The organism is Streptomyces sp. NPDC003327 (assembly GCF_053589515.1).
In genome coordinates this window covers 1-56,577 of sequence record NZ_JBSFSA010000030.1, presented here as the reverse complement: position 1 = coordinate 56,577, position 56,577 = coordinate 1, and the positions used below count along the sequence as shown (strand labels likewise).

49 protein-coding genes, 1 tRNA gene, 1 pseudogene and 1 riboswitch (1 of these 52 only partly in view) are annotated in these 56,577 nt (G+C 73.2%); of the genes and pseudogenes, 18 read left to right on the top strand and 33 right to left on the bottom strand.

What is annotated here, in order from left to right:
- The 4 genes in view from hutI to hutU are tightly spaced (at most 17 nt apart) and all read right to left on the bottom strand, a layout consistent with a single transcriptional unit that may run on beyond the window.
- Positions 1–289 carry the start of an imidazolonepropionase gene (gene hutI, locus ACWDVG_RS21820; protein ID WP_451700999.1) on the bottom strand. 977 nt of this gene lie to the left of the window's left edge, so only the first 289 of its 1,266 coding nucleotides appear in the window; it begins with the start codon at positions 287–289; its stop codon lies beyond the left edge, outside the window.
- Between the two features lie 14 nt (positions 290–303).
- Complete coding sequence (locus ACWDVG_RS21815) at positions 304–1,644, bottom strand: formimidoylglutamate deiminase (protein WP_451700997.1); 1,341 nt, start codon at positions 1,642–1,644, stop codon at positions 304–306.
- A complete protein-coding gene (locus ACWDVG_RS21810) occupies positions 1,635–2,825 on the bottom strand; it encodes an allantoate amidohydrolase (protein ID WP_451701020.1) in 1,191 nt (396 codons plus the stop codon). The genes ACWDVG_RS21815 and ACWDVG_RS21810 overlap by 10 nt, the downstream gene beginning before the upstream one ends.
- 17 nt (positions 2,826–2,842) lie before the next feature.
- Positions 2,843–4,597, bottom strand: coding sequence for a urocanate hydratase (gene hutU, locus ACWDVG_RS21805; protein ID WP_451700996.1), 1,755 nt, complete (start codon positions 4,595–4,597; stop codon positions 2,843–2,845).
- A 93-nt stretch (positions 4,598–4,690) separates the two neighbouring features.
- Between hutU and ACWDVG_RS21800 the strand changes: the two genes are divergently transcribed.
- From ACWDVG_RS21800 to ACWDVG_RS21775, 6 genes are all read left to right on the top strand, one after another.
- Positions 4,691–6,136: a diaminopimelate decarboxylase gene (locus ACWDVG_RS21800; RefSeq protein ID WP_451700995.1), complete on the top strand. Its 1,446-nt coding sequence runs from the start codon at positions 4,691–4,693 to the stop codon at positions 6,134–6,136.
- Between the two features lie 32 nt (positions 6,137–6,168).
- Complete coding sequence (locus ACWDVG_RS21795; protein WP_451700994.1) at positions 6,169–6,663, top strand: SRPBCC family protein; 495 nt, start codon at positions 6,169–6,171, stop codon at positions 6,661–6,663.
- Between the two features lie 216 nt (positions 6,664–6,879).
- On the top strand, positions 6,880–7,326 hold the full coding sequence (locus ACWDVG_RS21790) for a hypothetical protein (RefSeq protein WP_451700993.1): 447 nt from the start codon (positions 6,880–6,882) through the stop codon (positions 7,324–7,326).
- Positions 7,323–8,090 (top strand): transcriptional regulator, encoded by a 768-nt coding sequence (locus tag ACWDVG_RS21785; protein ID WP_451700992.1) that lies wholly within the window; start codon positions 7,323–7,325, stop codon positions 8,088–8,090. The genes ACWDVG_RS21790 and ACWDVG_RS21785 overlap by 4 nt, the downstream gene beginning before the upstream one ends.
- A gap of 41 nt (positions 8,091–8,131) precedes the next feature.
- Positions 8,132–8,536 (top strand): roadblock/LC7 domain-containing protein, encoded by a 405-nt coding sequence (locus ACWDVG_RS21780; protein WP_451700991.1) that lies wholly within the window; start codon positions 8,132–8,134, stop codon positions 8,534–8,536.
- A gap of 92 nt (positions 8,537–8,628) precedes the next feature.
- Complete coding sequence (locus ACWDVG_RS21775) at positions 8,629–9,000, top strand: hypothetical protein (RefSeq protein ID WP_451700990.1); 372 nt, start codon at positions 8,629–8,631, stop codon at positions 8,998–9,000.
- A 16-nt stretch (positions 9,001–9,016) separates the two neighbouring features.
- Here ACWDVG_RS21775 and ACWDVG_RS21770 read toward each other — a convergent pair whose 3' ends face one another.
- Entirely contained in the window at positions 9,017–9,856 is an 840-nt protein-coding gene (locus tag ACWDVG_RS21770) for a MurR/RpiR family transcriptional regulator (RefSeq protein ID WP_451700989.1), read from the bottom strand.
- Positions 9,857–10,232: 376 nt separating this feature from the next.
- On the bottom strand, positions 10,233–11,618 hold the full coding sequence (locus tag ACWDVG_RS21765; protein ID WP_451700988.1) for a cystathionine beta-synthase: 1,386 nt from the start codon (positions 11,616–11,618) through the stop codon (positions 10,233–10,235).
- A gap of 124 nt (positions 11,619–11,742) precedes the next feature.
- Here ACWDVG_RS21765 and ACWDVG_RS21760 point away from each other — a divergent pair, with 124 nt between their 5' ends.
- The 3 genes from ACWDVG_RS21760 (at position 11,743) to ACWDVG_RS21750 (ending at position 15,261) form a co-directional block, all read left to right on the top strand.
- Complete coding sequence (locus tag ACWDVG_RS21760; protein ID WP_451700987.1) at positions 11,743–12,765, top strand: SGNH/GDSL hydrolase family protein; 1,023 nt, start codon at positions 11,743–11,745, stop codon at positions 12,763–12,765.
- 114 nt (positions 12,766–12,879) lie between these two features.
- Positions 12,880–14,100, top strand: coding sequence for an acetyl-CoA C-acetyltransferase (locus tag ACWDVG_RS21755; protein WP_451700986.1), 1,221 nt, complete (start codon positions 12,880–12,882; stop codon positions 14,098–14,100).
- Positions 14,101–14,409: 309 nt separating this feature from the next.
- Positions 14,410–15,261, top strand: coding sequence for a hypothetical protein (locus ACWDVG_RS21750; protein ID WP_451700985.1), 852 nt, complete (start codon positions 14,410–14,412; stop codon positions 15,259–15,261).
- Between the two features lie 3 nt (positions 15,262–15,264).
- Here ACWDVG_RS21750 and ACWDVG_RS21745 read toward each other — a convergent pair whose 3' ends face one another.
- Entirely contained in the window at positions 15,265–15,594 is a 330-nt protein-coding gene (locus ACWDVG_RS21745) for a hypothetical protein (RefSeq protein ID WP_451700984.1), read from the bottom strand.
- Between the two features lie 100 nt (positions 15,595–15,694).
- On the opposite strand from ACWDVG_RS21745, the gene ACWDVG_RS21740 reads away from it, so the two are divergent.
- Entirely contained in the window at positions 15,695–15,925 is a 231-nt protein-coding gene (locus tag ACWDVG_RS21740; RefSeq protein WP_451700983.1) for a DUF4287 domain-containing protein, read from the top strand.
- Positions 15,926–16,019: 94 nt separating this feature from the next.
- Here the strand turns inward: ACWDVG_RS21740 and ACWDVG_RS21735 are convergent, their stop codons facing one another.
- Both ACWDVG_RS21735 and ACWDVG_RS21730 read right to left on the bottom strand, forming a co-directional pair.
- On the bottom strand, positions 16,020–16,922 hold the full coding sequence (locus ACWDVG_RS21735; protein ID WP_451700982.1) for a Bax inhibitor-1/YccA family protein: 903 nt from the start codon (positions 16,920–16,922) through the stop codon (positions 16,020–16,022).
- Between the two features lie 186 nt (positions 16,923–17,108).
- Positions 17,109–17,194: transfer RNA gene (locus ACWDVG_RS21730), tRNA-Leu, on the bottom strand.
- Positions 17,195–17,654: 460 nt separating this feature from the next.
- On the opposite strand from ACWDVG_RS21730, the gene ACWDVG_RS21725 reads away from it, so the two are divergent.
- Both ACWDVG_RS21725 and ACWDVG_RS21720 read left to right on the top strand, forming a co-directional pair.
- Positions 17,655–18,425 carry an ABC transporter ATP-binding protein gene (locus ACWDVG_RS21725; protein WP_451700981.1) on the top strand — a complete coding sequence of 257 codons (771 nt, stop codon included), beginning with the start codon at positions 17,655–17,657 and terminating at the stop codon, positions 18,423–18,425.
- A gap of 58 nt (positions 18,426–18,483) precedes the next feature.
- Entirely contained in the window at positions 18,484–21,015 is a 2,532-nt protein-coding gene (locus ACWDVG_RS21720; RefSeq protein ID WP_451700980.1) for an ABC transporter permease, read from the top strand.
- A gap of 102 nt (positions 21,016–21,117) precedes the next feature.
- On the opposite strand, the gene ACWDVG_RS21715 is transcribed toward ACWDVG_RS21720, so the two are convergent.
- The 9 genes from ACWDVG_RS21715 to ACWDVG_RS21675 form a co-directional block, all read right to left on the bottom strand.
- Positions 21,118–22,413: a class I SAM-dependent methyltransferase gene (locus ACWDVG_RS21715; RefSeq protein WP_451700979.1), complete on the bottom strand. Its 1,296-nt coding sequence runs from the start codon at positions 22,411–22,413 to the stop codon at positions 21,118–21,120.
- Between the two features lie 187 nt (positions 22,414–22,600).
- A complete protein-coding gene (locus ACWDVG_RS21710; RefSeq protein WP_451700978.1) occupies positions 22,601–23,986 on the bottom strand; it encodes an NAD(P)/FAD-dependent oxidoreductase in 1,386 nt (461 codons plus the stop codon).
- 370 nt (positions 23,987–24,356) lie between these two features.
- On the bottom strand, positions 24,357–25,271 hold the full coding sequence (locus ACWDVG_RS21705) for a Ppx/GppA phosphatase family protein (RefSeq protein ID WP_451700977.1): 915 nt from the start codon (positions 25,269–25,271) through the stop codon (positions 24,357–24,359).
- On the bottom strand, positions 25,268–25,816 hold the full coding sequence (locus ACWDVG_RS21700) for a DUF501 domain-containing protein (protein WP_451700976.1): 549 nt from the start codon (positions 25,814–25,816) through the stop codon (positions 25,268–25,270). The genes ACWDVG_RS21705 and ACWDVG_RS21700 overlap by 4 nt, the downstream gene beginning before the upstream one ends.
- 21 nt (positions 25,817–25,837) lie before the next feature.
- Entirely contained in the window at positions 25,838–26,308 is a 471-nt protein-coding gene (locus tag ACWDVG_RS21695) for an FtsB family cell division protein (protein WP_451700975.1), read from the bottom strand.
- A gap of 90 nt (positions 26,309–26,398) precedes the next feature.
- Positions 26,399–27,679, bottom strand: a complete 1,281-nt coding sequence (gene eno / locus ACWDVG_RS21690) for a phosphopyruvate hydratase (RefSeq protein WP_451700974.1) — start codon at positions 27,677–27,679, stop codon at positions 26,399–26,401.
- A 330-nt stretch (positions 27,680–28,009) separates the two neighbouring features.
- Positions 28,010–28,732 (bottom strand): transglycosylase family protein, encoded by a 723-nt coding sequence (locus ACWDVG_RS21685; RefSeq protein WP_451700973.1) that lies wholly within the window; start codon positions 28,730–28,732, stop codon positions 28,010–28,012.
- Positions 28,733–28,735: 3 nt separating this feature from the next.
- A riboswitch (cyclic di-AMP (ydaO/yuaA leader) is annotated at positions 28,736–28,909 on the bottom strand.
- Between the two features lie 258 nt (positions 28,910–29,167).
- Positions 29,168–30,247 (bottom strand): transglycosylase family protein, encoded by a 1,080-nt coding sequence (locus ACWDVG_RS21680; protein WP_451700972.1) that lies wholly within the window; start codon positions 30,245–30,247, stop codon positions 29,168–29,170.
- Between the two features lie 94 nt (positions 30,248–30,341).
- Positions 30,342–31,625: a cytochrome P450 family protein gene (locus ACWDVG_RS21675; protein ID WP_451700971.1), complete on the bottom strand. Its 1,284-nt coding sequence runs from the start codon at positions 31,623–31,625 to the stop codon at positions 30,342–30,344.
- Positions 31,626–31,714: 89 nt separating this feature from the next.
- Between ACWDVG_RS21675 and ACWDVG_RS21670 the strand changes: the two genes are divergently transcribed.
- Entirely contained in the window at positions 31,715–32,926 is a 1,212-nt protein-coding gene (locus ACWDVG_RS21670) for a globin domain-containing protein (protein WP_451700970.1), read from the top strand.
- Positions 32,927–32,986: 60 nt separating this feature from the next.
- Here the strand turns inward: ACWDVG_RS21670 and ACWDVG_RS21665 are convergent, their stop codons facing one another.
- From ACWDVG_RS21665 to ACWDVG_RS21655, 3 genes are all read right to left on the bottom strand, one after another.
- Positions 32,987–33,952 (bottom strand): nucleoside triphosphate pyrophosphohydrolase, encoded by a 966-nt coding sequence (locus ACWDVG_RS21665; protein WP_451700968.1) that lies wholly within the window; start codon positions 33,950–33,952, stop codon positions 32,987–32,989.
- A gap of 19 nt (positions 33,953–33,971) precedes the next feature.
- Positions 33,972–34,643: a SurA N-terminal domain-containing protein gene (locus ACWDVG_RS21660; RefSeq protein WP_451700967.1), complete on the bottom strand. Its 672-nt coding sequence runs from the start codon at positions 34,641–34,643 to the stop codon at positions 33,972–33,974.
- Positions 34,644–34,723: 80 nt separating this feature from the next.
- Positions 34,724–35,752, bottom strand: coding sequence for a glycosyltransferase family 2 protein (locus ACWDVG_RS21655; protein ID WP_451700966.1), 1,029 nt, complete (start codon positions 35,750–35,752; stop codon positions 34,724–34,726).
- Between the two features lie 125 nt (positions 35,753–35,877).
- On the opposite strand from ACWDVG_RS21655, the pseudogene ACWDVG_RS21650 reads away from it, so the two are divergent.
- Positions 35,878–38,334, top strand: a pseudogene (locus tag ACWDVG_RS21650) (YfhO family protein).
- Here ACWDVG_RS21650 and ACWDVG_RS21645 read toward each other — a convergent pair.
- The 9 genes from ACWDVG_RS21645 to ACWDVG_RS21605 form a co-directional block, all read right to left on the bottom strand.
- Positions 38,306–38,704 (bottom strand): VOC family protein, encoded by a 399-nt coding sequence (locus tag ACWDVG_RS21645; RefSeq protein WP_451700965.1) that lies wholly within the window; start codon positions 38,702–38,704, stop codon positions 38,306–38,308. The pseudogene ACWDVG_RS21650 and the gene ACWDVG_RS21645 sit on opposite strands and share 29 nt — an antisense overlap.
- 87 nt (positions 38,705–38,791) lie before the next feature.
- Positions 38,792–39,178: an LppU/SCO3897 family protein gene (locus tag ACWDVG_RS21640; RefSeq protein WP_451700964.1), complete on the bottom strand. Its 387-nt coding sequence runs from the start codon at positions 39,176–39,178 to the stop codon at positions 38,792–38,794.
- A 164-nt stretch (positions 39,179–39,342) separates the two neighbouring features.
- Complete coding sequence (locus ACWDVG_RS21635) at positions 39,343–40,983, bottom strand: protein kinase domain-containing protein (RefSeq protein ID WP_451700963.1); 1,641 nt, start codon at positions 40,981–40,983, stop codon at positions 39,343–39,345.
- Positions 40,980–41,573 (bottom strand): hypothetical protein, encoded by a 594-nt coding sequence (locus ACWDVG_RS21630; RefSeq protein WP_451700962.1) that lies wholly within the window; start codon positions 41,571–41,573, stop codon positions 40,980–40,982. Before ACWDVG_RS21630 ends, ACWDVG_RS21635 begins: the two co-directional genes overlap by 4 nt.
- A 139-nt stretch (positions 41,574–41,712) precedes the next feature.
- Positions 41,713–43,518 (bottom strand): FG-GAP-like repeat-containing protein, encoded by a 1,806-nt coding sequence (locus ACWDVG_RS21625; RefSeq protein WP_451700961.1) that lies wholly within the window; start codon positions 43,516–43,518, stop codon positions 41,713–41,715.
- Positions 43,519–43,574: 56 nt separating this feature from the next.
- On the bottom strand, positions 43,575–45,410 hold the full coding sequence (locus ACWDVG_RS21620; protein WP_451700960.1) for a transglycosylase family protein: 1,836 nt from the start codon (positions 45,408–45,410) through the stop codon (positions 43,575–43,577).
- Between the two features lie 98 nt (positions 45,411–45,508).
- Entirely contained in the window at positions 45,509–47,536 is a 2,028-nt protein-coding gene (locus tag ACWDVG_RS21615) for an FG-GAP-like repeat-containing protein (RefSeq protein ID WP_451700959.1), read from the bottom strand.
- Between the two features lie 112 nt (positions 47,537–47,648).
- Positions 47,649–47,921: a hypothetical protein gene (locus tag ACWDVG_RS21610; RefSeq protein ID WP_451700958.1), complete on the bottom strand. Its 273-nt coding sequence runs from the start codon at positions 47,919–47,921 to the stop codon at positions 47,649–47,651.
- Between the two features lie 6 nt (positions 47,922–47,927).
- Positions 47,928–48,221 (bottom strand): hypothetical protein, encoded by a 294-nt coding sequence (locus ACWDVG_RS21605; RefSeq protein ID WP_451700957.1) that lies wholly within the window; start codon positions 48,219–48,221, stop codon positions 47,928–47,930.
- A gap of 280 nt (positions 48,222–48,501) precedes the next feature.
- On the opposite strand from ACWDVG_RS21605, the gene ACWDVG_RS21600 reads away from it, so the two are divergent.
- On the top strand, positions 48,502–49,488 hold the full coding sequence (locus ACWDVG_RS21600; protein WP_451700956.1) for a helix-turn-helix transcriptional regulator: 987 nt from the start codon (positions 48,502–48,504) through the stop codon (positions 49,486–49,488).
- A 72-nt stretch (positions 49,489–49,560) separates the two neighbouring features.
- Here the strand turns inward: ACWDVG_RS21600 and ACWDVG_RS21595 are convergent, their stop codons facing one another.
- On the bottom strand, positions 49,561–51,672 hold the full coding sequence (locus ACWDVG_RS21595; protein WP_451700955.1) for an N-6 DNA methylase: 2,112 nt from the start codon (positions 51,670–51,672) through the stop codon (positions 49,561–49,563).
- Between the two features lie 194 nt (positions 51,673–51,866).
- Here ACWDVG_RS21595 and ACWDVG_RS21590 point away from each other — a divergent pair, with 194 nt between their 5' ends.
- Both ACWDVG_RS21590 and ACWDVG_RS21585 read left to right on the top strand, forming a co-directional pair.
- Positions 51,867–52,697 (top strand): DUF4352 domain-containing protein, encoded by an 831-nt coding sequence (locus ACWDVG_RS21590; protein ID WP_451700954.1) that lies wholly within the window; start codon positions 51,867–51,869, stop codon positions 52,695–52,697.
- 95 nt (positions 52,698–52,792) lie between these two features.
- Positions 52,793–53,548, top strand: coding sequence for a hypothetical protein (locus tag ACWDVG_RS21585; RefSeq protein WP_451700952.1), 756 nt, complete (start codon positions 52,793–52,795; stop codon positions 53,546–53,548).
- Between the two features lie 61 nt (positions 53,549–53,609).
- On the opposite strand, the gene ACWDVG_RS21580 is transcribed toward ACWDVG_RS21585, so the two are convergent.
- Both ACWDVG_RS21580 and ACWDVG_RS21575 read right to left on the bottom strand, forming a co-directional pair.
- Positions 53,610–54,365 carry an N-acetyltransferase gene (locus tag ACWDVG_RS21580; RefSeq protein WP_451700951.1) on the bottom strand — a complete coding sequence of 252 codons (756 nt, stop codon included), beginning with the start codon at positions 54,363–54,365 and terminating at the stop codon, positions 53,610–53,612.
- 74 nt (positions 54,366–54,439) lie between these two features.
- Complete coding sequence (locus tag ACWDVG_RS21575) at positions 54,440–55,126, bottom strand: HNH endonuclease family protein (protein WP_451700949.1); 687 nt, start codon at positions 55,124–55,126, stop codon at positions 54,440–54,442.
- Between the two features lie 95 nt (positions 55,127–55,221).
- On the opposite strand from ACWDVG_RS21575, the gene ACWDVG_RS21570 reads away from it, so the two are divergent.
- Positions 55,222–56,508, top strand: coding sequence for an SGNH/GDSL hydrolase family protein (locus ACWDVG_RS21570; protein WP_451700948.1), 1,287 nt, complete (start codon positions 55,222–55,224; stop codon positions 56,506–56,508).
- Positions 56,509–56,577 lie beyond the last annotated feature (69 nt).

Below are 56,577 nucleotides of genomic sequence, written 5' to 3'. Positions count from 1 at the left end.
CGGGGATCACCGCGCGGCCGCCGGCGTCGACGCGGTTGTCAGTGGCGGGTGCTTTGCTGGATTCACCGACCCAGACGACGCGGTCGCCTTCGACGACGACGGCCGCGTCCTGGATCAGGCCCAGGGGGGATCGATCACCGAGGGAGGGATCGTTGGTGACGAGGCTTGCGATGTTGACGACGGCGGTGGCGCTCGTGGCCACGGTGCTGTTCGCGCTGGTGGGGGCGGAGGTCGCCGCGGCGCTGTTCGTCGTCTCGGGGCTGTTCGTCGTCTCGGGGCCGGTGGTCATGAGAGCTGTCTCCTTCAGCCGCGCAGGGCGGCGATCGCGTCCGCGAGGGCCCGGGGCACGTCGGGCACGGACTGGTGGACCCCGTCCCGCACGACGTGGCGGCCGCCCACGACCGTGTGCCGCACGTCCGCGGCCGACGCTGCGAATACCGCCGTCTCGGCTGCCAGACGCGGCACCGGTCCCGCTGTCCTGACCGAGTCGAGGGCGATCGTCGTGAAGTCGGCGAGGGCGCCGGGCTCCAGGGTGCCCGCCCCGTCCCAGCCGAGGGCGGCGTGGCCGTCGGCGGTGGCGGCGCGCAGCAGCGCGGCGGCGGTCCAGTGGCCGCGGGTGCGGGTGCGGAGCCGCTCGTCGAGCTCCATCGCCCGGGCCTCCTCCAGGAGGTCGATGACGGCGTGGCTGTCGCTGCCGAGCGAGAGCGGGGAGCCGGCGCGCTGGAGGGCGGCGGCGGGTCCGATGCCGTCGGCCAGGTCGCGTTCGGTGGTGGGGCACATGCAGGTGCCGGTGGAGGTGGAGCCGACGAGGGCGATGTCGGCGTCCGTCATGTGGGTGTTGTGGACGCCGGTGGTGCGCGGGCCGAGGACGCCGTGTTCGGCGAGGAGCGCGGTGGGCGTCATGCCGTGGGCGGCCAGGCAGGCGTCGTTCTCGGCGGTCTGCTCGGAGAGGTGGACGTGGAGCGGGGCCCGCCGGTGCTGTGCCCAGCGGGCGACCGTGCCGAGCTGGTCGGCGGGGACGGCGCGGACGGAGTGGACGGCCGCCCCGATCCGTACGCCGTCGCGCTCCTTGAGGGCGGAGACCCGCTCGGCCCAGGCGTCGGCGGTGCCGTCGGTGAAGCGGAGCTGGTGGGGTTCGGGGGCGGCCCCGAAGCCGGAGGAGAGGTAGGCGGTGTCGAGGAGGGTGATGCGGAGGCCGGCGTCGGCGGCGGCCGCGATCAGGGCCTCGCCCATGGCGTTGGGGTCGGCGTAGGGGGTGCCGCCGGGCGCGTGGTGGAGGTAGTGGAACTCGCCGACGGCGGTGACGCCCGCGAGGGCCATCTCCGCGTAGACGGCGCGCGCGAGGGCGAAGTAGCTGTCGGGGGTGAGGCGCTGGGCGACGGTGTACATGACCTCGCGCCAGGTCCAGAAGGTTCCGGAGCCGACCTGGACGGTGCCGCGCAGGGCCCGGTGGAAGGCGTGCGAGTGGGCGTTGGCCAGGCCGGGGAGCGTGAAGCCGCGCAGGACGACGGCGCCGGGCGGCGGGGCGTCGGCCCCGGTCCGCACGGCGGCGATCCGGCCGTCGGTCACGTCGAGGGCCACGCCCGGCTCGACATGGGTGTCGAGCCAGGCGTGTTCCAGCCAGTACGTCGTCGTCAGCGGCACGCCAGGTCCTCCAGTACGTCGGCGAGGGCGCGGACCCCGGCCACGCAGTCGTCCTCGGCGGCGAACTCGGCCGGGGAGTGCGAGACCCCGGTGGGGTTCCGTACGAACAGCATGGCGGTCGGGATCGACTCGGACAGGATTCCGGCGTCGTGTCCGGCTCCGGTGCCGAGGACGGGGATCTTCTCGCCGAGGACGCGGGACAGCTCGTCGCGCAGGGCGTGCGAGAAGTCGACGACCGGGGTGAAGGACTCCCGGACGACGGCCAGGTCGATGCCGTGGCGGTCGGCGTGGGCGCGGGCGGCTGCCTCGATCCCGGCGGTGACGGCGTCCAGGGCGCCCTGGTCGGCGGCGCGGGCGTCGAGCCAGCCGCGCACGAGGGACGGGATGGCGTTGACGCCGTTCGGCTCGACGGAGATCTTGCCGAAGGTGGCGACGGCGCCCGCGAGTTCGGCCTCGCGGCGGGCGGCGAGGACGGTCTCGGCGTACGTCAGCATGGGGTCGCGCCGGTCGACGAGCCGGGTGGTGCCCGCGTGGTTGGCCTCGCCCGCGAAGTCGTACCGCCAGCGGCCGTGCGGCCAGATGGCGGAGGCGATGCCGACGGCGTCGCCGGACAGGTCGAGGGCGCGGCCCTGCTCGACGTGGAGTTCGACGAACGCGCCGATCCGGGCGAGCCGTTCGGGGTCCGGGCCGATGGTGTCCGGGTCGTGGCCCGCGGCCTCCATGGCCTGCGGGAGGGTGATCCCGTCGGCGTCGCGGAGCTCGTACGCCTGCTCCTTCGTCAGCCGGCCGGCGGTGAGGCGGGAGCCGACGCAGGCGAGGCCGAAGCGGGCGCCCTCCTCGTCGCCGAAGTTGACGATGGCGAGGGGCCGCCGGAACGAGGCGCCGCGGGCGCGGAGTTCGTCGAGGGCGGCGAACGCGGAGACGACGCCGAGGGGGCCGTCGAAGGCGCCGCCGTCGGGCACGGAGTCCAGGTGGGAGCCGGTGACGACGGCGTCGCCCGCGGCGGGGTCGCCGAGCCAGGCCCACTGGTTGCCGTTGCGGTCGGTCTCGACGTCCAGGCGGCGGGCCTCGGCCTGCATCCGGAACCAGAGGCGGCAGTCGGCGTCGGCGCCGGTCCAGGCGTAGCGGCGGTAGCCGCCCGAGGCGGCGCTGCGGCCGAGGGGCCGCAGCGACCGCCACATGGCGTGGAAGCTCTCGCTCACGCGGAGGCCTCGCCGTCGGTGGCGCCGGAGCCCTCGGGGCCTGCGGCCTTGGAACCGGCGCCCTCGGAGCCCCGGCCGTCCGAGCCCTGGCCGTCCGAGCCCTCGCGCATCGGGACGCGGACGCCCTTCTCGGCGGCGACGCGCTCGGCGATGTCGTATCCGGCGTCGACGTGGCGGATGACGCCCATGCCGGGGTCGTTCGTCAGGACGCGGCGGATCTTCTCGCCCGCCAGCGCGGTGCCGTCGGCCACGGAGACCTGGCCCGCGTGGATCGAGCGGCCCATGCCGACGCCGCCGCCGTGGTGGAGGGAGACCCAGGAGGCGCCGGAGGCGACGTTCACCATGGCGTTGAGCAGCGGCCAGTCCGCGATGGCGTCGGAGCCGTCGAGCATGGCCTCGGTCTCGCGGTACGGGGAGGCGACGGAGCCGCAGTCGAGGTGGTCGCGGCCGATCGCGAGCGGGGCGGCGAGGGTGCCGTCGGCGACCATGTCGTTGAACATGGCGCCGGCCTTGTCGCGCTCGCCCTGGCCGAGCCAGCAGATGCGGGCGGGCAGGCCCTGGAAGTGGACGCGCTCGCCGGCCATCGTGATCCAGCGGCGCAGCGACTCGTTCTCGGGGAAGAGGTCGAGGATCGCCTTGTCCGTCTTGTGGATGTCCGAGGCCTCGCCGGAGAGGGCGGCCCAGCGGAAGGGGCCCTTGCCCTCGCAGAACAGCGGGCGGATGTAGGCCGGGACGAAGCCGGGGAAGGCGAAGGCGCGGTCGTATCCGGCGAGCTGGGCCTCGCCGCGGATGGAGTTGCCGTAGTCGAAGACCTCGGCGCCCGCGTCCATGAAGCCGACCATGGCCTCGACGTGCCGGGCCATGGACTCGCGGGCCCGGGTCGTGAACCCGGCCGGGTCCTTCGCGGCGGCGTCGGCCATGTCCTCGAAGGCGATGCCGACCGGCAGGTAGGAGAGCGGGTCGTGGGCGGAGGTCTGGTCGGTCACGATGTCGATCGGGGCGCCCTCGGCGAGCATCCGCGGGAGCAGCTCGGCGGCGTTGCCGAGGAGGCCGATGGAGAGCGGGCGCCGGGCGTCGCGGGCCTCGACGGCGAGGCGGAGGGCGTGGGCGAGGTCGTCGGCCTTAACGTCCAGGTAGCGGTGCTCGATGCGGCGCTCGATGGCGCGCGGGTCGACGTCGACGCAGATCGCGACGCCGTCGTTCATGGTCACGGCGAGGGGCTGGGCGCCGCCCATGCCGCCGAGGCCGGCGGTGAGGGTGATGGTGCCGGCCAGCGTGCCGCCGAACTTCTTCGCGGCGACGGCGGCGAAGGTCTCGTAGGTGCCCTGGAGGATGCCCTGGGTGCCGATGTAGATCCAGGAGCCGGCGGTCATCTGGCCGTACATGGTGAGGCCGAGCTGCTCCAGGCGCCGGAACTCCTCCCAGTTCGCCCAGTCGCCGACGAGGTTGGAGTTGGCGATGAGGACGCGCGGGGCCCACTCGTGGGTCTGCATGACGCCGACCGGGCGGCCGGACTGGACCAGCATGGTCTCGTCCTGCTTGAGGGTCCTCAGGGTGCGGACCATGGCGTCGAAGGAGCGCCAGTCACGGGCGGCCTTGCCGGTGCCGCCGTAGACGACGAGCTTGTCGGGGTGCTCGGCGACCTCGGGGTCGAGGTTGTTCTGGAGCATGCGGAGGGCGGCTTCCTGCTGCCATCCCAGGGCGCTCAGTTCCGTACCGCGCGGGGCCCGTACGGGGCGGGGTCCTGACATGGCGATGCCTCCTCGTTGTCGATCAGATATTCACATCCTGACCTGATGAATAGATGTAGTCAACAGGGCGTGCCGCTCCGGCGATGGGCCAGGATGACTCCCATGGCTTCCTCCCGCCGCGATCTCGCCGTCCGAGCCGCCGTCGCCCAAGGACTCCTCACCCCCGCCCAGCCCGTCGTCGCCCTCCTCGACACGGCCGGCATCCGCGCCTCCGCCGCCGCCCTGATCAGCGCCTTCGCCCCGCTCGGCGGTACGGGCGGGGGCGCGGGTGCGAGCCCGAGCGCCGGAGCGGGCGGCGCCGCCCCCGGCACCGCCACAGTCCCCACCCCGGGCACCGCCCCGGGCACCACCCCCGCCGCCTCCACCCCCACCCCCGGCACCCTCCACGCCTTCGCCGTCAAAGCCGCCCCGCTCGTCCCCGTCCTGCGCCTCCTCCACGAGGCGGGCCTCGGCGTCGAGGTCGCGAGCCCCGGCGAACTGGCCCTCGCCCGCGCCGCCGGCGTCCCCGCCTCCCGTACGGTGCTCGACTCCCCCGCCAAGACCCCCGCCGAGCTGCGCGAGGCCCTCGCGCTCGGCATCGCGGTCAACGCCGACAACTTCCAGGAGCTGGCCCGCCTCGACGCGCTCGTCGCCTCCGCGCCCACCGCCTCGCCGCTCGGACTGCGGGTGAACCCGCAGATCGGCGCCGGCTCCATCGACGCCCTCTCGACCGCCACCGCCACCTCCAAGTTCGGGGTGGCGCTGCGCGACGAGGGGGCACGCGAGGCCGTCGTCCGGGCGTACCTCGCACGCCCCTGGCTCACCCGCCTGCACACCCACACCGGCTCCCAGGGGGTGCCTCTCGCGCTCATGGCCGAGGGCGTGCGCGAGGCGTGGGCGCTCGCCGAGGAGATCAACGCCCGGGCCGGCCGCCGCCAGGTCGACACCCTCGACATCGGCGGCGGACTGCCGGTCAACTTCGCCTCCGACGAGGAGACGCCGACGTACGCCGAGTACGCCCGCCTGCTCGCCGACACCGTCCCCGGCCTCACCGCCGGCCGCTACCGCCTCGTCACCGAGTTCGGCCGCTCCCTGCTCGCCAAGCACGGCACGGTCCTCACCCGGGTGGAGTACACGAAGACCTCCGGCGGCCGCCCCATCGCCGTCACCCACGCGGGCGTGCAGCTGGCCACCCGCACGGTGTACGCCCCCGCCGCCTGGCCGCTGCGCGTCCTCGCGTACGACGCCGAGGGCCGCCCCCGCACCGGCGAGGTCACCGTCCAGGACGTCGCGGGCCCCGCCTGCTTCGCCGGGGACCTGCTCGCCACGGGCCGCGCGCTGCCGCTGCTGCGCCCGGGGGACGTGGTGGCCGTCCCGGACACCGGCGCGTACGCCTTCGCCCACCACTACGCCTACAACAGTCTGCCGAGGCCCGCCGTGCACGGCTTCACGGTCGCCGACGACGGGACGGTCGCCTTCGCGACGGTCCGCCCCGCCCAGACCCCGGCCGAGATCGTGGCGGAGGCGGGCGGCGCCCACGCGGACGCGCTCGTCCGGTAGCGGCGGGCCCGCGCCACGGCTTCCATGGACCCATGACCACACCAGGCTCGGACCGGGACAGGGGCACCACCACCGTCGTCGTGGAGCGCCGGGTGGCCGCCTCCGCGGGGCGCGTCTGGGAGGCGATCACCGACCTCCCGGACATGCCCCGCGTCCTGACCGGTGTCCAGAGGGTGGAGGTGCTCACCGAGGGCGTCTTCGGCGTCGGCACCCGCTGGCGCGAGACGCGGCGGATGCTGGGCAGGGAGGCCACGGAGGAGATGACCGTGACCGCGTGCGAGGCACCGGAGCGGTACGTCACCCAGGCCGAGTCGCACGGCATGCGCTACGTCTCCGAACTCGCCCTGCGGCCGTCCGGGCGCCCGGACGCCACCGTCCTGCGCATGACGTTCTCCGCCCGCCGGGCCGACGGCCGCGCGCCCGGCGCCGTCACCCGGCTGCTCGCCCGCTTCGGCGCCAGGGCGGTCGCGAAGGCCCTCGCGAAGGACCTGTCCGACATCGCGCACGACGTGGAGTCCCGCGCCTGAACCGCGCGGGGCCGTCGAGGCCCGCCGGGGGCCTCCCGGCATTCTCGCCGATCAATTCCGGCCAGCCTCAGGCATGTTCCGATGGAAAATGCCAGAACCCCTCCCTCGGAGCGGGACGTTCAGTAACGTCACCGTCACTGGCGTACGCCCCGTGCGCCGCACGGCCGTGCGTCCGCGTGCCGTGCGTCCGCACGCCGCAACGGGAGGGGAGCCCGCGTGCCCGGAATCGACGAGTGCCTGATGGAGGCCATGCTCCTGCCGGGCGCACGCGGAGCCTCCCTGGTCGACTGGACCAGCGGCCTCGCCCTCGGGACGGCGGGCGAATCACCGGTCGGCGACCACGAGACGACGGCCGCCGAGACCGCTGAACTCGCCCGCGCGGCGGCCGAGTTCGACAGCTTCACCGCCCCCGCCGAGGCGTCCGGCGCCGTTCCCGGCGAGACACCCGGCGGCCTCCCCCGCGAAGCCCCGGGCGACCCGAAGGCCCCGCCCGTCGAGGACCTGATCGTCACCACCCGCTCAGGGTTCCACGTCATCCGCTTCGTCGCGACGGCCTTCGACAGCAGCGTCTTCCTCCACCTCTGGCTCGACCGCGACACCGGCAACCTCGCCCTCGCGCGCATCCGCCTCCGCGACCTCGCCGAGAGGCTGGTCCTCGGATGACCGTCTCCCCCATGCTCGTCCGGCTCGCCGCCGAGCGCGCCACCGGAGCCCTGCTGCGCGACCACGGCACGCTCTACCTCGTCGACGGCCGGGTCGTCCACGCCGAGAGCCCCGCCGCGCCCGGCGTGGACGTCCTCCTCACCACCGGCGGGCGGCTCCCCCGCGAGGGCTGGGACGAGGCCGTCGACCGGGCCGGCGCCCACCGCGCGGTCGGCCGCTTCCTCGTCGACAGCGGCCGGCTGCACGACGGCGAGCTGGAGATCTGCCACCTCGGCGCCGTCTTCGACGCGGCCTTCTTCGCCCTCTCCCCCACCAGCGGCCCCACCCGCTTCCGGTACGGGGTCGGCCACTGGTTCGGCACGGTGCGCCCGGTCTCCGCCGAGGCCGTCCAGCGCGAGACCGTGCGCCGCCGCGAACTCCTCGACGCCGTCTGGCCGTACGCCTCCGTGGACACCGCCCCCGTCGTCCCCCGCCCCGCCGCCCCCGGCCAGTCCGTCGGAGCCCGCCACCGGGCCCTGCTCGCCGCCGCGGCCGAGCGGAGACGGACCCCGGCCGAGCTCGCCCGGCTGCTCGGCCGCCCCGCCTTCCACACCCTGCTCGACGTCCGCAGGCTCGCCGCCGCCGGCCTGGTCGAGACGGAACCCGAACCCGCGCCCACCCCCCGCCCCGCCCCCCCGCCTTCGGCCCTGCCGGCCACGCCCCTGGCCGATCCCGACATCGCCCTGCTGCGCCGGCTCCGTGACGCCCTGGAGGCACACCTGTGATGAGGCGTGCCCTGCGCATGCGCGCCGAGAGGAGACAGCTCATGACGGCAGAAGCCGAGGTCCTCGGCGAGCTCAGACGGCTGCGGGCCAGGCTGCCCCAGCTCACCGGGGCGCTCGCGGCCAGCGCCGACGGCCTCGTCCTCGCCCACGACACGGTCGACGGCGAGGCGGAGAGCGTGGCCGCGCTGACGGCCGCGGCGCTCGGCGTCGGCAGCCGGCTGACCGACGCCACCGGCCAGGGCCGCTTCCGCGAGCTGCTCGTGCGCGGCGAGGACGGCTACGTGGCGACGTACGCAGCGGGCCGCTCGGCCGTCCTGACGCTGCTCGCGGAGCCCCGCATCAACGTGGGGCGGCTCCACCTGGAGGCCCGCAGGTCCAGTGCGCTCATTGGCGAACTCGTCGACGGCGCCCTGGAGCGCCGCGACCTCAGCCGGCCCCACCCCTGACGACACCGACCCCCTGACGACACCGCACCTGACGACACCGGAACACCGACGCGACCACGCGCAACCCACCGAGAAGGAAGAAGTACGACACCATGGCGAACACCGAGACCTCCCTCAAGGAAGCGGCCTCCATCGACGGCGCGATCGGCGCGGCCCTCGTCGACTACACCAGCGGCATGGCGCTCGGCACGATCGGCGGCGGCAAGGAGCTGGACCTCAACGTGGCCGCGGCCGGCAACACCGACGTCGTACGGGCCAAGGTCCGGGCGATGGACATGCTCGGCCTCGACGACGAGATCGAGGACATCCTCATCACCCTCGGCAAGCACTACCACCTGATCCGGCTGCTCAAGTCGCGCGGCACCAACGGCCTGTTCCTCTACCTGGCCCTGGACAAGGGCCGGGCGAACCTGGCGATGGCCCGCCACCAGCTGAAGAAGATCGAGGCCGAACTGGAGATCTGACCGCCGCGCCCCGGCCTCACTCCACGAAGAGGCCCCGGGCCGCCGCCTTCGTGTCGAACTCCTCCAGACGCGCCTGCGCGTCCGGCAGCTCGTCCGCCATGGCCTCCAGGAGGACCCGGCCGAGCATCATCGGCGCGCAGGCGGTGTCGAAGGCGAGGCCGGTGCCCACGGCGGCCGGGATGAGCAGGTCGCTGTGGGCGGCGACGGGCGCGAACGCCGACTCGGCGACGGTCACGACCGTGAGCCCCGCCGCCCGGGCGTACTCCAGGGCCTCCACGACCTCGCGGGGGTGCCGGGGCAGCGCGAAGCAGAGCAGCGCCGTCGCCCCGGCCCGTACGGCCGCGTCGACGCGGTCGGTGAGCATCGAACCGCCCTCGTCGAGCAGCCGCACGTCGGGGTGGACCTTGGCAGCGAAGTACGCGAAGCCGCGCGCCTGCGAGGAGGCGGCGCGCAGCCCGAGGACGAGCAGCGGCCGGGACCCGGCGAGCAGCCGCCCGGCCCGCTCGACGGGCGACGGGTCGGCGAGGAGCCCGGCGAGGTGCTTCAGGTTCTCGATCTCGGCGAGCACGGCCTGCTGGTACTCGTTGTGGCCGTCGTCCCGGCCCGCGCCGCGCTCGGGAGGCGCGACCTCCCGCAGATGGCGGCGGAGCGCCGGGTAGCCGTCGAAGCCGAGGGCGACGGCGAAGCGGGTGACGGACGGCTGGCTGACCCCGGCGAGCTCGGCGAGCTCGACGCTGGACAGGAACGGCACGTCACCGGCGCGCCGGACCATGCAGTGGGCGATGCGCCGCTGCGTGGGCGTCAGCCGGTGCCCCTCGAAGAGCGCCTGCAACCGTCCGGCCGGGCTGTCGCTCATGCCGTCCCCCTTCCGCCTATTCATCCCCGCATGCTTCTGCATAAGGATATGCACACGCGTGCGGGCACGGGCGGGGAGCGGATCGCGCGGCGAGCGGATTGCGCCGGGAACGGATTGCGCGGGGAACGGATTGCGCCGGGAACGGATTGCGCGGGGACCGCCGCACCCCCATCACTGGGGGGCGGGACGACGGCGGTCCCCGCGGGGGACACGGGCCCGGGTCAGGGCCGGTCTCCGCGTCCGCGGCGTCGCTGGAGGCCCGGGAGCCGCTCCGGTGGTCCGTGACGCCGACAGGACCTACTGTGCAGGACCCGTGTTAAGCGGGTGCTGCGCGGACGTGTCGCGCTCGTACCGGTTGCGCGAACGGCCGCGCGGGCTACTTCGCGCCGCCGCCCGCCAGGAACGCCAGCAGGTCCTGGCGGCTGACGACACCGGTCGGCTTGCCCTCGACCAGCACGATCGCCGCGTCCGCCCCGCCGAGGACGGACATCAGGTCCGCGACCGGCTCGCCGGAGCCGACCTGCGGCAGCGGCGCGCTCATGTGCCGCTCCAGCGGGTCCTCCAGGGAGGCCTTCTTGGTGAAGAGGTGGTCGAGCAGCTCGCGCTCGACGACCGAGCCGACGACCTCGGCGGCCATCACGTCCGGGTGGCCGGCGCCGGGCTTCACGATGGGCATCTGGGAGACGCCGTACTCGCGGAGCACCTCGATGGCCTGGCCGACCGTCTCGTCCGGGTGCATGTGGACGAGGGACGGCAGGCCGCCCTCCTTGTGGCGCAGGACGTCGGCGACGGTGGCGGTGGTGGTGTCCTCCAGGAAGCCGTGGCCGGCCATCCACTCGTCGCTGAAGATCTTCGACATGTAGCCGCGGCCCGAGTCCGGGAGCAGGACCACGACGACGTCGTCGGGGCCGAGCTCGCGGGCGACCTCCAGGGCGGCGACGACCGCCATGCCGCAGGAGCCGCCGACGAGGAGGCCCTCCTCCTTGGCGAGGCGGCGGGTCATCTGGAAGGAGTCCTTGTCGGACACGGCGACGATCCGGTCGGTGACGTTCCGGTCGTAGGCGGTGGGCCAGAAGTCCTCGCCGACGCCCTCGACGAGGTACGGGCGGCCGGAGCCGCCGGAGTAGACCGAGCCCTCGGGGTCGGCGCCGACAACCTTGACCTTGCCGCCGCTGACCTCCTTCAGGTAGTTGCCGGTGCCCGAGATGGTGCCGCCGGTGCCGACGCCCGCGACGAAGTGGGTGATCCGGCCGTCCGTCTGCTCCCACAGCTCGGGACCGGTGGTCTCGTAGTGCGAGCGCGGGTTGTTCGGGTTGGAGTACTGGTCGGGCTTCCAGGCTCCGGGGGTCTCGCGGACCAGGCGGTCCGAGACGTTGTAGTACGAGTCGGGGTGCTCGGGGTCGACGGCGGTCGGGCAGACGACGACGTCGGCGCCGTAGGCGCGCAGCACGTTGATCTTGTCGAGCGACACCTTGTCGGGGCAGACGAAGATGCACTTGTAGCCCTTCTGCTGGGCCACGATCGCCAGGCCGACGCCCGTGTTGCCCGACGTGGGCTCGACGATGGTGCCGCCGGGCTTGAGCTCGCCGCTCTGCTCGGCCGCCTCGATCATCCGCAGGGCGATCCGGTCCTTGACCGAGCCGCCGGGGTTGAAGTACTCGACCTTGGCCAGGACGGTCGCCTGGATGCCCGCTGTGACGTTGTTGAGCTTCACCAGCGGGGTGTTGCCGACGAGGCTGATCATCGAGTCGTGGAATTGCACCGTAATCTCCGGGGTCTCCGTAATGGTGTGGCCAGCGTATGCGTAGTCGGAGCCGGTTACGGGGCAGTTAGACCCTTGAACGGCTCCCGGGGACGCCGAACGGCTTGACGGAGGTGACGGCCCCATGTCGAGGGCGAGGGTGGCACGGCGGATCGCCGCGGGTGCGGCGTACGGGGGCGGGAGCATCGGCCTGCTCGGGGTGGCGGCGGTCGGGGTCCTCCTCGCCGAGGCGCACCTCGCGAAGCGGACGGTGGGGGACGGCGCGGCGCCGCTGCCACCGGGGGCGGACGGTCTGTACGGCCGGGCGTTCGGCACGCAGGACCCCCTGCGGCTCGCCCTTCTGGGTGATTCCACGGCGGCGGGCCAGGGCGTGCGGCGCTCGGGCCAGACGCCGGGCGCGCTGCTCGCCTCCGGGCTCGCCGCGGTGGCGGAGCGCCCGGTGGTGCTGCGGAACGTGGCGCTGTCGGGGGCGCGCTCCGACGACCTGGAGCGGCAGGTGTCGCTGCTCCTCGCGCAGTCGCCGGGCCCGCCGGACGTGTGCGTGATCATGATCGGGGCGAACGACGTGACGCACCGGATGCCGCCGACGGAGTCGGTACGGCTCCTGGCGGCGGCGGTCCGGCGGCTGCGGACGGCGGGCGCGGAGGTCGTCGTCGGGACCTGCCCGGACCTGGGGACGATCGAGCCGGTCTACCAGCCGCTGCGCTGGCTGGCCCGGCGGGCGTCCCGGCAGCTGGCGGCGGCGCAGACGATCGTGGTCGTGGAGCAGGGCGGGCGGACGGTGTCGCTGGGCGACCTGCTCGGCCCGGAGTTCGCGGCGAACCCGCGGGAGATGTTCGCCGTGGACAACTTCCACCCCTCGGCCGAGGGGTACGCGACGGCGGCGATGGCCGTCCTGCCGACGCTCTGCGCCGCGCTGGGCGTCTGGCCGGAGCCGGACCGGCTGGAGCCGGAGCGCCACGAGGACATGCTGCCGGTGGCGAAGGCGGCGGCCGAGGCGGCCCGCGAGGCGGGCACGGAGGTGACGGGCGCGCGGGCCCCGTGGGCGCTGCTCAAGCACCGGCGCCGGCGCCGTCTCCCGGCGGCGGTGGAGGCGGAGCCGGCCCCGGAGGACGCGGGGGCGCGGGCCGCGGGGACCGTCGACTGAGCGCTCGCTTAGAAAAGAGGTCCGCGTCACACCGTCAGGGCGGTGACCCGTGCGGTACGTACGGGTAACTTCCCTTTCAGTCCGCCGCCCCTTCCGTACCCTCCTGGAGCCGTGATGCCCGAAGCCGTGATCGTCTCGACCGCCCGCTCGCCCATCGGCCGGGCCTTCAAGGGCTCCCTCAAGGACCTGCGGCCGGACGACCTCACCGCGACCATCGTCCAGGCGGCGCTGGCCAAGGTGCCCGAGCTCGACCCGCGCGACATCGACGACCTGATGCTCGGCTGCGGTCTGCCCGGCGGCGAGCAGGGCAACAACCTGGGCCGCATCGTGGCGGTGCAGATGGGCATGGACCACCTGCCCGGCTGCACGGTCACCCGCTACTGCTCCTCCTCGCTGCAGACCTCCCGCATGGCGCTGCACGCCATCAAGGCGGGCGAGGGCGACGTCTTCGTCTCGGCCGGCGTCGAGATGGTGTCCCGCTTCGTGAAGGGCAACTCGGACTCCCTGCCGGACACGCGCAACCCGCTCTTCGCCGAGGCCGAGGCCCGCACCGCCGAGGTCGCCGCCTCCGAGGGCTCCACCTGGCACGACCCGCGCGAGGACGGCCTGGTCCCCGACGCGTACATCGCGATGGGGCAGACCGCGGAGAACCTGGCCCGCTGGAAGGGCATCAGCCGCCAGGAGATGGACGAGTTCGGCGTCCGCTCGCAGAACCTCGCGGAGCAGGCCATCAAGAACGGCTTCTGGGAGCGCGAGATCACCCCGGTGACCCTCCCGGACGGCACGGTCGTCTCGACGGACGACGGCCCGCGCGCGGGCGTCACGCTGGAGGGCGTGCAGGGCCTGAAGCCGGTCTTCCGCCCCGACGGCCTGGTCACCGCCGGCAACTGCTGCCCGCTGAACGACGGCGCCGCCGCGCTCGTGATCATGTCCGACACCAAGGCGCGCGAGCTGGGCCTGACCCCGCTGGCCCGGATCGTCTCCACCGGCGTCTCCGGCCTCTCCCCCGAGATCATGGGCCTCGGCCCGGTCGAGGCGTCGAAGCAGGCCCTGAAGCGCGCCGGCCTGACCATCGGCGACATCGACCTGGCCGAGATCAACGAGGCCTTCGCCGCGCAGGTCATCCCGTCCTACCAGGACCTGGGCCTCGACCTGGACAAGGTGAACGTCAACGGCGGCGCGATCGCCGTGGGCCACCCCTTCGGCATGACCGGCGCCCGCATCACGGGCACGCTGATCAACAGCCTCCAGTTCCACGACAAGCAGTTCGGCCTGGAGACGATGTGCGTGGGCGGCGGCCAGGGCATGGCGATGGTCATCGAGCGGCTGAGCTGACGCGGGCCGAAGAATCGAGCGGCTGAGCCGAGCCGACTGAGCTGAGCCCGCGCCGGATCGACCGCTTTCCACGGGCCGAGTCGGGCAACCGTCCCGCGTCCGAGCCGTGACCGAATCTCCCCCAGGATGTGACCTACATCCCGGGGGAGTTCGTTTTCCCAGGTCAGGGCCGTTTCGGGACCAAACGCCGGGTAGAAATACCTGTCCAATTCGTGACGTAATGCACTGACAGCGTGCCCCACCCCAGGACAAGCTGATGTAGGAAGTCGGGGGGATCGACTCGGAATCGGGAGTACGTCAGTGAGCGCCATGTCTCTTGCCCTGCTGCTGACCACGGCCGCTGCCACGGCCGTGGGCGCTGCTGCCCTGCACGCCGTCCACGGTCTTCGCAAGGAGGTCACCGCCCTCCGGTCGGAACTGGCCACGGCTCACGGGGTGACCGTCCCGGCCGCCCGGGCCGCCTCGCCCGCCGCCGAGATACGGGCCGCGGTCGCGGAGGCGCTGGCCGAGGAGCGCGAGCGCGAGCTCGCCGAGGCGCGGGCCTTCTGGGCCGCGCAGGAGGCCCGGGACGCGGCGGACGCCCCGTCCCTGCTCGGCGGCCTCGGCGGCCCCGCGGAGGACGGTCCCTTCTTCGTGCCGCGCCAGTCCGACTTCGCGGGCCTGGAGGCGATGGCCCTGGAGGCCATGGAGGCGGAGGCGGCCGCCCTCGACGGCGCCGCCCTGGACGGGGTCGCGCTCGACGGCGTCGTGGACCCGCTGGACGAGTTCCCCGAGGACTCCCCGGAGCTGGCGGCGGCCCGCCGCCGGCACCCCTCGCACCCGGACTTCGTGCCGGTGCAGACCCCGGTCGTCACCGACCACGAGCGGACGGTGGCCCGCCTGGAGGAGCTCGCGGACACGGGCACGGCCCTGACGGACGTGCGCCCCGGCCCGCTCGGCACCCTCGACGTGTACGTCTTCGCCGACGGCACCACGCTCTGTATGACCCCCGGCCACCGCGAGACGGCGGAGCGCCTGGCGGAGGCCCTGCGCGCGGGCCGCACCCCGGTTCTGCTCGGCGGCTCGGGCGTCTCCGGCGCCTTCGCGCTGACCTTCTCGTACGGTGACACCGACGACGAGAACGTCTACATCCTCGCCGACCGCGTCATCGCCTCCCTGTAACGGCTACAGGCCCGTCCGGGCCGCCGCCTCCCGAACCAGTCCCACGGCCTCGGCCAGCTCCGCCTCGCGCGAGCCGGCCGGGGCCGTTCGCAAGATTTCGGCCAGATCGTGGGCGGCGACGAGGAGCTGGTCGCCGACGGTGAAGACGCCCGCGTCGGGCATGGTCAGCGGCTCCCGGCCGGGGTTCTCGGCGCGCTGGGCGCGCAGCGAGAGCTCACGGGCCAGGGCGAGCCCCTCGGCCGCCGCACCCCGCTGGAGACGGCTGTGCGGAGCGGCCCGCAGCCGGTCGGCGAGGCGTTCGGCGGCGGCGGTCAGTTCACTCGTATCAAGCACTCCGCGACCCTACGCGCCCTCCCTGGCCCCTTGCCAACGGGCGACCGCCCCGGCACGGTGGCGTGAAGGAGCACACGGCACAACGCGTCCGGAGGCGCCGATGTCCCACTCTTTCTCCGAAGAGACCCACCGCAACCTGCTGGCCCGCATCCCCCAGTGCACCGGTCGCGAGATCGCCGACTGGCTGAAGGCCGTGGAGGAGGGCCCCTCGCTCCTCCGCTTCGAGGACAAGCTGAGCTGGTTGCGCGGCGAGCACGAGCTCGCGTACGGCCACGCCAAGGCGATCATCCACGAGTACGACCTCCGCCGGGCGGCCCGCCGCATGCTGTAGCGGGCCCGCCGACGGGCACGGGGGTACGCGGATACGCGGAAGGGCCCGCCCGGCGCGAAGCCGGACGGGCCCTTCCCCCGAGTCACGGGGTGCGTCAGTCGTCGCCCTGCAGGATCGACAGCAGACGCAGCATCTCCAGGTAGATCCACACCAGCGTCATGGTGAGGCCGAAGGCGGCCAGCCAGGCCTCCTCGCGCGGCGCGCCGTAGGTCACGCCGTCCTCGACCTGCTTGAAGTCGAGGGCGAGGAAGCAGGCACCCAGGATGACGCCGATGACACCGAAGAGGATGCCGAGGCCGCCGCTGCGGAAGCCGAGGCCGTCGCCGCCGGCGAAGACCTGGAACAGCAGGTTGGCCACCATGAGCAGCATGAAGCCCATGGCCGCGGCCATCACGAAGCCGTAGAAGCGGCGGTTGACGCGGATCCAGCCGAGCTTGTAGGCGATGAGCACGCCGGCGAAGACCGCCATGGTGCCCAGGACGGCCTGGATGACGACGCCGTCGCCGATGTACGTCGAGACGGCGGCCGAGATCACGCCGAGGAAGACGCCCTCGAACGCCGCGTAGCCCAGGATCAGCGCGGGAGACGGCTTGCGCTTGAAGGACTGCACGAGCGAGAGGACCAGGGCGACCAGGGCCGCGCCGATGGCGATGCCGTAGGACTTGCCCAGGTTCGCCGGGTCGACCGGCAGGAGCACCCAGGACAGGACGGCGGTGAGGACGACCGTGCCGAGCGTCATGGCCGTACGGCTCACGACGTCGTCGATCGTCATCGCGTTGCCGCGGACCTGCTGCGGGGCGCCCTGCTGCACGTCCTGCGGGGCGTACGGGTTGGTCGCGTACGGGTTGGCGGCACCCTCGGCGTAGGGGTTGCCGGTGGCGTAGGGGTTGGTTCCGACGGCGGGGCCCCCGGCCTGCGGCTGCTGCGCGTTCACGCCCGCGTAGCCGTTGTCGCGGCTGAACCCCCGTCGCGAGAAGACCGGGTTGCTGCTCCTCATCTCACTCCTCCATGGCGGGCCGTACTGCACGGCCCTGTGTCAAGGGTAATGCGTAGGCAAAAGAAACTCTCTCGTGCTCGGGGAGGATCTTTTCCTCTTGAACGAAGGAAGGGAAGAGGAGAGGAGGGGAGGGGCGGCGGCCGAGGGGGCCGGGGGCCGGGCCGCAGGCGCTCGCCTGGGGCCCGGTGGTGCCCGGAACCGGACTTGAACCGGTACGGCCCGAAGGCCAGCGAGGTTTAAGCTCGCCGTGTCTGCTATTCCACCATCCGGGCGTTGCCGCGAAGCTCCGCGTTGGCACATGAGCCTATCGGGACGCTTCCCTCGTTCAGCGGTACGCGGACCCGATGTTGTCTTATTTTATTGACGTCTGAGGGTGCGTCAGTGCAGGTCGGGGCCGGTATGGCGAACGGGGACGGGGATCGCGGCCGCAAAGCTCGGCACCCCGGAATGACGAAAACTCGCCGCAGGTTTGTCACCTCCCGCGGGCCCCTCCACGAGCCGTCCCCCGGCCTCCCGCCGGGCTCCCCCCGGCACCCCTCCACGGCCTCCTCTCCCGGTCCTCCGGCGCGCGCCCCCTCTCGGGGGCGCCGTCATACCTCAGGAGGAGGGTCAGCCTCGCCGATGCGACTCGAGACTGCCTCGGGAACGGGCACAGGGACGGATGACCCGACCCGGAACGCTCGGGACGATGGAGTGGTTCCCGAGACGCCGCAGTGAACAGGAGTCCCCCTCGTGACCACCACCTCCACCGTGCCCCGCGCCACCGCGGTGGCCGCCCGCGCCACGGAGCTCACCAAGGTCTACGGACACGGAGAGACCCAGGTGGTCGCGCTCGACCGCGTCAGCGTCGACTTCCGCCAGGGCGAGTTCACCGCGATCATGGGCCCCTCCGGCTCCGGCAAGTCGACGCTCATGCACTGCGTCGCGGGCCTGGACTCCTTCTCCTCCGGCTCCGTACGGATCGGTGAGACCGAGCTGTCCACGCTCAAGGACAAGCAGCTCACCCAGCTCCGCCGCGACAAGATCGGCTTCATCTTCCAGGCGTTCAACCTGCTGCCGACGCTGACCGCGGCGGAGAACATCACGCTGCCGATGGACATCGCCGGCCGCAGGCCCGACAAGCAGTGGGTCCAGCAGGTCATCGACATGCTCGGCCTCTCCGGGCGGCTCAGCCACCGGCCCACCGAGCTCTCCGGCGGCCAGCAGCAGCGCGTCGCCGTCGCCCGCGCCCTCGCCTCCCGGCCCGAGATCATCTTCGGCGACGAGCCGACCGGAAACCTGGACTCCCGCTCCGGCGCCGAGGTCCTCGGCTTCCTGCGGAACTCGGTGCGCGAGCTGGGCCAGACCGTCGTCATGGTCACCCACGACCCGGTGGCCGCCTCCTACGCGGACCGCGTGATCTTCCTCGCGGACGGCCGCATCGTCGACGAGATGCTGCGCCCCTCGGCGGACGGCGTCCTCGACCGCATGAAGGCCTTCGACGCGAAGGGCCGTACCAGCTGAGGCACCGCCTCACCGCTGCCCCCGCCCGCCGTCCCTCACCTCCGTTCAGGACACCTCCATGTTCCGTACCGCCCTGCGCAACGTCCTCGCGCACAAGGCGCGGCTGCTGATGACCGTGCTCGCCGTCATGCTCGGCGTGGCCTTCGTCTCCGGCACCCTCGTCTTCACCGACACCCTCTCCCAGGCCTTCCGCAACCAGTCCGCCAAGAGCTACGACGACGTCGCCGTCGCCGTCGAGATGCACCCCGACGAGGCGGAGGCCCGTACGACGCCCGGCCTCTCGCGGGACGTCGTCGACCGGGTCGCCCGGCTCGACGGGGTCACCGCCGTCTCCCCCCGGGTCCAGGGCTTCGCGGGCGTGCCCGACAAGAACGGCAAGCTGATCGGCCTCGGCTGGGCCAACACGGGCGCCAACTTCGCCCCCGGCAAGGACGGCAAGGACGCCGCCTACTCCTTCACCGCGGGCCAGGGCCCGACCGCGGCCGGGCAGATCGCGCTCGACAAGGAGACGGCCGCCAGGGGCGCCTACAAGGTCGGCGACACCGTCCGGGTCGCGACCAACGGGCCGGTGAAGGAGTACACCCTCTCCGGTGTCTTCACGACCGAGGACGGCGCCGTCAACGCGGGCGGCAGCCTCGTCCTCTTCGACGACGCCGTCGCCCAGCAGCTCTACCTCAAGCCGGGCTACTACCAGAGCCTGACCGTCACCGCCCCGGGCGCCGACGCCGAGAAGCTCCGCGACGAGGTCCTGAAGGTCGTGCCGAAGGCCGCCACCGCCCAGACCGGGCAGGCACTCGCCGACCGGCAGGCCGAGGACATCGAGGCCGGGCTCGGCGCCTTCAACCAGATGCTGCTGGGCTTCGCCGGCATCGCGCTCTTCGTCGGCGTCTTCCTGATCTCCAACACCTTCACGATGCTGGTCGCCCAGCGGACGAAGGAGCTGGCCCTGATGCGCGCGGTCGGCGCCTCGCGCAAGCAGATCACCCGCTCGGTGCTCGCCGAGGCCGGTCTGGTCGGCCTGGTCGCCTCCGCGGTCGGTTACGCCCTCGGCATCGGCCTCGCGGTGGGCCTGCGCTCCGGCATGGCCGCGTTCGAGCTGAAGGTGCCGGACGGCCCGCTGGTCCTGGAGGCCACCCCGGTCCTCGCGGCCTTCGGCGTCGGCATCCTGATCACCGTGCTGGCCGCCTGGCTGCCCGGCCGCCGCGCCGCGAAGATCCCGCCGGTGGCCGCCATGAACAGCGTGCACGCCACCCCCACCACCAAGTCGCTCGTCGTGCGGAACGCGATCGGCGCCGTGCTCACCGCGCTCGGCGCGGTCGGCATCGTCGCCGGCGCAGGCAAGGGCGGCGACGACGGCCGGCTGCTCATCGCGGGCGGGGCCTTCCTCACCCTCGTCGGCGTCATCGTCCTGATCCCGTTCCTGTCGCGGCCGGTGATCGCCCTGATCCGTCCCTTCTTCGTGAAGGCCTTCGGGGTCTCCGGCAAGCTCGCGGGCCTCAACGCGGTCCGCAACCCGCGCCGCACCGGCGCCACCGCCTCCGCGATCGCCATCGGCCTGACCCTGGTCACCGGCCTGACGGTGATCGGCGTGAGCGCCGGCTCGGCCCTGGACAGGATGACGGTCGACCAGATCAAGGCCGACTACATGATCACCATGGCCGGCGGCGGCCAGGGCCTCAGCGACGAGGCGCTCGCCGCCCTGGAGAAGGCGCCCGGCGTGACCGCGGTCTCCCCGCAGCAGGCGGGCGCCCTGGAGCTGAAGGGCCGGTTCGTCTCGGCCTCCGGCGTCACCCCCGGCGACATCGAGAAGGTCCTCAAGCTGCACGTGGTGGAGGGCTCGCTGGGCTCCCTCGGGCAGGGCCGGATCGCCGTCGACGACAAGACGGCCGCCTCCCGCGGCCTGAAGGTCGGCGCGAGCGTCCCCGTCGAGTACCTCGACGAGCGGAAGGGGAAGCTGACGGTCGGTGCGATCTACGAGCAGAGCGAGTTCGTCTCGCCGGTGCTGATCGACAAGAAGCTCCTCGACGCGCACGAGCAGCAGGCGTACATCGCTCAGATCTTCGTCTCCACGGAGGGCGGCGCGAGCGAGGCCCACGAGCGGGCCCTCGCCAAGGCGATGGGCGACAACCCGGCGATCACGGTCATGGACCACAAGGACATCCGTGACACCTTCGGCGGCCAGATCAACCTGATGCTCAACATCATGTACGGCCTGCTCGGCATGGCCCTGATCATCGCGGTCCTCGGCGTCGTCAACACCCTCGCGATGTCCGTCTTCGAGCGCCAGCAGGAGATCGGCATGCTGCGGGCGATCGGCCTCGACCGGCGCCGGGTGAAGCGGATGGTCCGTCTGGAGGCCGTCGTCATCGCGGTCTTCGGTGCCGTCGTCGGCATCGGCCTGGGCGCGTTCCTCGGCTGGGCCATCGGCGAGACGTTCAAGAGCAGCCTGCCGGGCTACGCGCTGGTGCTGCCCTGGGACCGGATCGGGATCTTCCTGGTCCTGGCCGGTCTGGTCGGCGTCCTGGCCTCGCTGTGGCCGGCCCGGTCCGCGGCCAGGCTGAACATGCTCTCCGCGATCAAGGCCGAGTAGGCCCGTACGACACGGGCGCGTACGGCGCAGGGCCGTACGGAACGGAGCCGTACGGCGGCAAGGGCCGGTTCCCCGCTCGGGGGGACCGGCCCTTCGCCGTGCTCAGCGTTCCGTCCACTCCCGGGTCCGCAGCGGCAGCCCGCTCGTCCCCGCCTCCGGGGTCCTCACCGCGAGGAACTGGTTCACCCCGATCCGGTTCCGCTCGAAGGCGACCGCCGAAGCCGCCATGTAGAGCCGCCAGATCCGGGCCCGGCCCGGGGAGGTGAGCGTGACGGCACGGTCCCACCCGCCCTCCAGGTTGGCCACCCAGCGCCGCAGCGTGAGGGCGTAGTGCTCGCGGATGGCCTCCACGTCCCGCACCTCGAACCCGGCGTCCTCCAGGGTCGTCAGGGTCCGTCCCATGGGCGCGAGTTCGCCGTCCGGGAAGACGTACGCGTCGATGAAGGGGTCGATCGCGTAGGCCGACTCGTCCGGTTCGGGGCGCCGCGAGATCTGGTGGTTCAGGAGCCGCCCGCCGGGCTTCAGGAGGCCGTACAGCGTGTCGGCGTACTCCCGGTACCGCACGGCGCCGACGTGCTCCGCCATGCCGATGGAGGAGATCGCGTCGTACGGCCCGTCGGGCACGTCCCGGTAGTCCTGGACGCGGATCTCGACGAGGTCGGTGAGGCCCTCGTCGGCGACGCGCTTGCGGGCGAAGGCGGCCTGTTCGCGGGAGAGGGTGATGCCGACGACCCGGGCGCCGTACTCACGGGCGGCGTGGACGGCCATCGAGCCCCAGCCGCAGCCGACGTCGAGGAGCCGGTCGCCGTCGCCCAGGTTCAGCTTGCGGGCGATGAGGTCGAGCTTGTCCCGCTGGGCGTCCTCCAGGGTCCCGCCGGCGGTCCAGTAGGCGCAGGAGTACACCATGGAGGGGCCGAGGACGAGGGCGTAGAAGTCGTTGCCCACGTCGTAGTGGTGGCTGATCGCCTGCCGGTCGCGGCGGCGGGTGTGGCGGGAGCCGCTGCGGCCGCGGACCTCCTCGGCGGGCGGCGGCGGGGGCGGCAGGGGTCCGGCGAGCCGGAGGAGGGAGCGGGCCGCGGCGCGCAGCCCGGGGTCGCGTACGGCTTCGAGGGCGCTCCGGGTCTCGGCGCCGCGCTCCCAGAGGAGGCCGGAGAGGCGGTCGAGGACCTCGTAGAGGTCGCCGTCGACGTCGAGTTCGCCGGCCACCCAGGCGCGGGCGAGGCCGAGTTCGCCGGGTCTCCAGATCATGCGGCGCAGGGCGCGGCGGTCGCGCAGGATCAGGACGGGACCGGTCGCGGGGCCGGCCTCACTGCCGTCCCACGCCCGCAGGCGCACCGGGAGGGGGGCTCCCAGCAGGTCCTCGGCCAGGGTCGCCAACCGCGTCGCGGCGTCGGGCATGGCGCAACACCTCCGTGATCTCATGCCCCGGACTTGCTCGTCACCAAGGGAACACCCTGCGTGGGGGTTCCGTCCCTCCGCGCGCGTGAAACACGGGGAAAAGCACCGCGAGAACCATCCGGAGACGTGCGAAGGGCCGTCCGCACCACGGATGGCGGACGGCCCTTCGGACGGAGCGGCGGAGCTTCTAGGAGGCCTTGGCCTTCTCCTGCGCCTTGGCGGCCGGCGCGGGGGCGGGCTTGGCCGCCTCGTAGAACTCCTCGCGCGGCGACTCGATGGCGCCGAGCGAGACGACCTCGCGCTTGAGGAACATCGCGAGGGTCCAGTCGGCGAAGACGCGGATCTTGCGGTTCCAGGTGGGCATGGCCATGCCGTGGTAGCCACGGTGCATGTACCAGGCGAGACGGCCCTTGAGCTTGATCTTCACCTTGCCCATGACGATCATGGCGACGCCCTTGTGCAGACCGAGTCCGGCCACCGCGCCCTTGTTGGCGTGGCTGTACTCCTTCTGCGGGAAGCCGCGCATGCCGGCCACGACGTTGTCGCCGAGGACCTTGGCCTGGCGCAGGGCGTGCTGGGCGTTCGGCGGGCACCACGCGCGCTCGCGCGGGACGCCGGCCTTGATCGCGGCCATGTCCGGGACCTGGGCGTTGTCGCCCGCGGCCCACACGTAGTCGAGGCCGTTGACCTGGAGCTTCTCGTTGCAGTCGACGTGGCCGCGGGGGCCGAGCGGCAGACCGAAGCGGGAGAGCGCCGGGTTCGGCTTCACGCCGGCGGTCCACACGATCGTGTTGGAGTCGACCTCCAGGCCGTTCTTCAGCACGACGTGGCCGTCGACGCAGGAGTCCATCGAGGTCTCGAGGTAGATCTCGATGCCGCGGCCCTCGAGGTGCTCCTTGCCGTACTGGCCGAGCTTCGGGCCGACCTCGGGAAGGATCTTGTCGGCCGCGTCGACCAGGATGAAGCGCATGTCCTCGCGCGACACGTTCTGGTAGTACTTCGCGGCGTCGCGGGCCAGGTCCTCGACCTCGCCGATGGTCTCGGCGCCGGCGAAGCCACCGCCGACGAAGACGAAGGTCAGCGCCTTGCGGCGGACCTCCTCGTCGGTGGTCGAGTCGGCCTTGTCGAGCTGCTCGAGGACGTGGTTGCGCAGGCCGATGGCCTCCTCGATGCCCTTCATGCCGATGCCCTGCTCGGCGAGGCCGGGGATCGGGAAGGTACGGGAGACGGCGCCCATCGCGATGACGAGGTAGTCGAAGGGCAGCTCGTACGCCTCGCCGACGAGCGGGGCGATCGTGGCGACCTTGCGGTCCTGGTCGATGGTGGTGACCCGGCCGGTGAGCACCTCGGCTCCGCGGACGACGCGTCGCAGCGGGACGACGACGTGGCGCGGGGAGATGCTGCCGGCGGCGGCTTCGGGGAGGAAGGGCTGGTAGGTCATGTACGACCGCGGGTCGACGACCGTGACGGTCGCCTCCGCGTAGCGCATCTTCTTGAGGATGCGCCGAGCTGCGTACAGGCCTACGTACCCGCCGCCTACTACGAGGATCCTGGGACGCTCCGTGGTGCTCATGGCATCGAGTATCCACCCCCTCGGAGGGGGGTGCTCGTGCGCCCCTTCACAAGCATGCTGGACACCTCTGCTACACTGCGCGGCCCACGTGACCCAGGTCATGGCGGTGCAAAGGAACCGGGGAGCTTTCGCGAACGTTGTTCACCCCCCGTGAACTGGTCTGGAGAGCCTCCGTTAACGCTGAACCAGCAGGCCCGTTCACACGATGGAAACTTCGAGCGAAGTGGGCCCCACGCCTGCGAAAGGGCCCCGGGACACCCCTCGGAGGGGTGGAAGACCCTCCTCGGGCGCCCTCGGGGCCCTTTTCCTTGTGAAGAACTTCACGAACCTTTTCGACGGGGGTGTCGTGGCGGGCGCCGATAGCCACCCCCTATGCCACGGATAGGGCGATCCCATCGAGGATGTCGTGCTCGCTGACGACCACCTCGGCCGCTCCGACCCGCTCCACGATCTCCCGCAGGACCAGCGCCCCGGCGATGATCACGTCCACCCGGCCGGGGTGGATGACGGGCATCGCGGCCCGCTCGTCGTGGGTGGAGGCGAGCAGCCGCTCGGTGACCTCGGCGACCTGGGCGGCGGAGATCCGGGCGTGGTGGATCTTCTCGGAGTCGTACGCGGGCAGGCCGAGCGCGAGGGCGGCGACCGTGGTGACCGAGCCGGCGAGGCCGACGAGGGTGTCCGCCCCGGTGAGCGGCACGGTCTCGGCGGCCAGGTCGAGGGCGGCGCGGACGTCGGCGCGGATCGCCTCGGTCTCCTCGGCGGTCGGCGGGTCGTGGCGGACGTGCCGCTCGGTGAGCCGGACGCAGCCGATGTCGACGGAGCGGGCCGCCTCCACGTGCTTGTTGCCGGTGACGAACTCGGTGGAGCCGCCGCCGATGTCGACGACGAGGTACGTCTGCGCGCCGTGCAGTTCGCCGGTGGCGCCGGTGAAGGAGAACTCGGCCTCCTGGTCGCCGGTGATGACCTCGGGCTCGACACCGAGGATCTCCACGACGCCGTTCACGAACACGTCACGGTTCTCGGCGTCGCGGGAGGCGGAGGTCGCCACGAAGCGGACGCGCTCGGCGCCCAGCTCCTCGATGACGGCGGCGTACTCGCGGCAGGCGGCGAAGGTCCGCTCCAGCGCCTCGGGGGCGAGCCGGCCGGTCCTGTCGACGCCCTGGCCGAGCCGGACGATGGTCATCCGCCGGTCCAGCTCGACGAGGTCGCCCGTGGCGGGGTCGACGTCGGCGACGAGGAGGCGGATGGAGTTCGTGCCGCAGTCGATTCCGGCGACCCGGGTCATGCCGTGGGCTCCTTCTCGTCGGCCTCGTCGGCGCACGGCGTCACACAGGGGCCCTTCGCCCACCACTCGGGCAGCATCGCGAGGGCCTCGTCGCCGAACGGGTTGACGCCGGGGCCGGCCACGAGCGAGTGACCGACGAGGACGTGGAGGCACTTGACGCGGTCGGGCATGCCGCCGGCGCTGGGGAAGCCCTCCAGGACCTCGATGGCGTCGCGGCGCGCGAGGTAGTCCTCGTGCGCGGCCCGGTAGGCGGCGGCGAGCTCCGGGTCGGTGGCGAGCCGGGCCTGCATCTCCTTCATGACCCCGTTGGCCTCCAGGGTGCCGATGGCCGAGGCCGCCCGGGGGCAGGTGAGGTAGTACGTGGTCGGGAAGGGGGTGCCGTCGGGGAGCCGCGGCGCGGTCTCGACGACGTCCGGGTTGCCGCACGGGCAGCGGTGCGCGATGGCGCGCAGGCCGCGCGGCGGGCGGCCGAGCTGGGCTTCGAACGCGGCGACGTCCGCCTCGGTGGGCTCGGTGCGCTCGGTCTGCGGAGGGGGCGTTTCCATGTTCTCGGATCCTGGGTCGGGTCAGGGGCGGTCGGCGTGGTCGACGCCGTCCCACAGGTTGTCGTACCAGGGGCGGTCGGCCGCGCCCTGGTCGGCGCGGGGCCGCTGCTCCGCGCCGGGGTCGTTCACGGTGAAGCCGGTCTCGCCGGGCAGCACGTAGTGCAGGTGCTCGCGGGCGAGCCGGCGGACGTAGGCGGGGTCCTGGAGGCGGGCCTTCTCGTCCCGCAGTTCCTCGACGCGCCGGGCGGCCTCGTCGGCCTTGCGCTCCTGCTCGGCGATCTCGCCGCGCTGGGAGACGTAGCTCCGCATCGGGTAGGCGAGCGCCACGACGAGGGAGCAGACGACGAGGGCGAGGAAGGCCGCGCGGCCGGTGAGCCGGGAGCGGCGGGCCTGACGGCGGGTCTGGGAGCGGTAGACACGGGCGGCGGTCTGCTCGCCGAGCAGCCTGATGCGGGTCGCGGTCGAGAACCGGTCCCGGTTCTTCGCGGCCATGTCGTGTCGCCTCCCCTGGTCAGACGTACGTCCCCGCACACGGTACGGGACCGGGTGCGGGGACGTACGGATCTACGACGTCAGGCCAGGTCAGCCCTTGAAGCGCGGGAAGGCGCTGCGGCCGGCGTAGACCGCGGCGTCGTCGAGGATCTCCTCGATGCGCAGGAGCTGGTTGTACTTGGCGACGCGCTCGGAGCGGGCCGGGGCGCCGGTCTTGATCTGGCCGCAGTTGGTGGCGACGGCGAGGTCGGCGATGGTGACGTCCTCGGTCTCGCCGGAGCGGTGGGACATCATGCACTTGAAGCCGTTGCGCTGGGCGAGCTCGACGGCGTCGAGGGTCTCGGTCAGCGAGCCGATCTGGTTGACCTTCACCAGGAGGGCGTTGGCGGACTTCTCCTCGATGCCGCGGGCGAGGCGCTCGGGGTTGGTGACGAACAGGTCGTCACCGACGAGCTGGACCTTGTCGCCGAGCTTCTCGGTGATGACGTTCCAGCCGGCCCAGTCGTCCTCGAACAGCGGGTCCTCGATGGAGACGAGCGGGTACGCGGAGACGAGCTCCTCGTAGTACTCCGTCATCTCGGCGGCGGAGCGCTCCTTGCCCTCGAAGAGGTACGAGCCGTCCTTGTAGAACTCGGAGGCGGCGACGTCCAGGGCGAGGGCGACGTCCTTGCCGGGCACGTAGCCGGCCTGCTTGATGGCCTCCAGGATGAGGTCGAGCGCCTCACGGTTGGAGCCGAGGTTCGGCGCGAAGCCGCCCTCGTCGCCGAGGCCGGTGGAGAGGCCCTTGGTCTTCAGGACGGCCTTGAGGGTGTGGTAGACCTCGGTGCCCCAGCGGAGGGCCTCGGAGAAGGACTCCGCGCCGATCGGGGCGATCATGAACTCCTGGATGTCCACGTTGGAGTCGGCGTGCGAGCCGCCGTTCAGGATGTTCATCATCGGAACGGGCAGCAGGTGCGCGTTCGGGCCGCCGAGGTAGCGGAAGAGGGGGAGGTCGCTGGCCTCGGAGGCGGCGTGCGCGACGGCGAGAGAGACGCCGAGGATGGCGTTGGCGCCGAGCGAGGACTTGTCCGGGGTGGCGTCCAGGTCGAACATGGCCTGGTCGATCAGGCGCTGCTCGGTGGCGTCGTAGCCGACGAGCTCCGGGCCGATCTGCTCGATGACGGCGAGGACGGCCTTCTCGACACCCTTGCCGAGGTAGCGGTTCTGGTCGCCGTCGCGGAGCTCGAGGGCCTCGAACGCACCGGTGGAGGCACCGGACGGAACGGCAGCACGGCCGGTGCTGCCGTCGTCGAGGCCGACCTCGACCTCGACCGTGGGGTTGCCTCGGGAGTCCAGGATTTCCCGGGCTACGACGACGTCGATGGACGGCACGAGCATCTCCTTCTGGGATGTGACGCTAGGTGTGACGCATGGGTCGCAAGGTCTCGTACGCCTTGCGACAAGAGCCTAACCGGCTCAGGGCCTCCAGCCAGCCGGGCGCCCGCCCCCTGGGACGAAAAAGGACCCAAGGGCACGCATCCCGGGGCGAAAGACCCCTTCTCTACCTGCGGGTAACAGCCTGGAGGCAACAAGCCGGGGGGGGGAACAGACGGAACCCCGGTCCGGTGCGCACGGGGGAAGGGGCGCGCCGGACCGGGGTGGGTCACCGCGGGAGGGTCGTCGGGTCCGCGCGAGCCGCCGGACTCACGGGGACCGCGCGGCTCACTTCAGGTGGAGCTGCTGACCCGGGTAGATGAGGTCGGCGTTCTCGACGACGTCCTTGTTCAGCTCGAAGAGCGTGGCCCAGCCGCCCTTGACGCCGTGCGCCTGGGCGATCTTGCTGAGCGTGTCGCCGGTGACGACCTTGTACTCGCCGTCGCCCTTCTTGACCTTCTTGCCGGTCGGGGTGGTGACGGTCTTCTTCGACTCGGTCGACGGCGCGGGCTGCGCGGCCGGGGCCTGGCGCTGCTGGCTGCGGGTGGTCGGCTGCTCGGTCGAGCGCTCCGGCTGGGGGGCGCTCTGCTGGGGCTCGCTCTGCTGCGGGGCGCTCTCGGCGGCGCCGCCGTCGTAGGAGGCACCGGACAGGCCGACGCCGCAGGACGGCCAGGCGCCCTTGCCCTGGCCCGCGAGGACCTTCTCGGCGATGGCGATCTGCTGGGACTTCGACGCCTGGTCGGCGGTCGAGGCGTAGGCGGTGCCGCCGTACGCGGCCCAGGTGGAGGCCGAGAACTGCAGGCCGCCGTAGTAGCCGTTGCCGGTGTTGATGGACCAGTTGCCGCCGGACTCGCACTGGGCGACGACGTCCCACTCGGAGGCGGTGGCGGCGGAGGCGGTGCCCGCGGTCATCAGCGGGGCGGCGACGGCGACACCGGTGACGCCGACGAGCGTGACGACCTGGGTGGCCTTGGAGGGACGGCGGTGTTTGCCCTTGCCGGAAAACAGCATGGAGATTCTCCTCACCGACGCCTGCGAGGTGAGCTGTCGGGTTCGGGCCGAAGAGTCGCCCGGCCGCGTGCTGGTGCACGCGGCTTCACCCCGAGCCGTTCCTCGGTCGTCCGTCTGGACGGCCGGGCCCGGCACTTACCTTGGGTCCCCCGCTCCTGCCTTCGGCGCTTGCGCGACGACTGTTCCCATCGGCCGACGGCAGGATTCGGCGATTCGGTCGACGGGGCCCGCGGTGGCGAGCGGTGACGACCGTAGACACACACCCGCCGGAAGTTCAAAGAGGCCCATTGCGGAAAAATCGGCCTTCCTTGCCTTCCGGCGAGGTGTGTTTGCGCAGGTGAGAGGCGACGGAAGCAAACTTTGCGGGCGTGACACGCCAGTTGGGACGAAGAGACCCATGTCTCACTTGCCCAGAACCGGACATACGCCCCCGAACTACCCGGCCGCCGACTCCGAACCGATCGTCAGATCGAGGCTCTGACCAGGGAGGATCAGGTCCGGATCGATGCCCACGGTCCGCCGGTTGGCGTCGTAGAGGGCGTTCCAGCCTCCGGCGAGTTCGTTCTCCTGTGCAATCTCGGAGAGGCTGTCGCCGGGCTGGACGGTGTACGCGTCCGAAGTGCCCCGAGTGTCCGTTGCGCCCGAATCCTTCGCTCCGTCAGTCACGGGCGCTTCGATGGGCGTTTCGGTGAGCTTGTCCGCCGGTGCCGCATGGCGACCCGATCCGGTGGAACTGCCCGACTTGCCCGTTTCCTCCGGCGCGGCGCCGCCGCGGTGCTTGCCCGCGCCGGGCGTGGCCGACACCCCGTCACCCGGTGCCGCGTCGGGCGATCCGGGCGTCACGGACGCGTCGGGCGCCACCGGGGCGGTCGGCGCGTCCGGGTCCGCGGGCGTGCCGGGCGCGGACGGCGTCGTCGGTGGCGCGGCCGGGGTCGTCGGCGCCGTGGGCGCGACCGGGGCGGCGGGCGAGGACGGGACGCCGGGGGACGTGGGCACGGCCGACGCGGGGGCCCGCGTGGCCGGCGCCGAGGTGGCGGGCGCGGACGGGGCCGCGGTCCCGGCGGTCCGGTTGGACTCCGGGGCGAGGCCGCCCTCCTCGACGGGCGCGACGGTGGGGCCGGGGTTCACGCCCGTGGCCTTCCCGTCGTTCTTCAGACCCGCGATCGGGGCGCAGGTCGCCCAGTCCAGGGAGCCCGCGGCGAGCGCCTTGTCGGCGACGGCGATCTGCTGGGCACGGCTGGCCAGGTCGGGGCTGGGCGCGTAGGCGAGGCCGCCGTGCCGCTCCCAGGCCTCCTGGGTCATCTGGAGCCCGCCGTACATGCCGTTGCCGAAGTTGGCACTCCACTGGCCGCCGGACTCGCACTCGGCGACCCGGTCCCAGGTGGTGGCGTCGGCGGCGGAGGCCGATCCGGTGGCGAGCAGCGGCAGCGCCATGGCGGATCCGGTCACGCCCGCCGCGACGACGAGGGCGGGGGCCTGACGGGGGCGACGGTGTCGTCCGTTCCCGGAGCGCATGTGAACGCCTTTCACGTGACGGCTGAGACTGCCGGGAAACGTAGCGGCATTCGAACGTCCGTCACAAGTCGGTCGACCCGCGATCACGTGAAGATCACATTTCTGACGCGGACTCAGCTCCGTGCACCCGTACGGAAGGGGTGAACTCCACCGGAAGCGTCCGCAATCCCCGCATGATGAGCCCACCGCGCCACCGGAGTTCGTCCGGGTCGACGGCAAGTCGCAGGTCCGGCAGGCGCGTCAGCAGGGTCGCGAGCGCCGCCTGCCCCTCCAGGCGCGCGAGCGGCGCTCCCAGGCAGTAGTGGATGCCGTGCCCGTACCCGAGGTGCTGGTTGTCCCGCCGGGCGAGGTCGAGCGTGTCCGGCTCCGCGAACCGCGCCGGGTCCCGGTCGGCCGCGGCGAGCACCACGAGCACCGGATCGCCCGCGGGCACGGCCTGCCCGCCGATGGTCAGGTCCCGCGTCGCGTACCGCCAGGTCGCCAGCTCCACCGGCCCGTCGTGGCGGAGCAGCTCCTCGACACCGGTCTCCAGGAGCCCCGTCTCCCCGGCCGCCAGCGAGGCCTGCAGCCGTGCCCGCTGCCCGGGGTGGCGCAGCAGGGTGTGGGTGCCGTTGCCGATGAGGTTGATGGTCGTCTCGAAACCGGCGAAGAGCAGCACGAAGCACATCGCCGTGGCCTCGGCCTCGGTGAGGTGGTCCCCGTGGTCGCTCGCCCGGATCAGGCCCGAGATCAGGTCGTCGGCCCCCTCGTGGCCCAGGGTCTGCCGCTTGCGGTGGATCAGCTCCGCGAGATAGCCGCGGATCTTCTTCACCGACCGCGCGACCCCGCCGCGCGGCCCCCCGCCGTGCCGGATCATCATCCCGGCCCAGTCCCGCAGGTCGTCCTGGTCCTCGGGCGGCACGCCGAGCAGGTCGCAGATGGCGTAGATGGGCAGCGGGAAGGCGAACTCGTGGATGAGGTCCGCGCTCCCCCGCTCGACGAAGCCGTCGATGAGCCGGTCGGTCAACTCCTGCACGCGCGGCGCGAACTCCGCCACCCGGCGGGGCGTGAACGCCTTGGAGACCAGCCGCCGCAGCCGGGTGTGGTCCGGCGGGTCGATGTTCAGCAGGTGCGTCATCAGTCCGGCGCTGCGCTCGCCCGGGATGCCGGTCTTCCCGGGCTCCGCGTGGTGCACCGGGTTCTTGGACAGCCGCTGGTCGGCGAGCGCCTGCCGGGCGTCCGCGTACCGGGTCACGAGCCAGGCCTCGACGCCGCTCGGCAGCGTGGTCCGGTGCACGGGCGCGTGCTCCCTGAGCCAGGCGTAGGCGGGGTACGGGTCGGTGGCGAACTCCCAGGTGAAGAGCTCGGGCGCGGACGGGGAAACGGACGGATCACTCACCCCCCGACCGTACCGCCCGCCCGCGCGGCGGCCCCGCGCGGAGAACGTGTGACGGAGCCGTGAAGGCCCGTGCCCTAGATTCTTGCCCCGTGGATGCCCAGCTGCTCAGAAGCACCTTCGCGGTCGTCGAGAGACGGGCCGAACACGCCGTCACGTTCTTCTACTCGCACCTCTTCTGGCACAACCCGGGCGTACGCGACCTCTTCCCCGCCGACATGGCGCCCCAGCGCGACCGGCTGTTCGCCGCGCTCGCCCATGTCGTGACCCGTCTCGAGGACCCCGGCCTCGCCGGCTACCTGGGCCGTCTGGGCCGCGACCACCGCAAGTTCCTCGCCTCTCCCCCGCTGTACGCGGCCGTCGGCGAGAGCCTGCTCGCCGCCTTCGCACACACCGCCGGCGCGGCCTGGACGGTCGAGGCCGAGAAGGCCTGGACCGAGGCGTACGGGAGGGTCGCCGACCTCATGCGGGCGGGCGCCGAGGAGGCCGAGCGGGCCGGGCAGCCCGCCTGGTGGGACGCGGACGTCGTCCGCCACGAGCGGTACGGCGAGGACCTGGCCGTCCTCACCCTGCGGCCCCGGCAGCCCTTCCCGTACCGCCCCGGCCAGTACGCGAGCGTCAGCTCGCTGCACGTCCCGCGCGTCTGGCGCACCTACTCCCTCGCCAACGCGCCCCGCCCCGACGGCACGGTCGACCTGCACGTGAGCCGCATCCGGCGCGGCGCGATGAGCACGGCCCTCGTCGACCGCACGGCCCCCGGCGACGTGCTGCGGCTCTCGGCCGCCGGCGGCGGGCTCTGCGCGGCCCCGGACGGCGACGGGCCCCGCACGTACATCTGCGCGGGCACCGGCTGGGCCCCGGTGAAGGCCCTCCTGGAGGAGGCCGCGGCGCACGCGCCGGACGTCCCGGGGCGTCTCTTCGTCGTGGCACGCGCCAAGGAGTACCTCTACGGGCGGCGGGACGCGGAACGGCTCGTCGCCCAGCTGCCCGGCGTGAAGGCCACCTACATCACCTCGGCCCCCCGACGGCCCCGGGACCAGGCGACCGAGCGGCTCCTCGCCGCGCTGCGGGCCTGCGGGCACTGGTCGGAGCACGACGTCCGCCTGGCGGGCCCGCCGGGGTTCCTGTCGGAGGTCGCCGAGACCCTGACGGAGCTGGGCGCCGACCCGGACCGCATCCGTCACGACGCGCTGCCCTCGGTGGGCCGCTCCGTCCCGCGCCCGGCCACCCGCGCGGAGTGGCTCCTGTCGCCGCCCCCGCTGCTCTGGCACGACCCGGAGGCCCGCGCCCCGCGAGACTCCTAGGCCGCGTCCGGAAAGTCCCGCCTGGCCTTAGGGCAGACGGCGCTGCTCTCCGGACTCGGCCTAAGCCGTGAGCCCCTCGGCCGCGCGGATCGCGTCCCGGTAGACGCGCGCCGCCGCCCGCAGGGCCGCCTCGGGGTCCACGCCGTCCGCCTCCGCCCGGGCGGCGAGGGCGAGCAGCTCGTAGCCGATGCCCTCGCCCGTCGGCGGGGCCACGTCGAGGCCGGCCGTCCGCACCCGGCTCGCCAGCTTCGTCGCGAGCGCGAGGCCGGGCTGCCCGAGCGGCACCCCGTCGGTGACGGACTCGCGCTGCTTCTCGACGGCCTTGGTGCGCAGCCAGTGGGCGCGCACCTCCTCGGGCGTCTCGGCGGTCGCGTCGCCGAAGACGTGCGGGTGGCGCAGGATCAGCTTCTCGACGATCGTCGCGGCGACGTCGTCCACGGAGAACGGCTCCTCGGGGTCCTCCTCGGCGATCCGGGCGTGGAAGACGACCTGGAGCAGGACGTCCCCGAGCTCCTCGCGCAGTTCGTCCCGGTCGCCGTCCTCGATGGACTCGACGAGTTCGTACGCCTCCTCGATGGCGTACTTGGCGAGCCCGCGGTGCGTCTGCCGGGAGGACCAGGGGCAGGTGCGCCGGATGCGGTCCATGACCTGCACGAGGTCCAGGAGCCGGGCGCCCGGCAGGTCGTACGAGCCGGGGAGCAGCTCCAGGTCGGGCATGGCGACCCGGCCGGAGCCGGCGAGCCGGGCGAGCCCGTCGGTGAGGTCGCCGTCGCCCTCGCCGGAGGGCAGGACGACGACCGTGCGGCCGCCGGCGCAGGCGTCGACGAGCTCCTCGGCGGTGGGCCGGGCCCGCTCGACGGCGATCCCGGCCTCCTTCAGGTACGGCAGCTGGGGGTGGTGCTCGTCGGGGCAGAGGACCCGGTCCGCGGCGCCCAGCGCCTGCCAGGCGGGCCAGGACAGGAGTCCGGGCGCCACGCGGTGGCTGGCGGTGAGCAGGATGATGCGGCCGGGGCTCTCAAAAGTCACCCTCCGAACCTACCGCCCCTCAGGCACCGGCTTCCACGGTGCCCGGGGCCTGGCTGATCTGCCGGAGCCACGGGGTGCCCTTGGTGCCGCCGGTCAGCTGGACCTGGGCGTCGTCCCAGGCGCCGTAGCGGGGGTTCACGTCGATGTCGAGGGACTTCGAGGCGGCGCTGAAGACCTCGGTGAGCTTCTGCTGGCCCTCGGGGCTGTCGGTGACGCCGAGCTTGGCGGCGATCTTGTTCATCAGGACGTTGCGCCGGACGACGTCGTCGATCTGGTCGGGGGCGACGGCCTGCTGCTGGAGGAGGGCCTCCGCCAGCCGGTCCTCGCCGCCGCTCTCGCGGACGAAGGCCGCGTGGGTCTGCTGGAGCTCGGCGCGGTTCGCGGTCACGCCGAGCTTCGCGGCGACGGCGTCGACGACCCGGTCGAAGATCATCCCGTTGAGTTTCTGGCGGCCGAGGTCCCCGCTGGTCTTGAGGAGCTCGTCGGCGTGCGGGGACGCCTCCTGGGCGCTGCGCGCGTCCCGCACCTGGTTCTGGAGGCTGGACACCTCGATGCGCTCGCCGCCGACGATCGCCGCCGCCCCTGGGTGGGCGTCGCTGCCGCAGGCGGTGAGCAGCGGGGCCGCGGCGAGCAGCGCGGCGGAGACGGTGAGTGCCGCGCGGCGGCGGTTGGGGCGGTTGCGGCGGTGCACAGGAGCCTCCCGGGCTGGTCGTGCGTCAGTTGGACGACCTTGCGGTGATCGATGTTAGGGAGTCGCCGGGGCCGTAGCCACTACTTCGGAGCGACTGTTTCCCACAACGACCCACCCGTCCGCCGGGTGTCGCCCCGTCCCTCGCGTCCCGGGCCCCGCCCCGCGGCCGCCTCCGCGTCGCGTTCCGTGCCCGCCTCGGTCTCGGCGACCAGGTAGTGCGGGCGGCGCTTCACCTCGTAGTAGATCCGGCCGACGTACTCGCCGATGAGCCCGACCATCACCATCTGGACCCCGGCGAGCGCGGTGACGGCGACGAGCAGGGTGACGTAGCCGGGCGTGTCGACGCCGTGGGCGAGGGCGTCGGCGACGATCCAGGCCGCGTAGGCGAGGGCGAGGCCGACGAGGAGGAGCCCCAGGTAGACGGCGGCGCGCAGCGGCTTGTTGTTGAAGGAGAGCAGGCCGTCGAGCCCGTAGTTGAGGAGCTTGCCGAAGCTCCACGTGGAGCGGCCCTGCTCGCGGACGGCGTTCTCGTAGGCGAAGGTCGTCGTGCGGAAGCCGACCCAGGAGAAGAGGCCCTTGGAGAAGCGGTTGTACTCGCCGAGCCCGAGCAACGCGTCGACCGTGCGGCGCGAGAGCAGCCGGAAGTCGCCGACGCCGTCGACGAGTTCGACGTCGACGAGCCGGTTGACGGCCCAGTAGTAGAGGCGGGCGGTGAGGGTGCGGGTCACCCGGTCGCCCTCGCGGGTGCGGCGGGCGACGACCTGGTCGTACCCCTCGGCGTGCAGCGCGACCATGCGGTGCACCAGCTCCGGCGGGTGCTGGAGGTCGGCATCCATGATCACGACGGCGTCGCCGCTCGCGTGCCGGAGTCCGGCGAGCATCGCGGACTCCTTGCCGAAGTTCCGGCTGAAGGAGACGTAGCGGACGCGCCCGGGGTCGGTGGCGGCGAGCCCCTGGAGCAGGGAGAGGGTCCGGTCCCGGCTGCCGTCGTCGACGTAGACGATCTCGAACTCGCCGTCGAGTCGGCCCAGTTCGGTCGTCACGCGGTCGTGGAAGCGGGTGAGGACGTCCTCCTCGTTGAAGCAGGGGACGACGATCGAGAGCAGCACGGGCCCCACGACAACGGAGCCCGGTGACCCGGCCCGCCCGACGGGGTGGCGGGCAGACGACCATTCGGTGAACGGGCCCGCCGCGGAGCGGATGTCCGGCCGTTCGCTGACATATTCGAACCGCCATGCCGACCACACGCCCCTCCGCCCCGCCCGCCGCGCCGCGGGCCGCACCCGCCGCCGAGCCCCGCGCCGGACGCCGCGCCGCCGGACGCCGCGCCGCCGGACTCCGCGCCGGACTCCTCGCCGCCCTGCTGACCGTCCTCGGCACCTGCGGCGGGGACGCCGTCGCCCGCGTCTTCCCCTTCGGGCCGCGCCACCGGGCCGTCAACGACCTGGCCAACCAGTTCGTGCCGTACCACGCCTACCTCTGGGACCTCCTCCACGGCCGCACCGAGGGCGGGCCGCCGCTCCTGGACTGGCGGGCCGGCTGGGGCACCAGCTTCCTGCCCGACTACGGCACCTATCTGTCGAGCCCCTTCGCCCCGCTGGTCGCGCTGCTGCCCCGCGACGACATCGAGTACGCCGTGTACGGCGTGACCGTCCTCAAGACGGCGGTCGCCGCGGCCGTCATGACCGTGCTGCTGCGCCGCCTCGGCCCCGGCGGACCCGGACCCGCCGGGCCCGCCGGGCCCGCCGGGTGGTGGTGGCCGGCGGTGCTCGGCGCCGCGTACGCCCTGTGCGGATGGTCCCTCGCCGAGGGCACGTACAACCCCATGTGGCTGGACGGGCTCGTCGCCTTCCCGCTGCTCTGACTCGTCGGCGAGTGGGTACGGGACGGCAGGCGGCCGCTCCTCGGGCCACTGGTCGTCGCCGTCTGCTGGCTCGCGAACTTCTACACCGCCTACATGGCCACCCTCGGCGCCGCCCTCGTCCTCCTCGTCCGCCTCGCCGAGACCGGCACCTTCCGCCCGCGCACCCTGGGGCGGGCGGTGCGCACGACCGGCCTCGGCGTCGGCCTCGCGGCCCCCGTCCTCGTCCCCGTGCTCCTCGGCTCGCGCCACGCGCACCCGGGCGTCGTCCGGGAGTTCGCCCCCGCGCCCGCGACCGACCTGCTGGCCCGGCTGCTGCCCGTGACCTACAGCTTCGCGACCCCCGCCGCCTTCGTCTGCACCGCCGTACCGCTCCTCGCGGCCACGCTCCTCTTCCGGCGCGACGTGCCGGGCGCGCGGCGGTGGCTGTGGCCGGGGCTCTGCGCGGCCGTCGCCGCCTCCCTCCAGTGGGGCCCCACCCATCTGGCCTGGCACGCCTTCGCCACGCCCAACGGCAGCCCCTACCGACAGACCTTCGTCCTCTCCGGCGTCCTCGTCCTCGCCGCCCGGGCCGCCCTCACCCACGGCCCGCCCGACCGGCGTGCCCTCCTCGGCGGCGCCGCCGTCGTCCTCGCCCTCGGCGCGGGCGCCCTGCCGAGCCCGCTCGCCACCCGCTGGGCCCTGCTGCTCGGCGCGGCCGGCCTCGCCGCCGTGTCGGTGGCGCTGCTGCTGCCCCGGCGCGGTCGGTACGGGCTGCTCGCCGCGCTCCTCGTCATGGGCACCCTCGTCGGGCAGGCCGCCGCGACCACCGCGCACGCCGACCGGGAGCGCCCGGCCCGGCTCGACGACTACCCGCCCTGGGGGCCGGAGCACGCCCGGCGGGCGGCGGCGCTCGCCGCCGCGGACGGCTGGCCCGCCCACCGCACCGATCCCGGCCTGCCCCGGGTGGCGGGCAACGACCCGCTGCTGCTCGGCGGCCAGGGCGCCGCCGCGTACAGCAGCCACACGCCCGCCGTCCTCACCGCGACGCTGTCGGCGCTCGGCGGCGGCTGGACCTCGCGCGGCCGGAACCTGCTGAGCCTCGACAACCCCGTGACGGACGCGCTGTTCGGCGTCGGCGCGCGCTGGCGGGACGGCGCGGTCGTACGGTCCCGGGCCCTGCCCCTGGTGACGGTGCGGCCCTCCGGTCCGCCGCCCGCCCTCGGTCCGTCGCCCTTCCGCAACCAGGAACTCCTCCTGGGCGCCCGCGTGTACGAGGCTCCGCGCGCGGGGGCGTGCCGCGTCGGCACCGAGGTCTTCCTCTGGGCTCCCGACGCCACCGGCACGGCCCGCCTCGGCGACCGGGAGGCCCGTCTCCTCGGCGGCCGGCCGAAGCGCCGGGCGGCCCTGACGTCCCTGGGCGTCCAGCGGGTGCCGGGCGCGCGGCCGTCCGTGCCGGCGGGCGGCGCCGCCGAACTGGCCTGCCTGGACCACGACCGGCTGCGCGGGGCGGTGGCGGAGCTGCGCGCCCGGGCGGCGACCTCCGTGGAGGTCACGGGGGCGGGGCTGCGGGCCCCGCTGCCGCCAGGGACCGCGGGCACGGCGGTGGTGGCGGCGCCGCGGATCGCGGGCTGGACGTGCGACGGCGTCCGGGCGGGCGCGTACGCGGGCCTTCTCGCGACCCCGGTCTCCCCCGCCCGCTCCACCCTGACGTGCACGTTCCGCCCGCCGGGGCTGCGCCTCGGCCTGACGACGGCGGCGGCGTCCCTGCTGCTGCTGGTGGTCCTGGCGGCCCTGGCGGTGCGGAGAGGCGCGGCGCGCGCTACGGGCGGGCGTACGGCCTGGTCATGATCTCCATGTTGTGGCCGTCCGGGTCGTCGAAGTACGCGCCCCGGCCGCCGAAGAGGGAGTTCACCTTGCCCGGCTCGGTGTGCTGCGGGTCGGCGTAGTAGGTCACGCCCGCCGCTTCGAGGCGGTCGATCATCGCGTCGAAGTCCTCGTCGGGGACGAGGAACGCGTAGTGGTTGGGCTGGATCGGCGTCGTCCGGTCCTCGTAGTAGTCGAGGGTCACGCCGTTGGCGAGGTCGACGGGGAGGAAGGGGCCGAAGGGGGCGCCGACCCGGAGGCCGAGGATGTCGGCGAGGAAGTGCGCGGCGCGGGAACGGTCGGAGGAGTAGACGACGGTGTGGTTGAGCTGGATCGCTGTGGATTCTTGCGTCACCGGCCGACCGTAGCCCGCGCCCTGCTCGTCGACCAACGAAAAAGGGCTGGAACCGATCGGTTCCAGCCCTTTCAGCGTGAAAAACGCCTACTTCTTGACGACCTCGTCCAGGCAGAGGACGAACTTGTCGGACTCGAGCTGCTGGGCGAGCGCCGACAGCTCCTGGCCGCACTTGTTGAGGTCGAAGGTGTTGTCGTGCACCTGGACGACCTTGTAGAGGTCGGGCTTGCCGGAGGAGCAGTCCGCCGTCTCGACCTTCGGGTCGTTCTCCTCGCCGGTCACGATCACGCACTCACCGGCCTTGGCGTGCACCGGGGCGTCACCGGTGAGGTGCGGCAGGCCGAGCTTCACGGCAACGGCGACGATGATCGCGACGACGATGCCGCCGATCTTCTTCAGCAGGCCGTTCTTCTTCTTCGCGGGAGCCTCGGGCTGCTGCTGCTCGGGGGTGAGAGGCGCGGAGGGCGTCGTCATGAGGAGTTCCTTGCAGGCGCGGACATGATCAGACGCGAACGTTACATGCGCCAAAACAGACAAAAGGGATCGGGAAGATCCACTTCCTGATCAGTTGCGGAAGCGTGACCCTGGCGCCCCGTCAGGACCCCCTCCCGTCACCGGAAGGAGGCCCCCGGACACCGTCAGGGACGGGGACCCAGCTGCCGCTGGTGGTCGAGCACCCGCCGCAGGTCACCCGGGAGCGGGTGGTAGGGGCCGTACGCCCGCTCCGCGTCCAGCAGCAGCCGCTGGAGCTGCGCCTGACCCGCCGTGTGCTCCCCCGCCGCCACGAGCAGCAGCGCGATCCGCTGCCGGATGTCGAACGCCCGGGCCGGGTCCGCGCCCGGCTGTTCGTAGTACGGCAGGACCGCGCGGAACTCCGCGAGCGCGGCCGCCGCCTCGCCCAGCTGCTCCAGGCACAGCCCGGCGTCGTAACGGAACTGGAGGGTCGCCGGGTCGGCGGGCCCCGCCTCCGCGGCGCGGTCCTCCGCGAGCCGGCGCAGCTCCGGCAGCGCCCGGCGGTACTGGCCGTCGTCCATCAGCGTCGAGGCGTACTGCTTGCGCAGGATGTGGACCACCGGTGACCGCTCGCCGTGCTCGGCCGCGGCGGCGGGCAGGATGCCGCCGAGAATGTCCACGGCCTGCGTCAGCGAGCCCTCGCCGAGCAGCCGCTTCACCTCGTCGACGGCGGCGGCCACATCGGTCCGGGTGACCGGCCGGTGCCCGAGCGGGGCCCGCGGGTCGGTGCGCGGATCCGTGCGGGGAACGGCCGGGGAACCCGTCCGGGGGTCCGTGCGCGGGTCCGCCCCCGGGGCGGTGCGCGGATCCGTCCAGGCGGACGCGGCCTGCGGCGCCGGGGCCGCCGCCGCCAGGGGCCGGTCCGGCCAGGGCGCGTGCGGCCGCAGGAACGGCCGCGTCGGGTCCATCGGCCCCGCCGGGGCCCCGCGCGCGGGCAGCAGCGGCAGCAGATGCTCGTACACCTCGTGCGCGCCCGCGGGGCGGTCCGCCGGGTCCTTGGCGAGCAGCCGCAGCACGAGCGCCTCCAGCGGCTCGGGCACCTCGGGCCGCAGCTGCCGCAGCGGCACCGGGGGCTCGTACAGATGGCGGTGGAGCACCCCGAGCGCCGTCGAGCCGGCGAAGGGCACGTTCCCGCTGAGGAGTTCGTGGAGCAGCACGCCCAGCGCGTACAGGTCGGTCGACGGGCCGACGGCGCCGCCCATCGCCTGCTCGGGCGCCATGTAGGCGGGGCTGCCGATCGGCGAGCCGGTGTGGGTGAGCCGGGTGGTGTCCGTGTCGAGGACGGAGGCGACGCCCAGGTCCAGCACGACGAGGGAGCCGTCCGGGCGGATCATCACGTTCCGCGGCTTGAGGTCCCGGTGCACGATCGGTACGGCGTGGACGGCGGCGAGCACCGCGCACAGCTGCGCGGCCACGCTGACCGCCCACGGCCAGGGGTACGGGTCGTGCTCGGCGAGGTGGTCGGCGAGGTCGGCGCCCTCGACGTACTGCATGACGAGGTACAGGTCCTCGCCGTCGCTGCCCGCGTCGTGCACGGTCACGAGTCCGGGGTGGCCGACCTGCGCGGTGACCCGGCACTCGCGCACGAAGCGGCGCCGCAGCTCGTCGGCGGAGGTCGCGGGGCCGGTGATGCCGGCGGGCCGCAGCAGCTTCACCGCCACCCGGCGGTCCAGCCGGCCGTCGTACGCCGTCCAGACCTGCCCCATCCCGCCCTGTCCGATGACGGTCGCGAGCTCGTACCGCCCGCCGACGACCCGTCCGTTCACCGGTGTCCTTCGCCTTCGCCCGCGGTCCCCCGGTCCTTCCTGAGCAGATCGCTCAGCTCGTCGAGCTCGGCCTTCACCTGCTCGATGCGGGGCGCGGGAGCCGCGCCGTGGGCGGCCCCGGTGACGGGTGGCGGCACGGGCGGGTAGCCGTAGGCGTGGGGGCCGGGAGCGGGGTTCGGGACGGTGACGGCGGTGCCGGGGGCGCCGCCGTAGGGGTACGCGTACGGCGGCGGGACGGCCGCGGCCGCGCGCCGCTCGAAGTGGCGGATCTCCGCGACGAGGTAGTACGCGATCGAGCCCGCCGCCAGGGCCACGAGGGTGCCGACGCCGAGGAACGCCTCCAGGTCGCTGCCCTCCTTCTCGGCGGTGAGCCCGATGTACACGAAGAGGCCGGTGGCGGCGGCGAGCGCGGTCCCGAACAGCGCCCAGTCCACCTTCCGCCGCGTCACGACCGCGAGCCGCAGCAGCGGCGCCCACCCCAGGAACCCGCAGCTGCCCAGGGCGAGCACCACGAAGAGCACCCGCAGCGCGATCAGCCCACCGGAGGAGGGGCCCTGCGGTGAGGAAGGCGGCTGCGGCGGGCCGTACATGGGCGCTCCTGGTCGGACGGACTCGGACGGGTCGGGTGCGGAGACGAGCGTATACACCTGTGTCCGGCAACGGTTCCCCGATGTGCGGAACCGTTGCCGGACGGTGAGGCCGACGGACGGCGGAGGCGGAGGCTCCGGATCAGCTCATGGTGGTGATGGTGTTCCAGCCGCTGGCGCCGACGACCGTGCTCGGCCCGTCGACCGGGGTCGTACCGGACGTCCCGCCCGCGTAGAACCGGAGGGTGCCGGTGCCCTCGGCGGTGGTCGTCCACATGTCGGCGGTGCCGTCGCGGTCGGCGTCGGCGCCGCCCGCGATCAGCGGACGGTTCGCGGTCGTGTAGTTGGTGCCGTAGGTGGTGCGGCTGCCGAACGTGCCGTCGGCGCGGCCGCGGTACAGGTACAGGACGCCGTCCCGGGTGTCCCGCGCCAGGAGGTCCGGGAGGGTGTCGCGGGTGACGTCGCCGGGGGCGGTGATCGTCATCGGGTCCCAGCCGCCGCTGCCGATCTCACGGGCGGCCTTCACGGCGGGGGCACCGGTCGCGGCGAGGTCGTTCTCGTACAGCCACAGCTTGTTCTCCGCCGCGACGACCAGGTCCGTACGGCCGTCGCCGGTCATGTCGCCGACGCTGACCACCTGCGCGTCGGCCGCCACCGTCCCCAGGGCGACCGGGGGCCGCAGCCGGCCGTCCATGCCGCCCGGGTACACGCGCAGCTGGGTGCCGATCCGGGCGACGAGGTCCTCGTGGCCGTCGCCGGTCCAGTCGCCCCGGTGGCTGACCGAGGCGCCGAGCCAGCCGCCGTTGCCGAGCTGGTGGCGCGAGGTGACCCCGCCCCGGCCGTCGCCCGGGTAGACGTACAGGGCGCCCGTGGTGTCGACGGCGACCAGGTCCGGCGTGCCGCCGGAGCCGCGCAGGTCACCGGGGACGCGGACGGGGGCGGGCTGGTCGCCGACGCGGACGACGACGGGGGCGTGGTCCGAGAAGCCGTTGGGCGTCACGCCCTCGACGTTCGGGGTCGTGTCCATGCGGTCCTCGTCGATGTCGCAGGACGCGATGGCCCGGCTCGTCCCCGGCGCGCTCACGAAGACGTGGTCGAACTCGTGCCAGGTGTGGCTCGTGCCCGTCCAGCCGTGGTGGGTGGTGCCGGTGACGCAGTGCTCGTACGCCCCGGCCAGCGGAGCCAGCAGGTCGTTGTCCGCCGCGCGGTTGAAGTCGCCGCCGACCGCGCTCCGCCCCAGGCCGTGCCGGGTGGTGAAGCCGTCCACGAAGTTCTTGACGTTCGTGATCTGCTCCGCGATCCGGGGATCGGTGGAGCCGGGGATGATGTGCGTGTTGCAGACGGCCGTCGACCTGCCGGTCACGGCGACGCACTGCACGGGCAGCGACCGGTGGTCGCTGACGGACGACGACGTCGGCACCGCGTTGACGTGGTCCCGCGCGCTGATCCCGCCCTTGACCGCGATCAGGTTGCCCAGCCTGCCGCCCTTGAGGACGCCGCGGCAGGGGCTGCCGTACGTCCCGGAGCTCTCCGCGGTGTCGTCCCAGCGCCGGACGGGGGCGAAGTCGAAGCTCCAGCCCGCCGGGCCGAGGATCTCCTTCAGCCGCCGCTGGTGGTATCCCTCCACCTGCGGGACGGTGTCGACGACCGCCGGGACGCCGTCCGGGGCACCGCACACCTCCTGCATCACGATCGCGTCGGCCCGCTGCTCCTGGAGCAGCTTGACGATCTCCTGGACCTTGGCCTCGTTGTCGGCCGTCGTCAGCCGGGAGGGGCAGAAGCCGTCGGAGCCCCGGCTGCCGCCGGCCTCGCCGCAGATGTTCCACGACACGATGGTCATGGGGGAGGTCACGGCCGCCGTGGTGGCGGCCTGGGCCCCCGGCGCGGCCAGACCGAGGAGGGTCATGCCACCGGCGAGGAGCGCGGTCGGGATGCGGGTGAGTCTCATCGTGTGTCCTACGGGTCCTGGGGGCGGGGATGCGGGTCTGCCGGGGAGGGGGAGGCTCAGGCGAGGTCGCTGGAGATCCAGTTCCAGCTGCCGGAGCTCGCGCTGTCCCAGCTCATGACCGGGTTGGCGAAGTCGGTGCCGGTGCTGGTGAACTTCCACAGGCCGGTGCGGTTCGTGCCGTCGGCCTGACGGCCGTAGTGGTAGAGGACGCCGACGTCGGCCTTGCCGTCGCCGTTGAAGTCGCCCGCGGTGACCTTGCTGGCGTCGGCGTTCCAGCTGCCGGTGCCCGAGTCCCACTTCCGCGACGGGTTGGTGAAGTCGGAGCCCGTGGAGGTGAGGGTCCACAGCGCGGCCTTGTTGCGGCCGTCCTCGGCCTGGCCGTTGTCGTAGAGGATGCCGACGTCGGCCTTGCCGTCGCCGTTGAAGTCGGCGGCGGTCGCCTTGGAGCGGTCCCAGTTCCACGAGCCGAAGGCGGTGGAGACGTTGTCCCACTTCTTCGACGGGTTGCCGAAGGCCGTGCCGGTGGAGGTCAGCGTCCACAGGGCGGTGACGTTGCTGCCGTCCGTCTGCCGGCCGTTGTTGTAGAGGACGCCGACGTCGCTCTTGCCGTCGCCGTTGAAGTCGCCGGCCAGGAGCTTGGAGCGGTCCCAGTTCCACGAGCCGGTGCCCGTGGAGACGTTGTCCCACTTCCGGGCCGCGGTGAAGCCGCTGCCGGTGGAGGTGAGGGACCAGAGCGCCGTCCGGTAGGTGCCGTCCGTGTCGCGCCCGTTGTCGTACAGGATGCCGACGTCGTCCTTGCCGTCGCCGTTGAAGTCGCCGGAGGTCACCTTGGAGCGGTCCCAGGTCCAGGAGTCGGCCACGGCGGTGTTGTCCCAGCGCTTCACCGGGTTGGCGAAGTCGGTGCCCGTGCTGGTGAGGGTCCACAGGACGGTCGCGTGGGCGCCGGTCTGGGAGACGCCGCTGTCGTAGAGGACGCCCAGGTCGTCCTTGCCGTCGCCGTTGTAGTCGCCGGCGGTGACCTTGGAGCGGTCCCAGTTCCACGAGCCGAAGGCGGTGGAGACGTTGTCCCACTTCCTCACGGGCGGGCCGAAGCCGGTCCCGGTGGACGTGAAGGTCCAGACGGCCGTCCGGTAGAGGCCGTCCGTCCCCTGGCCGTTGTCGTACAGGACGGCGACGTCGTCCTTGCCGTCGCCGTTGAAGTCACCGGTGGTGCGGGCGGTGGTGGCCCGGTTCGCGGTGAGGAAGGAGACCCCGTCCGACAGCGGGCCGGTCTGTCCGGCGTCGTTGACGGCCCGAACGGTGACCGTGTGGGCGCCGTCGGTGAGCGTCGTCGTGTCGAGGGAGACGGAATAGGCGGGGCCCGAGCCGGTGTCCGTGCCGACGGCCCGGCCGTCGACGTAGAACGTCGCCTGCGTCGGGGTGCCGACGGCGTCGGTCACGGAGGCCGTGAGGGTGATCGTGCCGGTGGCCACCGTGCCCGAGGCGAGCCCGGTCACCTTGGAGACCGGCGGTACGGGGTCGGGGTACGGGTCCGCGTGGTCGGCGCCGAGGTTCGCGAGCGGGCCGCAGTGCGGCCACGCGCCCTCGCCCTGGACCTTGAAGACCTTCTCGGCGATGAGGATCTGTTCCTTCTTGGTGGCGAGGTCGGCGCGGGCGGCGTAGGCGGTGCCGCCGAACCCGTTCCAGGTGGAGGCCGAGAACTGCAGGCCGCCGAAGTAGAGGCCGTTGGCGCTGATGACGGTCCAGTCGCCGCCGCTCTCGCACTGGGCGACCTTGTCCCAGGTCTCGACGGAGGCCGCGGAGGCCGTTCCGGCGGAGAGGAGGGTGCCGGCGAGGCCGGCCGTGACGACGAGCGCGGTGGCGGTGGTGAGCGTGCGGGGGCGGCGGGACATGGTGACGGGGCTCCTGGGGCGAGGGGGACGGCGTCGGTCGGGGTGCCGGGGGCCCGGCCGGCCGGAGGGTGTCCGGCCGGCCGGGCCCCGCGGGGGCGTCAGCCGAGCTTGCTGGCCTTCCAGTTCCAGCTGGTCTGGCCGGCGCTGTCCCAGCTCATGACCGGGTTGGCGAAGTCGGTGCCGGTGCTGGTGAACTTCCACAGGCCCGTGCGGTTGGTGCCGTCGTCCTGGACGCCGTAGCCGTACAGCACACCGATGTCGGTCTTGCCGTCGCCGTTGAAGTCACCGGCGGTCAGCTTGCTGGTGTCGGAGTTCCAGCTGCCGGTGCCCGAGTCCCACTTCTTGGACGGGTTGGTGAAGTCGCTGCCGGTGGAGGTGAAGGTCCACAGCGCCGACAGGTTGCGGCTGTCCTCGGTCTGGCCGTTGTCGTAGAGGACGCCGACGTCGGCCTTGCCGTCGCCGTTGAAGTCACCGGTGGTGACCTTCGAGCGGTCCCAGTTCCAGGAGCCCGTGGCCGTGGAGACGTTGTCCCACTTCTTCGACGGGTTGGTGAAGTCCGAGCCGGTGGAGGCGAGGGTCCACAGGGCGGTCACGTTGGTGCCGTCCGTCTGCTGGCCGTTGTCGTACAGGATGCCGATGTCGGCCTTCCCGTCGCCGGTGAAGTCGCCGGAGACCATCTTGGAGCGGTCCCAGTTCCAGGAGCCGGTGCCCGTGGAGACGTTGTCCCACTTCTTCGACGGGTTGGTGAAGTCCGAGCCGGTGGAGGTGAGCGTCCACAGGGCGGTGACGTTGGTGCCGTCCGTCTGCTGGCCGTTGTTGTAGAGGACGCCGACGTCGTCCTTGCCGTCCGCGTTGAAGTCACCCGTGGTGACCTTGGAGCGGTTCCAGTTCCAGGAGCCGGTGCCCGTGGAGACGTTGTCCCACTTGAGGACGGGGTTGGTGAAGTCCGTGCCGGTGGAGGTGAAGGTCCACAGGGCGGTCTTGCTGGTGCCGTCCGTCTGCTGGCCGTTGTTGTAGAGGACGCCGATGTCGTCCTTGCCGTCGCCGTTGAAGTCACCGGTGGTGACCTTCGAACGGTCCCAGTTCCAGGAGCCGAAGTTCGTGGAGGCGTTGTCCCAGACCTTCACGGGCTGGTTGAAGCCGGCCCCGTTGCTCAGGTACGTCCACAGGCCGGTCTCGTACGAGCCGTCCGCCTGCCTGCCGTAGTCGTACAGGACGCCGACGTCGGCCTTCCCGTCGCCGTTGAAGTCGGCGTGGAAGGTGGAGGTGGCCTCGCCGTTGGAGGTGATGATCTGGGAGCGGGAGGCGCCGGTGTTGCCGTTGGTGTCGGTGACCTCGGCGGCGACGATGTGCTTGCCGTCGGGGAAGCGGCTGGAGTCCAGGGCGAAGGAGTACGGGGCCTGGGTGAGCTTGCCGCTGACCGGCTCGCCGTCGACGTAGTACTGGACGGAGGCCACGCCGTAGGTCCCGGCGGTGGTGGAGGCCGTCAGGTTGGCGACGCCCGAGACCGTGCCGGTGGCGCCGCTGAGCGCGACCCGCGGCGGGGTGGCCTGCTGCATCTTCGGAGAGATGTACCCGCTGATGCGCTGGCTGCCGAAGGGCGCCTGGCCGACGCGCCAGCTGGACGTCGTGTTGGTCCTGACGCTGTTGCTCTCGTTGCCGCCGGTGATGGTGACCTTGCCGTCCGCGACGCCGGTCACCATGGCAACGTGCTGGGCCCAGCCGCCGGAGTACTCGTACACGACGGCGTCACCGACGCTGGGCGTGTAGGTGGGGCTGGTGTGGAGGGTCCCGTACTTCTGGCCGTAGGTCCAGAAACTGGAAGCGGCGTCGGTGAGCACGGCCTGACCCGTCACGTTGTACTTCGACCAGACCCAGCCGACGAAGTCGGCGCACCAGGCGTGGTGGGCACCGCCGTTGCCGTCGCAGCTGTTCCTCTGCATCAGACCGTTGTGGTAACCGCCGTTGGCGCACGGGCCGTTGCCCGTCTGGCTCTTGGCGAGCGTCGCCATCTCGGTGAGCTCCGAGGCGTGGACGGGGGACGTGGCGAGGCCCGAGAGGGCGGCGGCGACGACGAAGGAGGCGAGGCCGACGCGGAGCGGGCGGGGCAGGACGGCACGGGACACGGAGGTACTCCTGACGGTGACATGGCGGTGCCCTGGGCGGGGACGCGCGGGGAAGAGGAAGGGCCTGGCCCGGGAGACGGGCGGGCGGCCGGGGTCGAGGGCCCCGGGAGGTTCAGCGGGTGCCGGAGAGCGCGTAGCCCTGCGCCGCGACGGCGTGGGACACCCGGTCGAGAAGGCAGCGCATGCGCGGCAGGGCGATGTCGTCGGCCGCGGCGCGTACGAAGAGGTAGAGGTCGAGGCCGTCGTCGGTGAAGCGGGCCTTCACGTGCTCCAGCCCGTCGGCGGGTACGGCGTGGGCCCAGAGGAGGTCGGTGACGACGGCGAGGGTTTCCTGGCGAGGGGGGGCTCCCGACGGTGCCGTCAGGGAGGCCAGGATGATGCGCACGGCAGGTCAGTCCCAGCTGATGGCGTTCTGCTGGGCGGCGGGTGCGGACACCTCGGCCGAGTCCCAGCTGATGGCACCGGGGGCGTCGGCGGCCTGGACCGAGTCCCAGCTGATCGCGTCCGCACCGTCACCGGCCGGGATCGAATCCCAGCTGATCGCGCCCGAACCGTCACCGGCCGGGACCGAGTCCCAGCTGATCGCGCCGGGGGCTTCGGTGGCCTGGACCGTGGTGACGGCCGATCCGGCGGAGAGCAGGGCGGCGAGGCCGGCGGCGGCGAGCAGTGCGGGGACGCGCGACATGACATTCCTTCGGTCGACGGAGCGGAGCGGTACGGAGCGGAGCTGCGCGGATCGGGGGACGGAACCCTTCCTGCCCGGCCGGGGCGGGGAGCGGGTTTTCCCCGCCGCCGTCCTCGTGATCACCACTCTGCCGCCCGTCGGCACCCCCCGGAAGGGATGACGACTGTCGCCAAGCTGCCAGGCAGCTTGCTGCCACCGCGACCCTTCTGACTGATCGTCACACGCCTGTCATCAGGTATTTTCGGCCTGTCAGGCTTGATGCAACCCAGGGGGGGTTGAAGTGCTCGAAGCATTGGGGCTCGGCATCGACGAGGAAAGCGTCTACCAGGAGATGCTCGTGTCTCCGGCGGGCGGAGTGGAGGAACTCGCCGCACGTCTGGGCATGACGGAGGCCCGCGTCAGGGACGCGCTCGACCAGCTGGTCGACCTCGACCTGCTGGCACCGTCACAGGACGTCGGGAAGGGGCTGCGGGCGGTCTCGCCCGACGTGGGCCTCGAGGTGATGATCCGGCGGCAGGAGGAGGAGCTGGCCCGCCGGCAGGAGGAGCTCGCGCGCAGCAAGGCCGCGGTGGCGCGGGCGGTCGCGGCGTACGCGCACCTGCGGCCCAACACGGAGACGGAGCAGGCCGAGCGGCTCGTGGGTCTCGACGCGATCCAGACCCGGCTGGAGGCCCTCACGCGCGGCCTCTCCGACGAGCTGATGTCGATCATGCCGGGCGGCGCCCAGTCGCAGCGCAGCCTGGACGCGTCGCGGCCGCTGGACGAGGCGGCGCTGCGGCGCGGCGTGCACATCCGGGCGGTGTACCAGGACAGCGCCCGCAACGACGGGCCGACGCTGGCGTACGCGCAGTGGACGACGGAGCTGGGCGGCCTGGTGCGCACGAGCCCCGTGCTGCCGCCGCGCATGGTGGTCTTCGACCGCCGGACCGCGCTCGTCCCGATCGACCCCGAGAACTCGAAGCTCGGGGCGCTGTGCACCTCGTCGCCCGGGATCGTCGCCTCGCTCCTGTCCCTGTTCGAGCAGACCTGGGAGACGGCGGTGCCGCTCGGCGCCGACCACCGGCAGCCGTCGGAGGACGGCATCAGCAGCAGCGACCGCGAGCTGCTGCGGCTGCTCGCCTCGGGGCTGACGGACGAGGGCGCGGGCAAGCGGCTGGGCATCTCGGTGAGGACCGTGCGCCGCCAGATGGCCGGTCTGATGGAGCGGCTCAACGCCACGAGCCGGTTCGAGGCGGGGCTCAAGGCCGCGCGCTGCGGCTGGTTGTAGGCCGCCTCCGCGGGCGTACGACGCGCGAAGGCCCTCCGGTCCGAATGGATCCAGGAGGGCCTTCGCCGTTCCTCAGGGCGCGATCGTGCCGTCGGCCAGGCCGTCGTGGAGGCCCTGGACCAGCTGTTCGCCGAGGCGGGCCGTCAGGCGCAGGGACTCCTCGAAGGCGGCGAGGGCACGGAACCGCTCGCCGAAGCGGCGCTGTTCGGCCAGCGGCAGGCGGGGCAGCTGGAGGCGGCGGACGTCGAGCCGTGTCGCGGTGGAGGCGTAGCTGCTGGCCTGGCGGGTGTTGGCGGTGGCGCGCAGGAAACCGGCCAGGAACCAGGGGTCGAGGGCCGCCGGGTCGGCGCGCAGGAGCTGGAGGTTGCGGCCGAGGGCGGCGCCCGCGTCGGCCGCGGTGACGACCCGGACCGCCGTGCCGCCGCCGAGGACCGGGACGACGACGTCACCGGCGGCGAGGAGCACCGGCTCCTCGGGCGGGCCGTCGGGGAGCGTGCCGGACGGCGGCTGGGCGACGAGGACGTCGTGGTCGGTGAGGACGGCGACGGGCGCGCCCGTCGGAGCCGTACCGGTGCCGCCCGCGCGCAGGACGAGGGCGCCGGAGCGTGCGAGTTCGCCGACGGTCGTCACGGGCCTGCGGGCCGGGGAACCGGCGGGGGCCGGGCCGGTCGCGGGCGGCGGGGTGAGTTCCCGGGTGCGGCGCAGGGTCTCGGTCAGCCGCTCGCGCACCCCGGCCAGCTGGTCCGCGCCCTCGGCGGCGGCGGGGGGCGGGAGGTGGCGGGCGGGGGTGAGGTCGACGTCGTCGTCGAGGAGTTCGATGACGGGGACGGAGCGGCTGGCGCCGGGCGTCCCGGTGAAGGTGCCGTCCCGGTCGAAGGGGGTCCAGGCGTCCAGGACGGCGGTGTGGACGGCCTGCCAGTCGAGCCGGTCGCGGGGGGCCGCGCCGCCCTGGGGCGGGTGCTCGGACGCGGTGTCGACGAGGAGGAGTTCGGCGGCGGGCCGCCCGCCGGGGACGGGCTTGCGCAGGACCCAGAGGTGGAGCGGGATGCCGTACGGGGGCGCGGCGCCGGCCGGGAGGGCGACGACGGCGCGCAGGGCGCCGCGGCGCAGGAGGTCGGCGCGGATGCGGCGGCCGGAGCGGCGGGAGGCCGCGGCGGGGGGCATGAGGAGGACGGCGGTGCCGCCGGGGCGGAGGCGGGCCAGGGCGTGCTGCACCCAGGCGAGCTCGGACTCGGTGCGGGCCGGGAAGCCGTACTCCCAGCGCGGGTCGTAGGCGAGTTCGTCGTGGCCCCAGTTGCGCTCGTTGAACGGCGGGTGGCACAGGACGGCGTCGGCGGCGAGCGTCGGGAAGGCGTCGGAGCGCAGGCTGTCGCCGCCCTTGACGCGGACGTCGGCGTCGGTGGTGAGGGCCAGGCGGAGGGAGGTGAGCGCGGCGAGGTCCCGGTCGGCCTCCTGGCCGTACACGGCGGCGGGGTGCGCGACGGCCCGCAGCAGGGCGCCGGTGCCGGAGGCGGGGTCGAGGACGGTGAGGCCGGGGCTGCCGGGGGCGCCGGGGGTTTCGTCGCGGGGGTTGGTGGCCGCCAGCTCGGCCATGAGGGCGGCGGGGCCGGGCGGGGTCAGCGTGTACTGGCGCGGGTTGGCGTCGAGGTGCCGGCCGAGCAGGAACTCGAAGGCCTGGCGGGCGCCGGTCTCGGCGGCCAGCTCGGCGGCGCCGCGCATCAGGGGCACGGACGGCGCGAGTTCGGTGGGGGTGGGGGTGAGCACGGCGCGCACGTGGCCGAGGCGCTCGCCGAGCGTCTGCTCCAGGGCGACGGAGAGGACGCCCGCCAGCCGCTCGTCCGGCAGCGCGGCGAGCGAGGGCCAGGTGGCCGCCCTGTCCCGTACGAGGAGGAGGACGCAGCCCGCGTGGACGAGGGCGGCGACCGCGCCGGCCGGGTGGGCCGCGATCTGCTGCCAGACGCGCTCGCGGAGCGGGACCTCGGCCAGTTTGCCCTGGGCGCGCAGCCACTGCTCGACCTCGGTGAGGGCGAAGGAGGGGCTGGTCTCGGTGCCGCCGACGGGCTTGGGGAAGTCGGGGTGGCGGCGGCGCCAGTTGCTGACGGCGGCGCGGCCGACCCCCGCGAGCCGGGCGATCCCGGCGGCGGTCACCTCCGGCGTACCCACCTCTGCTGCGTGTTCGGGCACGTGACCCACTCTCCCCGGTTCGGCCTCAGGTCCGTCTCGTCCTCGTGTGATCCGATCTTACTGACGAACGTACGCGACACCACTTCACAGCGTGAGCCGATTCGTTTTTCGTGAACAATGTTGACTCGGTTCACAGGCTCTGATGTGATTGACCCATCGCGCCAGACATCTTCTCTGTCCGGGAGGACACACTCATGTCGTACGGAACGCCGCACCCGCCGGTCCAGCAGCCCCCCGTCGCCCTGCGCAACGGTCTCGGAACGGCGGCCCTGGTCCTCGGCATCATCGGTACGCTCGCCGGACTCATCCCGCTCCTCTTCTGGCTTGCGGGCACGCTGGGCCTGATCGCCCTGATCCTGGGCCTGGTCGGCAAGGGCCGTGTGAAGCGCGGAGAGGCGAACAACAAGGGCGTCACGCTCACCGGCGTGATCCTGGGCGCGGTGTCCCTGGTCCTCGCGACCGTGGGCCTGATCATCACCGTCACCGCCGTGAACGACGCGGTGGACGAGATCGACAAGGCCATCGAGAGCATCGAGACCCCGACGCCCGGCGCCTCCGCGCCCGGCGCCGCGGGCAGCGCGAGCGCCAAGCCCGAGGCCCCGGCCTCGGAGGGTGCGGGCGGCGCCAAGGCGGAGACCCTGGAGGACGGCGACTCGTCCGTGTACGACGACGACCTGACGGTCACGGTCTCCGACCCGAAGCCGTACAAGCCGGGCGAGTTCGCGATCGGTCACACCGCGGGCAACAAGGCCTACCAGGTCACCGTCGTCATCGAGAACGCCGGCAAGGAGAAGTTCGACGGCGCGCTGTTCACCCTGGAGGCCCGCGCCGGCCAGGAGGGCGTGAACGCCGAGCAGATCTTCGACGGCAAGGTCGGCGAGGGCTTCAACGGCACGGTCCTGCCCGGCAAGAAGGCCACCGCCACCTACGCCTTCAGCACCCCCGCCGCCGCCAAGAACCTGACCGTCGAGGTCAGCCCCGGCTTCGAGTACGACTCCTCGCAGTGGGAGCTGAAGATCGGCTGACCCGCCGACCGGCACGGCAGGAGCCAGGGGGCCGGTCCACCGGCCCCCTCCCCCTTTTTTCACCCGTTTTCCCGCACCACCCCCGGAGACCTCCCATGCGTGCCCACCCCCGGCCCCGGACCCCCCGCGCGGCCCTCGCCGCCGCGCTGTGCACGGCGGCCCTCGCCCTCGGCGCCACCGCCTGCGGGCCGTCCACCCCGAGCGAGGAGAGGGCCGCGGGCCCCTTCGCGGAGCTGACGGGACCGCAGGTCGTCACCAAGGCGATGGCGGCCACCCGGGCCGCCGACTCCCTCACGATGAACATCTCCCTGACGGACGCCGACGGCCCCCTCAAGGCCTACGTCTCCGCGGACGTCCGGCAGAACTGCACGGGCACGCTCACCATGGGCACGACCGGCACGGCCGAACTGCTGAAGGCCGACGCAAAGAACGCCTACTTCCGCTTCGACGAGGCCTTCCTGCGCGCCGATTCGGCGGGCGAGACCCGCGAGGTCCAGGAGGCCGTGCTCAAGGAGCTCAAGGGCCGCTGGACGAAGCTGTCGGTGTCCGACCCTGAGGCGAAGGACATGCTGGAGTTCTGCGACCTGTCCGCGTTCCTCGACTCCTTCGAGGGCAGCAGCGAGGCCGTGAAGGGCGCGGAGACCACCTTCGGCGGCCGCAAAGCCCTCGTCCTGACGGAGAAGGACGGCGCCGAGACGTACACGATGCACGTCGCCACCGAGGGCGAGCCGTACGTGCTGGGGCTCACGGTGACCGGTGGCGACGAGCCGATGACGGTGACCTTCAGCGGCTTCGACCGGCCGGTGAAGGTCAGGGTGCCGGCACCGAAGGACGTCGTCACCCTGGACTGACGCCGACGGCGGGCCTCGGACACGGGCCTCGGATGCGGCGACGGGCCTCGGACGCGGTGGCTCAGACGCGGTGGCGGACCCACACGTTGGGCTCGACGTACACCGCGTACCCCCGCGAGGCCTCGCAGTGGACCGGGACGAGCGCGCCCTCGACCTCGACGGGGCCGTCGGTGTCGAAGGGGAGACCGGTCCAGGACCGCCACTGCTCCACGGAGCCGGGGACGGTCATCGACGCCGGGGCCACCGCCTCGATGGTGCCGCCCGCGCGGACGTGGACGCGCAGCCACGGGTCGTGCGGCAGCCCGTCCGCCTCGCGGGTGCGGAAGGCGTACTCGTGGATGGAGGCCGCCGCCTCCAGGTGCTTGCCGTTGGGCCGGACCGGCGCCACCAGCTCCGAGAAGCCGAGCGCGCGGGCGTTGTCCCGCATGGCCGCGAGCATCCGGTACGAGACGCCCTTGCCGAGCGCGGACGTGCCGACGGTGATCTCGATCGCGCTGACCGTGTCGGCCTTCCGCCCGTGGCGCAGGTCCGAGAACGCCCAGAGCAGCACCTCGTCCCAGCCGCGGGAGGGCAGCTCGCGCCGGCCGTCGACGTCCAGCGCGAAGGGCACGCTGAAGCCGCGCGCGACGACCGCGCCGTCCGCGTCGGTGGCGACGAGCACGTACTCCGGCAGGTCGCGCGCGATCCGGCCCACGTTCGCCCAGCCGACCGGGTCGTGCATCATGAACTCCGGCCACAGGTCCGACATGGCCCATATCGCCCCTTCGAGCTCGGGGCGTTCGGCGAGGGTCGTGATGTGCAGCGCGTCCAGGTCCATGGACCGGAGGCTAACGATCACCGCCCGACCTGCTCAAACGTTTTTGCGGAGCCGCCGCGCCCGCGCCCGTCCCGTCACGGCAGCCGCTGCTGCGGGCAGGCCGCGAGCACCCGCTTCATCGCGTCCCGCTCGGCCCGCGTCACCCACACCCCGTACTTCTGCTTCACCGCCACCTGCCGTGCCACGTACGGGCAGCGGTACGAGCGGTTCTGCGGCAGCCAGGTCGCCGCGTCGCCGTCCGACTTGCGGCGGTTGGCCGTGGCGTCGACGGCGAGGAGGTTGAGCGGATCGTTGGCGAAGCGGCGCCGGGTCTCCGCGTCCCACTTCTGCGCGCCCTTCTGCCAAGCGTCGGACAGCGCCACGACGTGGTCGACGTCGACCTTGCTGCGGCCCCGGACGTAGTCGACGGTGGTGCCCGTGTACGGGTCGTCGGTCAGCGTCCCCGAGGCCACCTTGCAGCGGCCGTCCGTGAAACGGACCCCCGTCAGGTCGCGCCTGAGTATGTCGTCCCGCGTCCCGCAGCCGTTGCCGTCGACGTCGGCCCAGGCCCGGCCGAACTTCTCCCGCTCGTAACCGGTCTTCGGCGCACGGCCCTTGACCGTCAGCCCGTCCACGGCGGCGAGCGCCGAGCCGCGCGCCGCGGGCTGCCCCGCCGAACCGCCGTCCACCGGCGGGCTCTCCGTCCCCGGCGTACAGGCCGCCGCGAGCAGGGCGAGGGCGGCGAGGGACGAGGGGCCGAGGGTCCTTCGAGAGGTGCGCACCCAAGAATCCTAGGCATGATGTCCGTACCGAAACCCTGACGGAACGACAGAACGGACGGCCACGCCCCATGACCGCGGACGGAGGACCCCACGCCATGACCACGCACCCGGCTCTCCGGCGGACCGCAGCCTCCCTCGTCGCCCTCGCCACGGCCGCGGCCCTGACGGCCTGCGGCGGTGACGTCCGCCCCCGCTCCCTGATCCAGGGCGACCCGCCCTCCGCCCGCCCGGCCGGTTCCGCGGCGCAGCCCGCGGCCGCCGCATGGCGCGGCGCCTGGGCGGCCTCGCCGCAGCCGCCCGGCGCGGGCAACTGGTCCGCGGCGGGCTTCCGCGACCACACGCTGCGCCAGTCCGTGCGCCTCACCGCCGGTGGCGCCCGGCTGCGGATCGAGCTCAGCAACCGCTACGGCACCCGTCCGCTGCGGATCGCGGCGGCCACCGTCGCCCGCAGCGGCGAGGGCGGCGCGATCGTGCCCGGCACCGCCCGGCGGCTGACCTTCGCGGGCGCCGGTGCCGTCACGGTCCCCCGGGGCGGCACGCTCCTGAGCGACGCCGCCGCCCTCCGGGCCGACGCCTTCGACCGGGTCACCGTCACGCTCCGGCTGGCCGAGGCCACCGGCCCCGCCACCGTCCACCGCGTCTCCCGGTCCACCGTGCACCGCGCGACGGGCGACCACGTCGACGACACCGGGGGCACGGCGTTCACCGAGACCGACAGCGCCTGGTACTACCTGACGGGCGTGGAGGTGTTCGGCGGCGCCGGGACGGCCCGGGACGGCGTCGTCGCCTTCGGCGACTCCCTCACCGACGGCTCGGGCTCCAGCCGGGACGCCGACCGCCGCTACCCGGACGTCCTCGCCGAACGCCTCGCCGCCGCGGGCCGCCCCCGCGCCGTCCTCAACCACGGCATCAGCGGCAACAAACTCACCCTCGACCGGGGCCGGCTCGGCGAGAAGGGCGTCGCCCGCTTCGCCCCCGACGTGCTCGCCGAGCGGGGCGTGCGGACGGTCCTCGTCCTGGAGGGCATCAACGACCTCGGCGACACCGAACCCGCCGACGTCACCCTCGACCAGCTGATCGAGGCGCACCTCTCCCTCGTGCGGCAGGCCCGCGCCCGCGGCCTGCGGATCGTCGGCGCCACCCTCACCCCGGTGAAGGGCTCCGGCTACTACACCCCCGAGAACGAGGCCCAGCGCGACGCCTTCAACCACTGGATGCGCACCTCGGGCGTGTACGACGCGTACGTCGACTTCGACCGGGCCCTCGCCGACCCGGCCGACCCGGACCGGATGCTCCCCGCGTACGACTCGGGCGACCACCTCCATCCCGGGGACGCGGGCTACCGGGCGATGGCCGAGGCCGTCGACCTCGACGCGCTGTGAACGGCGGAGGGGGTGCGCGGCGCCGGGGCTCGGCATCCTGCTGCTGCACGGACCCGGGGGCCAGGGCAA

Coding starts and splice junctions, on each gene's coding strand:
- ACWDVG_RS21810 (WP_451701020.1), bottom strand. CDS start 2,825: ATGTGGCGGTCGCTGCGGCCCCTCGGCCGCAGCGCCGCCTCGGGCGGC.
- hutU (WP_451700996.1), bottom strand. CDS start 4,597: ATGTCAGGACCCCGCCCCGTACGGGCCCCGCGCGGTACGGAACTGAGC.
- ACWDVG_RS21800 (WP_451700995.1), top strand. CDS start 4,691: ATGACTCCCATGGCTTCCTCCCGCCGCGATCTCGCCGTCCGAGCCGCC.
- ACWDVG_RS21795 (WP_451700994.1), top strand. CDS start 6,169: ATGACCACACCAGGCTCGGACCGGGACAGGGGCACCACCACCGTCGTC.
- ACWDVG_RS21785 (WP_451700992.1), top strand. CDS start 7,323: ATGACCGTCTCCCCCATGCTCGTCCGGCTCGCCGCCGAGCGCGCCACC.
- ACWDVG_RS21780 (WP_451700991.1), top strand. CDS start 8,132: ATGACGGCAGAAGCCGAGGTCCTCGGCGAGCTCAGACGGCTGCGGGCC.
- ACWDVG_RS21775 (WP_451700990.1), top strand. CDS start 8,629: ATGGCGAACACCGAGACCTCCCTCAAGGAAGCGGCCTCCATCGACGGC.
- ACWDVG_RS21770 (WP_451700989.1), bottom strand. CDS start 9,856: ATGAGCGACAGCCCGGCCGGACGGTTGCAGGCGCTCTTCGAGGGGCAC.
- ACWDVG_RS21760 (WP_451700987.1), top strand. CDS start 11,743: ATGTCGAGGGCGAGGGTGGCACGGCGGATCGCCGCGGGTGCGGCGTAC.
- ACWDVG_RS21755 (WP_451700986.1), top strand. CDS start 12,880: ATGCCCGAAGCCGTGATCGTCTCGACCGCCCGCTCGCCCATCGGCCGG.
- ACWDVG_RS21750 (WP_451700985.1), top strand. CDS start 14,410: ATGTCTCTTGCCCTGCTGCTGACCACGGCCGCTGCCACGGCCGTGGGC.
- ACWDVG_RS21740 (WP_451700983.1), top strand. CDS start 15,695: ATGTCCCACTCTTTCTCCGAAGAGACCCACCGCAACCTGCTGGCCCGC.
- ACWDVG_RS21735 (WP_451700982.1), bottom strand. CDS start 16,922: ATGAGGAGCAGCAACCCGGTCTTCTCGCGACGGGGGTTCAGCCGCGAC.
- ACWDVG_RS21720 (WP_451700980.1), top strand. CDS start 18,484: ATGTTCCGTACCGCCCTGCGCAACGTCCTCGCGCACAAGGCGCGGCTG.
- ACWDVG_RS21715 (WP_451700979.1), bottom strand. CDS start 22,413: ATGCCCGACGCCGCGACGCGGTTGGCGACCCTGGCCGAGGACCTGCTG.
- ACWDVG_RS21710 (WP_451700978.1), bottom strand. CDS start 23,986: ATGAGCACCACGGAGCGTCCCAGGATCCTCGTAGTAGGCGGCGGGTAC.
- ACWDVG_RS21705 (WP_451700977.1), bottom strand. CDS start 25,271: ATGACCCGGGTCGCCGGAATCGACTGCGGCACGAACTCCATCCGCCTC.
- ACWDVG_RS21700 (WP_451700976.1), bottom strand. CDS start 25,816: ATGGAAACGCCCCCTCCGCAGACCGAGCGCACCGAGCCCACCGAGGCG.
- ACWDVG_RS21695 (WP_451700975.1), bottom strand. CDS start 26,308: ATGGCCGCGAAGAACCGGGACCGGTTCTCGACCGCGACCCGCATCAGG.
- ACWDVG_RS21685 (WP_451700973.1), bottom strand. CDS start 28,732: ATGCTGTTTTCCGGCAAGGGCAAACACCGCCGTCCCTCCAAGGCCACC.
- ACWDVG_RS21680 (WP_451700972.1), bottom strand. CDS start 30,247: ATGCGCTCCGGGAACGGACGACACCGTCGCCCCCGTCAGGCCCCCGCC.
- ACWDVG_RS21640 (WP_451700964.1), bottom strand. CDS start 39,178: ATGACGACGCCCTCCGCGCCTCTCACCCCCGAGCAGCAGCAGCCCGAG.
- ACWDVG_RS21630 (WP_451700962.1), bottom strand. CDS start 41,573: ATGTACGGCCCGCCGCAGCCGCCTTCCTCACCGCAGGGCCCCTCCTCC.
- ACWDVG_RS21625 (WP_451700961.1), bottom strand. CDS start 43,518: ATGAGACTCACCCGCATCCCGACCGCGCTCCTCGCCGGTGGCATGACC.
- ACWDVG_RS21620 (WP_451700960.1), bottom strand. CDS start 45,410: ATGTCCCGCCGCCCCCGCACGCTCACCACCGCCACCGCGCTCGTCGTC.
- ACWDVG_RS21605 (WP_451700957.1), bottom strand. CDS start 48,221: ATGTCGCGCGTCCCCGCACTGCTCGCCGCCGCCGGCCTCGCCGCCCTG.
- ACWDVG_RS21590 (WP_451700954.1), top strand. CDS start 51,867: ATGTCGTACGGAACGCCGCACCCGCCGGTCCAGCAGCCCCCCGTCGCC.
- ACWDVG_RS21585 (WP_451700952.1), top strand. CDS start 52,793: ATGCGTGCCCACCCCCGGCCCCGGACCCCCCGCGCGGCCCTCGCCGCC.
- ACWDVG_RS21580 (WP_451700951.1), bottom strand. CDS start 54,365: ATGGACCTGGACGCGCTGCACATCACGACCCTCGCCGAACGCCCCGAG.
- ACWDVG_RS21570 (WP_451700948.1), top strand. CDS start 55,222: ATGACCACGCACCCGGCTCTCCGGCGGACCGCAGCCTCCCTCGTCGCC.